Source organism: Marinobacterium profundum, assembly GCF_001528745.1.
GTDB lineage: Bacteria > Pseudomonadota > Gammaproteobacteria > Pseudomonadales > Balneatricaceae > Marinobacterium_A > Marinobacterium_A profundum.
The window spans coordinates 57,672-115,342 of record NZ_BCNS01000083.1; the positions used below are offsets into that span (position 1 = coordinate 57,672).

Below are 57,671 nucleotides of genomic sequence, written 5' to 3' on the forward strand. Positions count from 1 at the left end.
TAGCCCCGACTTTAGTCCAACCCTGTGTATAGCAGACCACTGAAGAGTATCCACACTTGCTCACAGGCCCCGTCATACGGGCATTTTTCACGATAACCGCATTAGCAAACACAGCCCGTGGCAACACGTTATACAATAGTCGTACGGCAAAGTTCTGCAAATAAGCAGAGACTGTAAAGATCAACGCGGAGACAGCGGCGCCTATGTTTTCCGGCTGGACCATAATACTGATTTCACTGGCTTATGTAGGCCTGCTTTTTGCCATTGCCTATTATGGCGACAGCACCCGCAAGGGGCGCTCCTACGCTGCCAATCCGGTTATCTACTCGCTGTCCCTGGCGGTGTATTGCTCATCCTGGACCTTTTACGGTGCCGTGGGCCGGGCCGCGTCCAGTGGCTGGGAATTTCTGGCCACGTACCTGGGCCCCTTTCTGGTATTCATTTTTGGCTGGCGTGTGCTGGAAAAAATGATTCTGGTGAGCAAAGAGCAAAATATCACCTCCATCGCCGATTTTGTCTCGTCCCGCTACGGCAAGAGTCAGAGCCTCGCGGTGATGGTCACGGTGATCGCGGTACTGGGCACCATTCCCTATATAGCGCTGCAGCTGAAAGCCGTGGCCATCAGCTACGATGCGCTGGCACCCGCGGCCAGCGATGCCCTGAGCAAGGGCAACGATACCGCCCTGTTCGTGGCCCTGCTGATGGCAGTATTCGCCATACTGTTCGGTACCCGCCATATAGACGCGACCGAGCACCACGAGGGCATGGTGCTGGCCGTGGCGTTCGAATCCATCGTCAAACTCACCGCCTTTATTGCCGTCGGCCTCTTTGTCACCTTTAATGTCTTTGAAGGTCTGGACGACATGCTGTTCAACCTGGCCAACCAGCTGAGTTACAACGAAAATTTTGGCAGCCTTCTGAAGGACAGCTTCCTCACCGAGACCCTGCTGGCCTGCGGCGCGGTCCTCTGCCTGCCACGCCAGTTCCACGTCACCATTGTCGAAAACACCGATGTCGCCAATCTGCGCACCGCCCGCTGGCTGTTCCCGCTTTACCTGGTGGCGCTGGCCGCCTTTGTGCTCCCGATTTCGGTCGCGGGCTACATGGTGTTTGGCAATCAGAACGTCGATACCGACATTTTTGTACTGATGCTGCCCCTGGCCGCCGATTACAAGGCACTGGCGACCCTGGCCTTTATCGGTGGCCTCTCGGCCTCCACCAGCATGGTGATTGTGGCCAGCGTGACCCTGGCCACCATGGTGTGCAACGACATCGTCATGCCCTTGCTGCTGCGCACACCGCGCCTCAAGCTGGCGGAAAACAACGATCTTGGAGGCCTGCTGCTGCAGGTGCGCCGCATCACCATTGTCAGCCTGCTGCTGCTGGCCTACTTCTACTACCGCATTCTGGGAGATCGCGGCTCCCTCGCCTCCTTCGGCCTGCTGGCGTTTGTCGCTGCCATTCAGTTTCTGCCCGCCATTCTGGGCGGCCTCTATTGGAAGCGCGGCGCCCGTTACGGCGCTCTGGCGGGGCTGGCGGGCGGTTTCTGCCTCTGGGTTTATACCCTGGTGATTCCCACCCTGATCGACGCCAGACTGATTTCGGACGCCCTGCTACCAGCAAGTGCCGCCGCCGGTGGCTGGCTCTCCCCCACCGATCTTTTGGGCCTGCGCAGCTGGACAGGGCTGGACCCGCTCAGCCACGGCGTGATCTGGAGCCTGGCCGTCAACCTCGGGCTCTATGTGCTGATGTCACACTACAGCGGCTCGCGCCTGGTGGATCGCATCCAGGCCAGCGCCTTTGTTGATGTCTACAGCAAAGAGCTGCAGGATCCGTCACGCCATTACAGCCAGGTCACGGTTGGCGATCTGCAGACCCTGGCCGAACGCTTTCTGGGGAGCCATCGCGTGCAGCAGGCCTTTGCCGGTTTTGCGACCCAGCAGGGCGAAAAACCGCCGCTCTCAGGTGACAAGGCAACGGCGGAACTGATCCGCTTTACCGAACGCCTTCTGGCGGGCGTCATCGGGGCATCTTCGGCCCGTATCGTGCTGGCCTCGGTGCTGCGCGGCAAGGAAATGCAGATTGGCGATGTCGTCACCATCGTCGATGAGGCCTCCAAGGCGCTGCGCTTCAACCGCTCACTGCTGCAATCCACCATAGAGCACGTCACCCAGGGCATCAGCGTGGTGGATCAGCAGCTGCGTTTGGTCGCCTGGAATCGGCGCTACCTGGAAATGTTCAAGTACCCCGAAGGCCTTATCTGTGTCGGTCGCCCGATCGAGGAGATATTCCGTTACAACGCCCAGCAGGGCGAATACGGTGACGGTGATATCGAAGCTCTGGTAACACAACGCATGGGCAGCCAGGTAAGCCATGATCCCCACCTGTACGAACGCCATCGCCCCGATGGCACTGTACTCGAGATCCTCGGCAACCCCATGCCCAACGGCGGCTTTGTCACCACCTACGCCGACATCACCAATCACAAACGCACCGAAGCTGCGCTGCGTGAAAGCGAGCAGAATGTGCGCACCTATACCGACAATGTGCCCATCCTGATCGCCTTTCTGGATCCGCAGCGACGCTTTCTGTTCGTCAACAAGGCCTACGCCGACGCCTTTGGCATAGACCGGCACCACGTGCAGGGACTCGCCTACGAAACGGTCCTCAGCAAGGCCCAGGTCAGTTATCGCAATCTGTATATAGAGCAGGTTCTGCGCGGCCAGCGGGTGCGCTTCGAGTCTGTAATGCCGAGCCAGATTCCCACCGACTCGCCGCGTTACGCCGAAGTCACCTATATCCCCCACTTCGACGAGCAGCACCAAGTGGTGGGCTACTTCACGCTCTATCAGGACATCACCGAAAGGCGCACCGCAGAACTCGCGCTCAAGGAAACCAATGAAACCCTGGAAGAGCGCGTGCGCGAGCGTACCCAGGCGCTGTCAACGGTCAACCGCGAGCTGCGCAAGGAAAACACCATTCGCGCCCTGATAGAGGACGAACTGCGCCAGGCCAAGGCCGAGGCGGAAGCTGCAAACCTGGGCAAAACCCGCTTCCTGGCTGCCGCCAGCCATGATCTGCTGCAACCGCTCAATGCCGCGCGCCTGTTCACCTCCGCCCTGGCACAGCAAAGCCACGATCAGAGCACCCATCAACTGGTGGAAAACCTGGATTCATCCCTCAAGGCGGCGGAAGAGCTGATCACCACCCTGCTGGACATTTCCAAGCTGGACGCCGGCGCTCTGGTCGCCAATGTGACTGATTTTTCCATCAGCACCATGCTTACCAACCTCAGTACCGAGTTCAGCCTTTTGGCGGTAGAGAAACAGCTGCAACTGCGCTGGTGCAACTCGAAGCAGGTGATTGCCTCCGACCAGGCGCTGCTGCGCCGCATTCTGCAGAATTTCATCTCCAACGCCATCCGCTACACCCAGCACGGCAAGGTATTGCTGGGCTGCCGGCGCCGCGGCGACAGACTGCGTATCGAGGTGTGGGATACCGGGGTCGGCATAGCTCCGGACAAGCTGGATGAGGTGTTCGAGGAATTCAGGCGCATCGACAACCCGCGCCACAGTCAGGTGAAGGGGCTAGGCCTGGGCCTTGCCATCACCGAGCGAATCGCCCGCATTCTTGGCCATCGAATCGAGGTACGTTCGTGGCCCGGCAAAGGTACGGCCTTCAGCATTGAAGTGCCCTTTGGCGACCCCAGCAAGGCCGTGCGGCAGAAAACCGAGCAGCGCGGCTGGATTCGCAGCAAGGGCCTCATTGGCGTGAAGGTGCTGGTGATCGACAACGAACCCAAGATCCTCGAGGGCATGCGGGCGCTGCTTAATGGCTGGTCCTGCGAGGCCATCACGGCGCTGTCGGTGGATGAAGTACGGCAACAGCTGGACGGCACCGGCTTTGAGCCCGATATTATTCTGGCCGACTTTCACCTGGGGGAAACCTATACCGGACTCATGGCGCTTGAAGCCATGCAGGCTTTCTGGCCAAAACCCATACCTGCGGTGATCATCACCGCCGATCGCACAGACCGGGTCAGCGATGAAATTGCCACCAGGGGTGTGCATTTGCTGAACAAGCCGGTAAAGCCCGCGGCACTGCGCGCCATGATCAACAAGCTGATTGCCAGCGACAAGGGTTAGGGGCGAGGGGCGAGGCGCGAGGGGAAAGAGGCTAGGGGCTAGGGGCAAAGACAGAAAGAGAAAAAGAGCGCGTAGACTGGAATAAGTTTGCGAATTCCGGGAACGGAGCTCAAAGCGAGTTTCGAGATAGTCACCAATCACCAATGACTAATTACCAGTCTTCGTGATTCGTGATTAGAGCTTTCAGCCGTAAGCTGAAAGCTCCCGGCTTACCGAACGTCCCTCGACTACTTCAGTTCGGTTTTAGGCGGCTCAACGCCCAGGCGCTGGGCCGCTATTACCGCCTGGGTACGGCTATTGACGCCGAGTTTGCGCAGTATGGCGGTGACATGGGCCTTGATCGTGGCCTCGGACACGCTCAGCTCATAGGCGATCTGCTTGTTCAGCAGACCCTCGGTGAGCATGGTGAGCACCCGGAACTGCTGCGGCGTCAGGGATACCAAAGCCCGGGCAAAGCGCTGATCCTCAGGCTCAACCTGATCGAAACTGTCAGCGATTTCCTGCGGCAGCCACTCTTCGCCCTGCAGCACCGCCGTAATGGCCTCGGCAATCACCTCCAGTGGTGCCGACTTGGGGATAAAACCCGAGGCGCCGTACTCGATCGCCCGCTGCATAACATGCACTTGCTCGCTGCCGGACACCACCACCACCGGAATACCCGGATTCTGTCCGCGCAGAAACACCAGCCCGGAAAAACCATTGGCGCCCGGCATATGAATATCCAGTAATACCAGATCGGCGTCCGGATGTTTGTCCACCGCTTCCTGCACCGCCGCCAGCGTATCGGCCTCGACGATTTCCACCCCCGGCACAGCCTGGGATACCGCTTGTTTCAGTGCGGCCCGAAACAGCGGATGGTCATCGGCGATGATGATTTTTTGCGCTAACTGCATGCGGTATCTCCATCTGCGTACCCGTTACCGGGTTTTATTATATGCCAAACCGCAGTCCATCCGGTTATCGGCAGCCTTGCCTTTTAGCCTTTGCGACCGTTCCTTGCAAACAGTTCCTATCAAGAACACGACCTGCCCTTGAGGCAACTTTGCACCTGCGGTACGCAGCCTGACTTTAAAGACAAAATGCCGCCACGACCAGAGGCCGGGAGGCATTTATGTGAAGCTAGTGCAGATATTTTCGAAGAGACACAGGCCTGTGGCCGCTGACAGGGCTGTCAGCGGCCGTCGTTTCAGGCCTTGCGATTTAGGCGATTTTCGATCAGATCATCCACCACCGAAGGGTCGGCAAGGGTCGATGTATCACCCAGGGCGCCGTAATCGTCTTCGGCAATCTTGCGCAGAATGCGGCGCATGATTTTGCCGGAGCGCGTCTTGGGCATGCCAGGTGCGAACTGGATCAGATCCGGCGAAGCGATGGGGCCGATTTCCGAACGTACCCAGGTACGCAGTTCCTTGAGCAGCTCATCGGATGCCTCGAAGCCCGACTGCAGTGTCACATAAACATAGATACCCTGGCCCTTCAGGCTATGGGGATAACCCACCACCGCGGCTTCCGCCACCGCAGGGTGTGCCACCAGCGCAGATTCCACCTCGGCGGTACCCATGCGATGACCGGAAACATTGATCACATCATCGACACGACCGGTAATCCAGTAATAGCCATCGGCATCACGGCGGGCGCCATCACCGGTGGTGTAGTAGCCTTTGAAGGTGCTGAAGTAGGTCTGGGAGAAACGTTCGTGATCCCCCCAGATAGAGCGGCTCTGGCCCGGCCAGGAATCCTTGATCACCAGGTTGCCATCAACGGCACCTTCCAGTTCGTTGCCTTCGTTGTCCACCAGCGCAGGCAGCACGCCAAAGAACGGCCGCGTCGCAGATCCGGGCTTGGTATCTATGGCGCCCGGCAGCGGCGTAATCATGATGCCGCCGGTTTCGGTCTGCCACCAGGTATCGACGATGGGGCAGCTGTCTTTGCCCACGACACGGTTATACCACTCCCAGGCTTCAGGGTTGATCGGCTCACCAACGGACCCCAGCAGGCGCAGGCTCGACAGATCTGCATTGCCCAGCACATCTTCACCTTGCTGCATCAGCGAGCGGATTGCCGTGGGGGCGGTGTAGAACTGATTGACCTTGTGCTTTTCGATCACGCGACCAAAGCGGCTGTTGTCTGGGTAATTCGGCACACCCTCGAACATCAGAGTGGTGGCACCGTTGGCCAGCGGGCCGTAAACGATATAACTGTGACCTGTGACCCAGCCCACGTCGGCGGTGCACCAGTAGATATCGCCAGGCCGGTAGTCGAACACGTATTCGTGGGTCATGGCGGCATACACCAGATAACCACCAGTGGTGTGCTTCAGGCCCTTGGGCTTGCCGGTTGAGCCTGAGGTGTAGAGGATAAACAGCGGATCTTCTGCCAGCACAGGTTCAGCTTCACACTGCGCCGAGGCCGCTGCGGTGATGTCGTGATACCAGACATCGCGGTTGTCGTCCCAGGCCAGCTTGTCGCCGGTACGCTGCACCACGATCACAGTCTTGACCAGCTTGGCCGCCGCGGGGTCCGTAAGGGCCTTGTCGACATTGGCCTTGAGCGGTACCACCTTGCCACCGCGCAGGGAGAAGTCGGAGGTAATCACCACCGTCGACTCAGCCCCGTCGATGCGATTGGCCAGGGCTTCGGGCGAGAAGCCACCAAACACAACCGAGTGCACAGCACCAATGCGGGCACAGGCCAGCATGGCGACGGCGGCTTCCGGAATCATCGGCATATAGAGAGTAACCACATCGCCCTTCTTGACGCCCTGCGCACGCAGCGCATTGGCCAGACGGCAGACACGACCATGCAGGTCACGGTAGCTGATATGCTCGGATTCGCTCGGGTCGTCGCCTTCCCAGATGATAGCCGTCTGATCGCCGCGTTCTTCAAGGTGGCGATCCAGACAGTTATAGGATGCGTTCAGGGTACCGTCTTCAAACCAGCGGATATCCACGTTGTGCAGGTCGAAGGAGGTATTCTTTACCTTGGTAAAAGGCGTGAACCAGTCCAGACGCTTGCCGTGTTCGCCCCAGAACGCATCCGGGTCGTTGACAGACTGATCATACATGGTCTGGTATTTGGCGTTATCGATATGCGCCTTGGCGGCGAATTCCGGATTCACCGGATGTACCTTGATATCACTCATTGAAATGCCCTTAAGATTGCTTGTTTTAATTATGTGATCCTGGATGCGCACAGGCAGCCGGTCGAACTTAACTCTGACCTACTGCACAAAAGCCCGACAAGTTGCTGGACGCTAACAACGGATCTATGGCGTAGAGTTATACAGACTTCACCGCAGCGTCCTGAATTAGACATTGGTATATCCCGTTCCCTGATCCAGCGCCTGACAGACAAAATCCGGGCCGCGCCAGCGCACTGCAACAGCCACCCGGAGCGGCCTGGGGCCCGGTACGACTGAATACCAATCCATTGCACACCATAGTACTAAAAGACTAGCGCAGCATGGTTCAGACGTAGCTGTAACAGCATAAGCGCAATGCTGGACGCAGTATTAATCGTTCAGCCTAAAGCCGCTCTCGCGCATTCGTGCCAGCTTGTAGCGCAGGGTGCGCGGGCTTATGCCCAGCCGCTCGGCGGCATCTTTGCGACTGCCGCCGCTCTGCTGCAACGCATCCACGATAAGCTGAAACTCATGCTGGCGCAGATCCGATCCCAGCTGGCCGGCATCGTCTGCTTCACCACCATTTTCAGCCTGGGCCCCGCTGTCTTCTTCGATCGGAACCTGGGTCGCGGCAAACTGACTGATACTGATAGCCCCCGGCGCCAGATGCAGGTCGGCGGCCTGAATGCGGGTGCCGGTTTGCAGGATGAGTGCCCGCTGCATAACGTTATCCAGCTCGCGTACATTACCGGGCCAGCCGTGATCCAGCAGTAACTGGCGTGCCTCGGGGCACAGGCTGGCAGGTGGGCGGTGCATCTTGATGCAATGCTTGGCCAGCAGACGCTCGGCCAGGGGCAGTACATCGCCTGGGCGCTCGCGCAGCGGCAGCCACTGCAGCGGAAATACATTCAGGCGGTAATACAGGTCTTCGCGAAAACGGCCCTCGGCCACAAAAGCCTCAAGCGCGCGGTTACTGGTGGCCAGCACCCGCACGTTGAGTTTAATGGCCTTGCGCCCGCCGATACGCTCGACCTCCTGCTCCTGCAATACGCGCAGCAGTTTGGCCTGAAGCCCAAGGTCCATCTCACTGATTTCATCCAGCAGCAAGGTGCCACCATTGGCCTGTTCAAACTTGCCAGCATGACTGCTGTAGGCGCCGGTAAAGGCGCCCTTTTCATGCCCGAACAGCGTGGCTTCCAGCATGTTTTCCGGAATAGCGGCGCAATTGATGGCCACAAAGGGCTGATCGTTACGGGCCGAATGCTGGTGAATATACTGTGCCAGCACTTCCTTGCCAGTGCCGGACTCGCCGGTAATCAGCACCGTGGAGTCCGTTTCTGCCACCCGTCGTGCCAGCTGTAGTAATTGTCGGCTGCCGGCATCCTCGGCGATAGGCGGCTCGAACGCCGATACACCGGCGACACCTGCGTGCAGCCTGATGGTTTCAATAAGCTGTTCAGGCTCGAAGGGCTTCATCAGATAGTCGACAGCGCCGGCGCGAATAGCCTCCACCGCTTTCTGCACCTGGCCAAATGCAGTGATCAGCACCACCGGCAGGCAGGGGTGGGATTGCTGCAGCCGGGCCAGCAGACCGTGGCCATCGAGCCCCGGCATGTTGACGTCGCTGACCACTATATCCACCGCCGACTGCTTCAGCCGCTCAAGCGCCTGCAGGCCATCGCAGGCCTCCAGATACTCGAAACCCGCCAGCGCCAGGGTATCCGCGAGGGCTTCACGCAGCGCCTGATCATCTTCGACTATTAAAACCCGAATACTCATATATCCCTTATTTCCATGTAGTAGCTGGCGCTACGGCGCCCTCAGGCATTCGGTAACGGCTGGCTGGCATCGGCCATGTAGGGCAGCAGGAGTGTTGCACAGGTGCCCTGCCCCGGCGCCGAATCAAGCTCAAAGCTGCCATGATGGGCGCGGGCAACCACCTGTGCCACCGCCAGGCCAAGGCCGGTACCGTGGGACTTGGTGGTGTAAAACGGCTGCATGGCCTGGGTTCTTGTCTGCAAGTCCATGCCGGGGCCCTTATCGATCACTTCGAGGCGCAAAAAAGCGGCATCGGTACGGGCGCGGATAACCAGTTCCGCTCCGGCCCCACAGGCCTGCAGGGCGTTGTCCACCAGGTTCTGCAGGGCGCCGAGCAGGGTTTCACGGTTGCACTGCAGCCAGATGCCGGCCGCTTCGTTATAGCATTCACAGTCGGCATCATGGCTCGACAGCGGCACATCGAGCATATCTTCTATGGCACGGAACAGCTCTTCGGTGCTGATGCGATCATCCAGCCGGGTTTCACCACGGGCAAACACCAGCATGTCCCGCACCTGCTGCTCCAGGTTCACCAGGCGCGACTTCACCTTGCCGGCAAAACGCACCCGCTGGCTGTCTTCCAGTACAGGGCGATTCAGGTGTGAGGTATAGAGCAGCGCCGCCGACAGCGGTGTACGTATCTGATGCGCAAGTGAGGCCATCATGCGGCCCATTTCCGACAGGCGCTGATAATGGGACAGCCGCGTTTGCAGCAAGCGTGTTTCGGTCTGGTTAGTCAGCAGCACCAGCTGGCCCGGCTCGTTATCCATGGCGCGAGTCGCCAGTTGCACCCGTCGGCCATCCCGCAGGGAAACTTCATGACCATCATCACTGCGCGGTGCAAAACTGCGTCTGATAATTTCAACCCACACCTCGCCCTGCAGCGGCTCACCCAGCAGATCCCGCGCCGCCGGATTGACCTGTGCCACGCGGCCATCACTGTCGATCAGAATCACGCCGGCGGGCAACAGATCGAGCAACTTGCGCATGCGCTCCGCCAGGCCCGCTGTGTGCTCCAGCTCGCCCACGCGGGTCACTCGTTCGCGCGCCAGCTCATCCCTGGCCGCAGCGAGCTCGGCTTCAAGCTCGGCAATGCGATTTTCAGCCGCTGTCAGCTCCTGGGTCATTTGCGCGAAATTCCATATTTGCGCATCTTCTCCACCAGTGTCGTGCGTCTTATTTGCAGCAGGTCAGCGGAGCGGGCAACAACGTTATCGCAACTGTCCAGCGCCTGTTCGATAAGGCGCTGTTCTATGCACTCAAGGTGATTTTTCAGATCGATACCGGCGTCGGGCAGCCGTGCCAGATCGGGCGCGGCCGCTGCAGTACCCGATCCGTTTGAAGAGTCGGGGGAAGCGCCGACTAGGGCTCCCGATTTTGCACGACGATAACGCTCAGGATTGGGTTCTTCAATCAGGCGAAATTTTTCCGGTAGTTCAGAGACGCCGACAATGCCATCGGGATGCATGATGGCCATGCGCTCAACCAGATTGGCCAGCTCGCGGATATTGCCGGGCCAGGGATAACGCAGCAGGGATTCGATGGCCACCGGATGAAACATCAGCTGACCAAAACCCTGATGGTTCAAGCGCCCGACCAGCGCCCGGATCAGCGGCGGAATATCCTCGCTGCGCTCGCGCAGCGCCGGCAGCTCGATGGGAAATACATTGAGACGGTAATAAAGGTCTTCGCGGAACAGGCCTTCGGCAATCATCTGCTCGAGGTTTTTGTGGGTCGCCGCCAGGATGCGCACATCCACATCCAGTGTCTTGCTGCCGCCCACCCGCTCGAACTGACGTTCCTGCAGCACCCGCAGCAGCTTCACCTGCATGGGTAACGGCATATCGCCTATTTCATCAAGAAACAGGGTGCCGCCCTGGGCCAGTTCGAAGCGCCCGGCACGGTTGGAGATAGCGCCGGTAAAGGCGCCCTTTTCGTGGCCAAAGAGTTCGCTTTCAAGCAGTTCCGCCGGAATGGCGCCGCAGTTTACCGGCACGAAGGGGCCCTTGCTGCGCAAGGAGTGCTCATGCAGGCTGCGCGCTACCACTTCCTTGCCGGTGCCGGACTCGCCAGTAATCAGCACGCTGACATCCCGTTCAGCCACCTGCGCCATGATGCGCCGCACCTTTAACAGCGATTCGCTGGCTCCCACAAGATCCGGGAAAAGCCCGACCTGATCAACATGGCCTGCGCCAGTTTGCTGACGGTACAACAGGGCTGCATGCAGCAGATCCGCCAGGGCGCTGTAACTGGGTGTGGCCGTCAGCGTTCCCACCAGCATGGCTTGAAACTCATCCGCCAGTGAGGCCTGCTCACTCCAGTCGGCCAGCAGGATAACCGGCATGGCGGCATCCTGACGCCGCAGCTCGGTAAGCAACTTGCCCAGCGAAAGCGGCAGGCGGCATTCTCCCAAGAGAATAACCGAGCACGGTACCGGCTCATCGCCGCGCTGCAGCCAGGAGACAAAATCTGTCGCCTGACATTGCAGCCCGACAAATTCCAGCGCCTGCATCAGGCGCTCGCGGCGCGGCGCATCATCTTCGATCAGCTGTATCTGAACACCTGGCAGCATCATCCTTCGCCGGCACCTGAATTTTTGATAGTCAAATTTATGACATTCAGTAGCAGGGTACAACCGCAGTAGTCACATATTTTTGACACTTGCCCCTTCACCACCGCCGCAGGCGGCACACCCTTTACTGGCACAGCACCAATACAGCCCCTGAACAGGTACTTTCGCTCAGGCCCAAAGGACGCCGACACGCAACACTCACAACAAATAAGACCCCGGCCAAAATAAATTCTAAAGTTCCGCGGTAAAGCGCCGTTAATACATTCACACCGCACTCACGCAGAATCGGGATCCTTCGATCCCTACGTATGACTCAGAACACCTCCTGCCAGATTTGCACGGCCACGGAGGTAAAAGGAGAAACACCATGGCTGTTATCAATACCAACATCGCGTCTCTGAACGCCCAGCGTAACCTGATGAAGTCCGAAGGCGACCTGCAGACATCTCTGCAGCGTCTCTCCTCAGGTCTGCGTATCAACAGCGCCAAGGATGATGCGGCCGGCCTTGCCATCTCCGAGCGTATGGGATCCCAGATCCGTGGCCTGAACCAGGCGGCCCGTAATGCAAACGACGGTATTTCCCTGGCCCAGACCGCTGAAGGCGCCATGAGTGAAATCAGCAACAACCTGCAGCGTATGCGTGAACTGTCGGTTCAGTCCCGCAACGCCACCAACTCCGCCGACGATCGCGCCGCACTGCAGAAAGAAGTTAGCCAGCTGAAAGAAGAAATCGACCGCGTCGCCAACCAGACCTCTTTTAACGGCACCAAACTGCTGGACGGCAGCTTCACGCAGCAGGCTTTCCAGGTCGGCGCCAACCAGGGCGAAACCATTAGCATCAGCGGTATTGCCGATTCCAACATTGCGGCGCTGGGCAGCTGGACGGAAGTGTCGACCCCTGCGGTTGCAGGTTCTTACACGACCGGTGCGATTGCCAGCTTCGATTTTTCAGGTGCACTGGCAGGTGGTTCTAATACCCAGGCCCCAAATACTCTGGACTTCTCGGGCGGCGCCGGTACTTTTGTAGTCGATGCGGGTGGTGCCAACACAACGGTGACCCTAACTGGCACAGCTTATGCCAATGAAGCCGCACTAGTAGCTAAGGTCCAGTCAGATCTGGATGGCGGCACCGGCAACTATACTGTGTCTTCTACCGGCACTGTTGCTGGTTCCGATTTCGCACTTACCATCACTAATAATGACAGCGAGACAGCTGTCGCGATTTCCGCCACAAATGCTGCAGCTCAAACAGGCGGATTTGCTAACTCCGCAGGCACTGCTGGTACTGCCACCACCAACGCCGGCTTCAATGTAGACGGCAATACAGTGGCGCTGACCACTGATGTGACAAATCAGGCTGGCCTGGTTGCTGAAATACAGTCCCAGCTGGATGCTGCCGCATCAGGCACCTACCTGGTAGAAGCCTCCGGCTCTGGCATCAGCATTACCAGCACCGCAGCAGGCGTTGCAACACCTGTCACCGTCGATACCTTCACCGGCGCTGGCACCAGCGTATTTGGTGGTGGCACTACCGTTGCGGGAGCCGATGAGATCGCAGGCACCGCTCAAACCGGTTTCGCCGGTCTGGATATCTCCACCGTAGAAGGTGCAGACAATGCGATTCTGGCCATGGATGGAGCACTGAACGCAATCAACTCGGCCCGTGCCGACCTGGGTGCGATTCAGAACCGCTTCTCATCCACCATCGCCAACCTGCAGACCAGCTCCGAGAACCTGTCGGCGTCCCGTAGCCGTATCGCCGATGCAGACTTCGCGGCCGAGACTGCGAACCTGACCCGCGCGCAGATCCTGCAGCAGGCCGGCACCTCCATTCTGGCGCAGGCCAACACCCTGCCCCAGTCTGTTCTGTCACTGCTGCAGTAACGGGGCGTCCCCGTTAGTGGTTATACTTGACGGGGGCCTTTAGGCCCCCTTTTGGTTTTAAGGAGATTCAAGCATGAATATCATCTCCCCTGCGTCGACCCAGGCAACAGGCAGTTCACCTGGCAACGCGGCAGAGCGCAATCTGAGTGCGCGCGATACAAGCACCATCGCCCCCCAAAGCAGCAACAGCAACAGCACTGCGGTTGCCACTGAGAATGCCCAACTCACGGTACAGGAAGTATCTGAAACCGTAGAGGCACTCAACAGTGTGATGCAGCAAATGGAGCGTGGGATCAGCTTTCACGTAGATGACCAGAGCGGCCGTCAGGTCATCCAGGTCATCGACCGGGACTCCGGCGATGTGCTAAAACAGATGCCCTCTGAAGACCTGCTGAAACTGATCAGCCATATGCAGGAAATGCAGAGCATCCTGTTCGACGAAACCGTTTGATACGAATACGGATACCGGGAGCTTAAATCATGGCAATTACCACCACGGGCTATGGCTCAGGCCTGCCGATCAGCGACCTGGTATCGCAGTTGGTCGCCGCCGAAGGCAGCCCAACCGAAACACGGCTGAATCAAAAGGAAGCCACACTGCAGGCGGAGCTCTCCGCCATCAGCATTCTGAAAGGCGCTCTGTCCAGCTTTCAGACCAGCTTTGCCAAACTGCAGGATGCCGACAACTTTACCAGCCGCTCACCCAGCTCCTCCGATACTACTGTCGCCAGCATGACGGCAAAAGAGTCTGCCAGCCTGGGCAGCTATAGCCTGGAAGTCACTCGCCTGGCCGGCGCCCATAAGCTCGTTGGGCAGCAGGGCTATAACGCTGGCGATACTGGCAGTCTGAGCTTTGCTAACGCGGCAGGCGACAGCTTCAGTGTGGATATTGACTCCGGTAATGCCACGCTCGAAGGTGTGCGCGATGCTATCAACGCAGCCTCGGACAACTTTGGCGTCAGCGCCACCATTTTGAATCTGTCCAGCGGGCCACGCCTGGTGCTCACATCCAAAGACACCGGCGAAGAAAATCGCATCACCTCGATCAGCAGTACCAGCACCAGCGGCGACCTGTCGGGCTTTGACTACAGCTACGCCAGCAACGCCGACCCACTGCTGGATGGCGACAGCGCCAACTACGATCAGGTACGGGCCGCGACCGATGCCGCCTTCACGCTGGAAGGCCAGGCACTGACCTCTGCCAGTAACACCGTTGATTCGGTTATTCCCGGTGTGACCCTGACGCTCAAAGACACCACCGAAACCGACAAGCCCGTGACCCTGAGCGTGGGTACCAATACCACCGGTATTCAATCGACTATTGAAGGTTTCGTCACGGCCTACAACAGCCTGCAAAACCTGATCAGCCAGCAGACCAGCTACAATGCCGAAACTGGCCAGGCCGGCAGCCTGCAGGGCGACTCCCTAACGCGTACGGTACAGAACCAGTTGCGCAGCATGATCTCCGGCAGCTACAACGACGGCGGTGCGATCAGCAGCCTGCTGGATCTGGGTATAACAACCAATACGGATGGTACCCTGAAGCTGGACAGCGACAAGCTGAAAACCGCACTGGCGGACAATTTTGAAGCTGTGACTGCATTTTTCTCGGCCGAGAGTGGCCTGGCGAACCGGCTCGACAGCGGTCTTGATACCTATCTGCAAAGCGATGGCAGTTTCGCCAGCCGGACCGAGTCTATCAACACCCAGATGTCCAGGCTCGACGATGACCGCGAGTCCCTCAATATTCGCATGAGCGCACTTGAAGCCCGCCTGCTGAGCCAGTTTAATGCCATGGATGCCATGGTCGCGCAGCTCAGCAGCACCGGCGACTTTCTGACCCAGCAGCTGGAAAGTATCAGTCAGATCAGCAATTTCAGAAATAAATAACGTTATTCAGACCGGAACAGACCCAGATGAACAGACTTCAGGCCACCAAAGCCTACCAGCAGATCAATATCAGTTCCGAAGCCCAGGGCGCCTCGCCACACCGGCTGATCGGCATGCTGCTTGAAGGTACACTCAAGCGACTGGCCGAAGCCAAGGGGGCTATTGAGCGCAAAGACAACGCGGCCAAGGGCGAGACTATCGGCAAGGCCATCAGCATTATCGGCGAATTGCAGGGGTCATTGCGGGATATCGAGACCAACGAAGTTGCCGCTAACCTGGATCGTCTGTACGACTATATGACCAGTACACTGGTACAGGCCAACCTGGAATCCTCCAGCGAAAAACTCAATGAAGTGGCGCTGCTAATCATCGACATCAAGGCCGGCTGGGATGCCATAGGCACAACCCAGACCGGCACCGCAGAGCCCGCCTGATGGCAACTGTGGATGATAAGCCGAACGCTTCTCTCTACGCACAGCTCACCGAGCAGCAATGGCGCGCACAACACGCCATTGCTGTGGCCTGCTTTGGCGAAATGCGCCAGCTGATGCAGCAGCCTCTTACAGAACCGATTGACCCCGCCGCTCTGCTTGAGCGCTGGAACGGCAGCATCCGGTCACTGGATATCAGCCAGCTGGCCGACGACCCCTGCTTCGCACCGCCCCTGTTACAGGAGCTGGCGGTGATGAACACTGAGCTGCAGGCCCTCTTCAGTGCCCGCCGCAGCGCCATTAGCGACGCCCGTATCAAACAGAAAAAAGCCCGCGCCGGCATTAATGCCTATCGCGGGCTTTAATACCCGTTGTGGATACATAAACGGTGTGATGCCGTACCCGTAGGGTGGAAAGAGCCTGCGAATTCCACCACTCGAAAGCAGCGCCGCTGGGGGCAACCACCGAGGTATCGGGTAAACGGTGCGATTCGCTGCACTCATCAGCACCCTACAGGCGCCCTGCGGTACATTGCGAAAAACGCCAAAAAGGAGGACAAGGATGTCCAAGTACCTGCGGCTATGGAACCTTGGGGGCTGCTATTTCTTTACCGTCAATCTTCAGCAACGCCGCAATAATGATCTTTTGATCCGGCACATCGATACCCTGCGCGAGGCCGTGCGGCATGTACGAAGCCGGCATCCGTTTATTATTCATGGCTGGGTGGTGCTGCCGGATCACCTGCATTGCCTGATCGAGCTCCCCGCCGGGGATTGCAACTATGCCATCCGCTGGTCTCTGATCAAAAGCCGTTTCAGCCGCAATATCCCTCCATACGAGCAACGCTCGAAAAGCCAATCCCGGCGTGGCGAACGCGGCATCTGGCAACGCCGATACTGGGAACATGCAATCCGCAATGAACAAGACTACCGGGCGCATCTGGATTACATCCACATTAATCCCTTAAAGCATGGCCTGGTTGAACGCGTATCAGACTGGCCCTATTCGACCTTCCATCACAGTGTCGCCAAGGGGCTCTATCGCGAAGACTGGGCAGATGACTGCCAGGCACGCCAACTGGCCTATGACGATTAACAGAAGGCATGCGAATGCGTAAACGATGCATTGCCGTGCATTGCGAAAAATGGCGGATTATCACGGTGTGATACCGTACCCGTAGGGTGGAATGAGCCTGCGAATTCCACCATTCGAAAGCAGCGCCGCTGGGGGCAACCACCGAGGTATCGGGTAAACGGTGCGATTCGCTGCGCTCATCAGCACCCTAAAGACCCCCTAGCGGATGTAATCGAACAGGCTTAGCCCACTGACCTTGCTGAAGCTGGCGTAGGCCGCTTCCAGCGTTGTCTGTTGCAGGGTCAGGCGGCTGATGGCCTCGTTGTAATCCAGATCCCGGAAGGATGACAGCGCTTCCTGGCTCAACAGCGTGTAATTGTCGTTCACCAGTTGCTGCTGATCCAGCGCGTTCATGCGCGCACCAATGGAAGTGCGGCCACGGATATTGGCATCCTGAGCCCCGTCGATTGCCGTCAGTGAATTACCCAGCAGAGTTTGCAATTCTGCCCGCCCGGCCTCGGTACTGGTATCGATATTCTTCAGGCCATTGCTCAGATCCAGCGCTATGTTTAGCGGATTGTTGGGCTCAAACAGCTGCGCGCCCGAATCGGTGGAGGCAATACGGTTATCCGGCCCTATCTGGATAAAACGCTGCTCGGCATCACCCTGAAACTCGTAACGTTCGGTAACATCATTAAAGCTGTACGCCTGCTGGTCACCCTGAAAACCGGAAAACAGATACTCACCCTGTACATCCCTGGTATTCATCAGTCCCTGCATCTGATCAATGATGCCATCCACTTCTGTGGCAAGGGCCGCACGATCCTGCGAACCCAGCGCCGCACTGCCCGCCTGAATGGTAATTTCCCGTAGCCGAACGGCATTATTGAACAGCTCATCCAGGGTTAATTCTTCATGACTGAGACGGCGGTTACTAACATCAATATTGGTCTGGAACTGCTCGGTGCGGGCCACTTCCTGTTCCAGTTTGATAATCTGGCTGGCGGCCAGCGGATCATCCGAGGGCTGCAGCACACGCTTGCCGGTGGCGATCTGTTCCTGCGTCTTGACCAGCTCGCTGTTGGCCCGACTCAGGTTATCGACGTTGTTCAGAAAGACTTGCTGGGTAGATATGCGCATGGCTATTCCTCCTCATCTGCCGTCAGAAAACTAGCCGTTAAACCACGGCCAGCAGAGAGTCAAAGATCGTCTGGGACGCCGCGATCAAACGCGCCGACGCCTGGTAGGCCTGCTGGAACTGTACCAGCCTGGCCGCTTCCTCATCGAGATTAACGCCACTGAGGCTGGACTTGGTCTGCAGATTGGCATCCAGCACCGCCTTGCTGGACTGGGTGGTGATCTGGGCGGTGGCCGTAATGCTGCCGACACGCTCTATCTGGCGGCCGTACTGTTCCTGGTATGAGCTGCCATCCACCAGCTTGGCGAACTGCAGATCTGACATCGCCAGGGCATTGCGGTTGTTGGAAACCCCACCGACGCTGTCGGCCAGTGCCAGACCACGGCCGCTGTTCAATTCCAGTGCAAGCTCGGAGGCGCCGCTGCGGGTGGGCTGAATTTCGAACTTGTCACCTTTGACAAAGCTTGATGCGGAGTCCAGCTGAAGCCGAAAGCCATCGACCTGCAGCGTCAGGCTGCCGCCAGCGGTATCAAAAGAAAATTCCTGGTTCGCATCCACATCCCCAGCTACGGCTTCACTATTAAGCTGGTTGCTGTTCCAGCGCACACCATCACTCAGGCGTGTCACGGTAAAACTGCTGTCGGTATTAAACACCAGCTCATAAGCCGACGCCTTGAGGCCACCGGCATCGACAATATTAACGCTGGATGCCGCACTGCTGGCGTTGCCGCTGTCGGCCAGCACCCGATCAGCCACTGCCGCACTGGTGTTGATATCGGCAAACAGGCGCTCGCCCGCATTGCCATCCAGATCAAGCCCCTGCAGTTGCTGTGCATTCATGCTGGAGGCAAACACCATGGCGATAAGGCCCATTTCGTCCTTTGCCTGATTCAGCACATCGGCGCGGTAATCAAGCAAACCGCCTATCTTGCCGCCACTGAGCTGGCTGGTAATATCACTGATGCTACTGCCAATCTGAAGCGCCACGTTGCGCTGGCTGGAATCCAGGCTGTCCTGCACCGTCAGCAGACGGCTGGCAGTACCGCCCATTACCAGTGGCTCACCGTTACCGACAAACAGGTTCATCTCACCATTGGGCTGCGGCACTGTGGTGAAACCTATATAGCCTGCCAGAGACTCCATTACTCGATCACGCTCATCCAGCAGTTCATTAGTTGCGGCGCCAGATGAGGCGGCCAAACGTAACTGATCGTTGATCTGCGCCAGCCCCTGACTCAAGCTGTTGACCTGGGTTACTGAACTTTCGATCTGGCTGTTAAGGGTGTCACTCTGGCGCGCAAGGCTGGAATCCAGATCCTGAAAACGGCGCACCAGCGCATCGGCCTGAGCCAGAAAAAGTTCGCGGTTCGCCAGGTTACTGGGATCATCCACCGCGCCTTGCAGGGCACCAAAATAGTCGTCCATGGCCGTCGAAATGCTGGAGACATCCGAGGCCAGCATATTGTCGAGCTGATTGGCCAGCTGCTCGAATGCCAGGGCGCTGTTGTAGGCCGAGGTATCGGCATTGACCTGGCTGGTCAAAAAATCGTTGGCCATGCGCTGTACATCACGCACCTGTACCCCGCCCAGGTTTTCCCGCGCGACCAGATCCACCCGCTGCATCGAGTAGCCCGGCGTATTGACGTTGGCAATATTCTGCCCGACCACCGAGAGTGCGCTGGTGTTGGACTGCAGCGCCTGGGTACCGATATTCAACAGATTGAAACTGGACATTCACTCTCTCCCTTACGGCGCCAGCTAAGGCACGCCGGCCTAGATTATTAGCGGCCGGCCGCGGCTATTCTTGAGCCGAATTTGCACGCGCATGCAACAACAGTTCACTGTCAAAGATACGCCCGATCTTTTTGGCATAAGCCGGATCCGTGGCATAGCCCGCCGCTTGCAGCTCCTGCAGGTAGGCCTGTGGGTCGGCGGCCTGCTCCAGCGCCTGACGATAGCGTGGGTTCTGCTGCAAGAAACTGACGTAATCTTCAAAGCTCTGTTCGAATGAACCATAAGCACGAAATGCCGCCGATTCACGTACCGCCACACCGTCGCGGTACTCCAGCGTGCTGACGCCAACGCGCTCGCCCTGCCAGGCGCTATCAGCCTTGATATTGAACAGGTTGCGGCTATTACGGCCACTGCTGTCCTGGCTGATATGACGACCCCAACCGGTTTCCAGCGCCGCCTGGGCCACCAGTACCTTGGGATCGACGCCAATCTCGGGCGCCAGCCTCTGCGCCATTGGCAGCAGGGTCGCGACAAACTCAGCAGGGGTTTCAAAGGTCTCGGGTTCTGCAGCGGCGACGCTTTTAGCAGCCCCGACTGCGGCCACTGTCGCGGCCGTCGCCTGCGTTGAGCTGGCATCGGCTGAGCCAAGGTGTGGTGAGCTGACATGGGGCGGTAATTCCGCCGCGCCAGCTGGCTGCGAACGCTGCAACTGTGCCAGCGTCGCCAGCTGGGCGCCGCCATCGAAAGCTCGCTTGAGCATGCGTTCGGATTCATCCAGCGGCCGCAACTCAGAGGCTTCAGCCTTCGCGGCCGGGATATCGAGCTGCTGGCCGAGCTGCTTCACCAGCACCTCGGCCAGCCCCATACCCTTGCCAGTAGAGAGCTCCAGCGTCATCTGCTGATCGAGCATATCCTGGTAAAACTTAACATCACCGCTGCTGAACGGGCTGTCTTCAGCCAGGGAAGCATTGGCTTCGCGCATGCTCTTGAGCATCATGCTCATGAACATTTGCTCGAACTGCTTGGCGACCTGGAGCAGCGCCTCGGGGCCATCGTTCTTGGCATCGCGCTTGAGCTGCGTCAACTGAGTCAGGTCGGTATAGACCTGCGCCTTGCTGCCCAAAGCATTATTGCGCTCCATCAGATCAGCTCCCGTTCTTCTGGCAGAATACGAAGCTCAGTATAAGCGCTCATATCACCACCAGCTCGGCCCGCAGGGCCCCGGCCTGTTTCAGTGCTTCCAGAATCGCCATCAGATCACCCGGTGCCGCCCCCACTTGATTCACCGCCGACACTAAATCCTGCAGCGAGGTGCCAGGGATAAATTCAAACATGTGACCGGAGCCCGCATCCACTTCCACCCCGGATCGCGGCGCAATCACTGTCACACCGCCACTCAGGGGATCAGGCTGATTCACATCCACAGCTTCCGTAATGGAGACCGTCATGCCGCCGTGGGTAATGGCCACCGGTGAAATACGCACATTCTGGCCGATGACGATGGTGCCGGTGCGGGAGTTGATAATGACCTTAGCCACCTCTTCGGCCGGCTGCACTTCCAGGTTTTCCAGCACCGAGAGGTAGGTCACTCGCTGCGACGGATCCCTGGGAGCGCGCACCTGAATGGAAGTGGAATCCATCGCGACCGCCATATCGGGGCCCAGCAGGCCATTGATCTGTTCGGCCACGCGCCTGGCCGTGGTGAAGTCGCCGTAGTGCAAGTTCAGAGTCAGGGTATCGCTCTGGGCAAAAGCGCTGGGCACGGCCCGCTCAACCGAAGCACCATTGGGAATACGCCCAACGCTGGGCACGTTCACCGACAGACGCGAGCCGTCTCGCCCTTCTGCACCAAAGCCCGATACCACCAGATTGCCCTGGGCAATGGCGTATACCTGACCATCAGCGCCCTTGAGCGGCGACATCAACAGGCTGCCGCCGCGCAGGCTCTTGGCATCACCAATGGCGGACACCGTAATATCGATGGTCTGGCCGGGCTTCGAGAAGGCCGGCAGCTCGGCATGAATCGCCACGGCGGCAATATTCTTGGACGAGGGATTCTGGTTGGCCGGCAGGATGACGCCGAAGTTCGTCAGCATGTTGCGAAAGGTCTGGGAGGTAAAACTGGTTTTGTCTCCAGTCCCATCGAGCCCCACCACCAGGCCATAACCCACCAGCTGGTTGCTGCGCACGCCCTGTACTGAGGCGATATCCTTGAGGCGCTCAGCCTGGGCCGGCGCTACCAGCCACAGGCACAGCAACACCCCTGCAAGGCTCTGTTTGATTATATGTTGCAGCATTTTCTGTACTCCCCTGACAACCCGCTAGAACAACCAGAACGGGCTGATAAAGAATTTGCCCAGCCAGCCCATGACGTTGGAGTCATGTACGGCACCGGTACCGCTATAGGCAATGCGCGCATCGGCCAGCTTGGTGGATGATACAGTGTTGTCGGCCGCGACATCCCGCGCCCGCACCATGCCGCTGACACGAATATATTCATCGCCCTGATTCAGCGTCAGCCATTTTTCACCTTTTACCAGCAGCAGGCCGTTGGGCCTTACCTCATGCACCGTTACGGTAATGCTGCCGCTCAGGCTGTTGCTCATGTCCGAGGAACCTTCACTGGCAAAGGCGCTGTCAGTCTGGGCCGACAGGCTCAGTGGGCTGCCAAAGGCACTTAGGCCACGGCCAAACACCTGTGGCTGCGCCAGGTTGATCTGGTTGCTCTTGTCGACATCGGTGGAAGCCGACTTGGACGACTGGGTCTTTTCCGACAACAGCACGGTAATTACATCACCGACCCGCATCGCACGACCATCACCATAGAGGTTCATGCTGGTCGCCGCCTGATAGATAGAACCATTGGCCGGCGGCACCGTCTCGTAAGACTGGGCCGGTATAGGCGCAAAGTACGGATTATCCGGCTTGGGCGCCTTGGTCACACAGCCGCTGAGTACCAGCAGTAGCGCTGCCAGCAGGAGTCTGCGCGTCATCATCATGGCTAGTGTCATCGCTTGCACCTTGCCCCCTTCAGCCAATTACAGCTGCTGCGTCACGAAGGACAACATTTCATCGGCGGTGGAAATAACTTTGGAGTTAAGCTCGTAGGCCCGCTGCGTGGTGATCATGTTTACCAGTTCTTCCACTGCATTGACGTTGGAGCCTTCCAGCATGCCCTGCTGCAACAGGCCGGTGCCGCCATCCCCCGGTGTTGCCACCACAGGTGCGCCGCTGGCGGCCGTTTCCAGAAACAGGTTCTGACCAATGGCCTGCAAGCCCTGGGGGTTAACAAAGTCCGCCAGTTCAAGCTGACCGATCGTCTGTGGATTCGCATCCCCCGCTATAGTCACCTGCACTGTGCCATCGAGACCCACGCTGAAGGTCTGAACTTCGGAGGGCAAGGTTATGGCAGGCTCTATCTGAAAGCCCTCCGCGGTCACCAGCTGATTGTCGCCATTAAGATGCAGCTGGCCGTTGCGCGTATAGGCAATCTCGCCGCTGGGCTGCACCACCTGCAAAAAACCTCGGCCATTGATGGCGACATCAAAGGGCTCGTCTGTGATCTGCAGATCGCCGGTGGCAAACAGTTTCTGGGTGCCCACGGTGCGTACACCGCTGCCCAACTGCAAACCAGAGGGTAACTGGGATTCCTGCGCCGACTGGGCGCCTGGCTGGCGCTTGATCTGATACAGCAGATCCTCGAACACGGCGCGATCTTTCTTGAAGCCCACAGTGGCGACGTTGGCCAGGTTGTTGGAGATGACCTTAAGCGCCGTATCCTGCGCGCTTAGGCCTGTCTTGGCGACAAACAAAGCTCCATTCATAGCATTAAACTCCTTGGCATTTTAGCGGCAACGGTTATCAAACCATTGCCGGCCACTGCATTAGCTGAGCTGCAGGATACGCGCCGCAGCACTTGAATTCTCTTCGGCGGTTTTCATCAGTTTGACCTGCATTTCGAACTGTCGCGCCAGACTGATGATTTCGGTCAATTCGTTCACCGCATTAACGTTGCTGGATTCCAGATAGCCCGAGCGCAGACTCACATCCAGCGACGGTGGCAAGGGCGCGTTGCCGGGGACATGCATCAGGCCATCCAGCCCCTTGAACAGGGCATCGCTGTCGGGCTTCACCAGCTTGATACGATCCACCAGTAGCAACTCGGCCGCCCCTTCACCCAGCGGGCGGGCACTGATGGTGCCGTCGTTACCGATATCAATTTTTTCTGCGGGAGGAATCACAACGGCAATGCCGCCGGCACCCAGCACCGGCAATCCACTGCCTGTCACCAGCTGGTTGGCGGCATTGATCTGCAGCTCACCGGCACGGGTGTAAGCCTCGGTGCCGTCTGGGGCCACCACCGCAATCCAGCCTTCGCCATTAATGGCAACGTCCAGATCCCGTCCGGTCTGCATCAGGGTGCCGGTGCTGGTATCAGTGGCGGGACGTTCGGTCATGGCATAAACCCGGCTCGGCAGCCCCTCGCCAAACACCTGCATGGCGCGGGCCTGGGCCAAGTCGGTCTTGAAGCCAGTCGTGGTTGCGTTGGCCAGATTGTTGGCATGGGCCTGCTGCGCCATCATGCTTTCGCGGGCTCCGCTCATTGCCACATACAGCACTTTGTCCATTGACCGCTCCTGCTGGGAAATCCGTTGCCGCTTTCGCGACCTTTACAGATATAAAGCAATTGCTGTGCCATGTGATGGAGCAGGTGCGAGGTGCGAGGTGCGAGGTTCGAGGTTCGAGGTTCGAGGTTCGAGGTTCGAGGTTCGAGGTTCGAGGTTCGAGGTTCGAGGGAGAGGTTCGAGGTTCGAGGGAGAGGGAGAGGGAGAGGGAGAGAAGAGCAGGCTGACAGCTTACGGCTGAAAGCCGAAAGCTGCCTGGCGCTTCAAAATCAGATCTGCAGTATGGTCTGGGTCACTGTATTGAGGGTTTCCAGCGTCTTGGAGTTGGCCTGGAAGTTACGCTGCGCTTCGATCAAGCTGACCAGCTCCGCCGAAAGGTCAACGTTGGACTGCTCCAGTGCCGCCGAGCGCAGGCTGCCGCTCAGGCCCGAGCCCGGCGGGTTGATGATCGCAGAACCTGAATCCAGGGTCGCGGTCCATTCGGTGCCGCCACTGGGGCCAAGGCCCGCCTGATTTTCAAAAGTCGCAATGGCTACAACGCCCAGCTGTTGATTCTGGCCGTTGCTGAAGGATGCAATCATTTCACCGTTGCTGCCAAAGCTCACACCAATCAGGTCACCCTTGGTGTAACCATCCTGCTGCTGCGTTTTGACGATGGAAGTCGATGCAAACTGGGTAGTACCGGCCAGATCGAGATCGATTGTCGTAGCGGCGTTCGCCGAGTCCGCACCCGCTATAGTGAGCTTCGAAGTGGCAGTGCCACCGATGGTGCTCAACAGGCCGTTCGTCGTATCAAACGCAACCACTATTGCCCCTGACTCAGGATCTGCAGGGTCGATCGGGCTTCCGCCGATATCCAGAGGCTGATCTGGATCTCCGTTCAGATAGGCATACATATCATAAAGACCACTGCCTTCACTCTGTTCGACCAGGTTGAACTTGATCGTTTGCTGATTGCCCAGGCTATCGAAGACGGGCACCGTGGTGCTATATGAATAACTGGACGGTTCGTCAGGGTCATACGCCAGTGTAGGAACCACCGTTGCCGCGTCTATGTTGAAGGACAGGTCAATGTTCTCGGTCGGTTTGGGCGGGCTCTCCTTCTGGTTCACGGCCAGATTGCCCACCGGCAGCAGATTGCCTTGGTCATCGACGCCATAGCCCTGCAGGTTCTTACCGTCCTTGGAGACAATATTGCCCTCTTTATCGAGTTCAAAAGCACCGGCGCGGGTATAGGTCACGCTGCCCTGGCCGTTATCGAGCTGGAAGAAGCCCGAACCGTTGATCGCCAGATCGAGGTTATTGTTGGTGAATTCGATGGTACCGGCGCCGAAGTCCTGGGCTATATCGGACACCGTCACACCTGAGCCTGCGATATTGCTGGATCCCGCCCCTACCACGGCAGAAGCATAGATGTCGGCGAACTCGGTGCGCGAGGACTTGAAGCCCACAGTGCTGGAGTTCGCAATGTTGTTGCCGGTGACATCCAGATCGGTGGATGCCGACTTGAGCCCGGTAATTGCCGTATTGAAACCTGCCATGCTGCTCTCCTGTGTGGCGCCTGCCGACTGCGCTAAATCAAATTCAGCTCAGCCTGGGCGACGCCTATCCGAGTTGCTTGATATCGTTGATTCCGGCGGAGCCGACATCCGTATTTACTTTCATGCCGATGCCATTCTGGCCCAGCGTCACGCTATTGATTCGGTGCCCCATGTACAGATCCTGGGTAACAACCTTGTCATTCACCTGGGCCTGCGCCACAACGCGGTACTGGCCGGCCGGCGTATTAGCATTGCCACTCCAGACGAAACTGTGATCACCGGCGCTCTGGGCACCCATTTGCTGGGTATCCACCAGCACGCCGCTGCTGTCATAAACCGACACCCAGACGTTGGATGCACTGCTGCCCAGTGACACCAGACCTTCGACACTGCCACCTTCAGGCAACACCGCCAGATCCGTTTTTACGTATGCCTTCTGCCCCACCATCGAAGAGGCCTGCAGCGCCGCCTGGCTGCTCATGAGCGACTGGCCGAGTTGATCCACAGAGGTGCTCAGGTTGGCAATGCTCTCAACCGTACTCATGCTGGCAATCTGTTGCATGAAGTCGGACGTATCCGCAGGGCTGGTCGGGTCCTGATTCTGCAGCTGGGCGATCATCAGCTTCATGAACATTTCACTGTCCGACTCGCTCGCGCTGGTCGCAGTGCTGTTGCTCTGATTGGTCTGGTTAATCTGATTGAAAATACTACTGTTGCTATCAATGGTGCTCATGATCGGTTACCTCCCAGGCTTACTGCCCCAGCTGCAAGGTGCGCTGAAGCATCTGCTTGGCTGTGTTCATGATGTCCGCGTTGATCTGAAAGGAGCGCGACGCCGAAATCATGTCGGCCATCTCCTCCACCACATTTACATTGGGGTAGTAAATGAAGCCATTATCATCAGCCATCGGATGATTCGGGCTGTATTCCTGACGCAGTGGCGCATCACTCTCCACCACCTCGGCCACATGCACACCCACACCCGCCTCAAGCCCGGGAGCGGCAAAGGATTGCATGGCCTCCGGCGCTCGCACTTCGAACACAGGCTTGCGCGCACGGTAGGTATCACCCGTGCTGGAGCTAATACTCTCGGCATTCGCCAGATTACTGGCGGTGGTGTTCAGGCGCACACTCTGGGCGTTCATTGCAGAGCCCGCGATACTGAATACGTTAGATAAAGACATCGCTTAGTTCCCGGTGATTGCCTTGCTCAACCCTTTGAACTTGCGGTTCAAAAAGTCGAAGGAAGCCTGATAGTCGAGTGCGTTTTCGGTATAACGCGCCATTTCTTCCTGCACCTCAACGGTGTTGCCATCAACGCTCGGCTGGGTCGGAATACGGAACAACATGTCGGCTGCCAGGGATGACGGATCCGGCGTCAGCTGTTGGTGTCCGCTCTGAGTTGCCTGCATCGCAAGACCGCTGCCCGGCGCCTGCGCCCCCTGAAGCAGGCTGGCAAAATCCAGATCGCGCGCCTTGAAGCCCGGTGTATCGGCATTGGCGATATTGTTGGCAATCACCTCCGCCCGTCGGGCCCGCAACAGCGTTGCCGACTCGTGAATCCCCAGTGCGCTGTCAAAGCTGATGGTCATCCGCTTGCCTCTTTGCATGAATACCCATGACTAAAGCAATCCACATGCCAAAGCCGAAAAGTCCTGTAATCACGGGCGCTTAGTGTTTTGGCAGCACTGCAGGCGGCAACCTTTTACCGCTAAATGCCGGTCGGCGGCAAAGCGGCAATCCGCCCCTGCCGCTGCGGTTTACAGCCCAGGACAGACCTGACATCATCGACGGGCGCTGCCAGGCCCCACTGCGGGCGGCTCGCCAACTCAAACAGGGAATCCGCGTGACGCGTCCTTCTTATATATCGGCTCTCGCCCTGTTCACCTGCCTGCTCATGGCAACGACGATCCAGGCAGACACCACTGCCCAGGCTGTCGAGAACAGCGCCCGCGACTATCTGACACAGCTGTACCAGCAACAAAATTCCGATGCCCAGATAGACGTGCGTATCAACCCGGTCAGCACTCGCCTGCGCCTGCCCGACTGCGCCTCCCCCCTGACGGTTGAAGCCCCCAGGGGCAGCGGCAGCCGTATTACCACAAGGGTTGCCTGCGAGGGGCCACAACACTGGGCCCTCTTCGTAACGGCGAAGGTCGGCATACTGCACCAGGTCATTGTCACGCGGCGCCCGGTAGGCCGCGGCGAAGTGCTTGGCCATGACGATATTGAAAGCCGGCTGCTGGATATCAGCGATGAAACCCGCGGTTATTACCGTGCGCCCGAGGATGTCATAGGCCGCAGTGCCAGTCGCCACCTGCCCAATGCCAGCATCCTCAATGCCGGCATGCTGACCAACAGCACTCTGATTCAGCGTGGCGACAGCGTGATCATCGAGGTCCGCTCCGGCGCCATGCACCTGCGCGCCCAGGGCACCGCATTGGAAGACGGCGAAGATGGCGCGCAGATTCGGGTGCGCAACGACCGCTCCGGCCAGGAGATCAAGGCCCGGGTGGTTGCACGCGGCCTGGTACGGCCATTGGCGCGGTAAGAGCAGGTGCGAGGGGCGAGGTGCGAGGTGCGAGGTGCGAGGTGCGAGGGGCGAGCTGAAAGCTGAAAGCTGAAAGCTGAAAGCGTTTGTAGCAGGGACTGAGCCTGCGAAATCCGGGAAATGAGCCTCAGGCGAATTTCGAGAATGTATCTACCAATGCCGGTCCACTGCGAGCCACCAATTACCAATCTTCGTCATTCGTGATTGGTAGAGCGACCTCAATGCCACGCTTCAGCTTATGGCTTATGGCTTATGGCTTACAAATTACGAATCGCCAATCGCCAATCACCAATCACGGCTCCTTGAACCTAATGCCGGCCCATGACCAGGGCGAGAGTCTGGGATATACTGCAGCCTGGTAACGACGCTGTGATTAGAGCGGTAAAAGCCTTTTGAAAAAGTACTAAAGTTTTGCCAGATACATCCGATAAACCTCATCAGAAGCGAAATTGAGGATCAGCAGGATGGTTATTGATTTCACGGGGCTGCCGCCGAAAAGTCAGGCCAGCGGAACCCGTGCCCAAACAGACAGCAACCGTGTTGGCGATCAGGCCAAGTCGCAGACAGCACCCGCCCCCAAGGCTGGCAGTGCTGCCGAGGTTCGGCTGAGCGAAGCGGCTCAGGCCCTGCAGGGTGCCGACAAGGCGCTGGCGGATACGCCCGAGGTGAATCAAAGCCGGGTGCAGGCTCTGCGTAGCGCCATTGAGTCAGGTAGTTACGAAATTAACTACGAGCGCCTTGCCCAGCGCATGGTCGACTTTGAGAGCACACTGGATTGACACCTCTTTCGATACCGCACCAGAGCGCCTTTGACACCCTGACTCGTCAGGGTGTTGTCGTTTTGACCGATTTGCAGGCCCAGCTTGAAATCGAGTTTGCCGCCCTATCGCAGCACAACCTTGAAGATCTGCAGCAGTCCACTGCCAGCAAGCAATTGCTGCTCCAGCAACTCGCGGAATCAAACGCAGAGCGTGCACAGTTCATGACACAGTTTGGTTACAGCGCCACGCCAGACGGCATGGCACAGTGGTTTGCAGCCCTGCCAGAGGAGCTACGCCCCGCCAGCGAGGCTCTGTGGCAGACACTGCAGCAGGCACTTGAGCAGATTCAGCAACTGAATCTGCGCAATGAACAGGTGTTGCGACGCAGCAGCCGCAACAACGATCAGCTGCTGGCACTGCTGCGTGGGCAGAATCAGCGCCACACACTGTATGATTCCAGCGGCGGCAAGGGCCAGCTTTCAGCTCAAAATCGCCTCGGCAAAGCCTGAGGTTAGTCCCTCGACCCAGACCCGCTATCCAGATCATCCCGCAATCCGAAATAGCCCCAAAACTGCCGCTATGCCGGCGGTATCAGAGCGCCGCTATGCGCTGATCCACTTCGTTCATCTGCCCTCTGAACAGCGGAATAAGCCCATCGATCCTGGCCATATCCAGATCGCGGGCGGCATCCTCCAGCTGTTCGCAATACTCGCTCAGACGTATAGCACCGACCGAACGGGCGGACGACTTGAGCTTGTGCGCCATGGCACCGACCCCGTCAGCCTCGCCATCTTCATGGGCCTGCAACAGTTCGACAGAAGTCTGCAGACCGTAGTGGCGGAAATCCTGCAATAGCTCCAGTATCGCTTCGGGGTCATCCCCCACCAGCGCCGCCAACTCGGCAGTATCCAGCACCGCACTCTCGGTTTCGTTATCCGTCTCACTGTCCATTACAGGCTCGTCGACAATGGCCGCCTCAACTTCGGCCTCAACTTCGGCGTCAACCTCAGCAATTGCCTCATCTACAACCCCGGCGCCATTTGCACCCACTGTAGTCACACCCGCAATGGTGCTTGGCATCCACTTGTTCAGCATGGACCGCAGCAACTCCAGCCGGGCCGGCTTGCTGAGGAAATCATCCATGCCGATATCCTTGCAGCGCTGCGCCTCGCCCTTGAGGGCATTGGCGCTCAAGGCAATGATAGGCAGACGAGCCTGCGGGGCCTGCTCAGCCCGCAGCGCCTCGGTAAGCTGATAGCCGTCCATCTCTGGCATATGCAGATCGGTCAGCAGTACGGCGTAGTCACCCTTGCGCCACAGTTCCAGCGCCTCGAGCCCATTAGCGGCAATATCTGCGGTATAGCCAAGCAGACCCAGCTGATGCATGAGTACCTTCTGGTTCACCTTGTTATCTTCAGCCACCAAAATCAGCCGGCCCTGCTGCAACGCCTCCTCACGGGTCGGCAGCACATCAGCCTCCACGGCCTCGGGCTGACCCCATTTAACCGGCTCAAGTATCTCGCGCCGGCTGGCATAGGTTACGGCAGCCAACAGCATCTCCCGCGACAGCACATTGCCATCCACTTCAACCCGGTTAGGCCGCGCCTGGCGTGGGTAACGCCGCTTGCCGCGCTCAATCTGCACGAAGACCAGGTCCTGGCCGGGAGCAACATCGGCGACCAGTTCAAAGCCTGGTAACTCCCGCGCCTGACGCTCTATGTCCACCACCCAGATATAGAGACCTTCACCCTGCTGTAGCTGCCAGCGTTGCGCCTCTTCAAGACTGCTCACCCTGTCGGTTACACAGCCTGCGTGCTGCAAATACAGCTGCAAATCCTCAGCCAGACTCTGCGCAGAACCCACCATCAGACAGTTCAGCCCCGCCACCTTGGAGGCGATAACAGGCGCCTGTGGCACCTCTGGCAGGCGCTCCAGCGGCAGCGACACACTAAACACCGAGCCTTCACCGGTTGCACTCTTGACCTTGATCTCACCCTGCATCATTTTTACCAGATGCAGCGAAATCGCCAGACCCAGCCCGGTCCCCCCAAAGCGGCGGGTAGTGGAAGCATCGGCCTGTTTGAAGGCAGTGAAGAGGCTGGCCTGCGCCTTTTCGCTCATGCCGATGCCATTGTCGACCACTTCCAGCAGCACCCGCACCTGCTGCTCCGTTTCCTTCTCCAGCGAGATTCGAACCGACACCCGACCGCCGTCGCCTTCGCTGGAAAACTTGATGGCATTGCTCGCCAGATTCAGCAGCACCTGGCGTATGCGCAGCTCATCCCCCAGCAACTCCTTTTCCAGTCGCGGGTCGGTAAACATGCGCAGCTCCACGCCACGGTTGCTGGCCTGGTTATCCACCATGGCACAGCACTGCTCCACCATCGCAGTAATGGAAAAGGGCGCGGGGTCCAGCTCCAGGTGACCGGCTTCGATTTTGGAGAAATCCAGAATGTCGTCAATGATGCTCAACAGTGACAAACCGGATATGCGAATCAGATCCACCATACCCTTCTGTTTGGCTTCCAGCCGGGTCTGTTCCAGCACATCGACCATGCCAATGACGCCGTTCAGCGGAGTACGTATCTCATGGCTCATGGTGGCCAGGAACTGGGATTTCGCCTGACTCGCCTGTTCGGCGCCCTGCTGTGCCTGCTGCAACTGCTCGGTACGCGCCAGCACGCGCTGCTCCAGCTGATCATTCAACTGCTTGAGCGCAACTTCGGCCTGCTTGCGCAGGGTAATATTTTCGTGGGACAGCACTATTCGCAGGGCACCCTCACCCACCCGGAAACAGCTGACCTTGCACAGGAACCAGTGCTGCTCATCGGCACTGTGACAGGCATATTCAAAAGTACCCTGCTTCCGTGTCCCCTGCATAACCGCCTGAATCAGCAGCGCTGCCTGGGTGCCCTCTTTCTCTGCCGGGCCACAAACACTGAAATAGTTCACGCCGCGGCTAATCGGCTGACTCTGGCGCCAATTGTTTTCTACAAAGGCACGCCAGGACTCGTTGCAGGTAATCAGGCCGCCATCGGCATCCAGCACCACTATATGCACATTGAGGGCATTGATCAGCGCTCGCATAAAGCCTTCACTGCCTCGCAGCTGAGCCGTACGGGCCACAACGCGCCGCTCCAGAGTGGCGTTGGCCTCATGCAGCTGCTGCTCGCTGGCCTTGAGTGCCAGCTCGAGCTGTTTCTTGTCGTGGATATCGGTGTGGGTACCGGAAATATACAGTGGCTTGCCGCTTTCACTTCGACTCAGAGCACCGGCACTAGTGCGGATCCAGCGCCAGTCACCGCTGGATGTGCGCAGCCGGTGATCATGTTCGTAAACTTCGCACCGTCCCTGCAGCAGGTCATCCATGGCCTGTTCCAGCATCGGCTTGTCGTCCGGATGTACCAGATCTGCCCAGGTCTCGTAGCTGTGCTCCAGCTCCTCCAACCGATAGCCCAGCATACTGGCCCAGCAGCCGCTGTACTGAATTTCGCCTCTGACCAGATCCCAATCCCAGAAGCCAAGCCTGCTGCCATCAATAATTCGCTGCAGCCTCGCCTTGGCCTGGGTCAGCTCAGCGGTACGATGGGCCACTTCGTGACGCACCCGCGCCTGTTGCCCTGCGGCAAGAAAGGTAAGCAGGGTCGCGAACAGCGCCGCCAATACCGCCGCCACCAGGTAGACTTTCACACTGGCACTCTGCCCCGGCCGCCAGGGTGTCAGTGACCAGAGTTCCAGCAGCAGGTCCTCGCCCTGGCCTGCGTGCAACTGCTCGGTCCAGTCGGGCACACTGTCCGGCGGAAGCTGTCGTTCAAACAGCACCCTGGAAGCCTGCGCGGAGGCCAGACTAAAGCGTACCCCAACCGCATCACCCGTCAGCGCCGTCGCGGGCTCCAGCGACAGCGCACCCACGGCAAAGCCTCGCACGCCGGCGCGGCGCTCTTCGAGGCTGGCACTGCCGACGTCCAGGTCCCTGCGGTATACGGGCACAAACAGCAAACGGCCATCCCCGGATTCCACCTCTGGGCGCAGCACCAGGGCCTGCTGGCCGCTCTGGGCCGCACTCATCAGGGCCGCGTTCAAGCCTGCATTGGCACTAAAATCCAGCCCAGCCTGAACCCTTTGTGCAGCGGGACCCGCAGCATACTGCAGTCTGAAGCGATCTCCTTCGGTATTGGGTTCGACCCAGCCGAGCCAGAGCACACCTTCTGCACTCAATGCTCTCTGGGTAAACTCGCTGAAGCTAGCCGCGGTTGCGCCACGGCTCGATGCAACATAGGCCGCCGCCATCATGACGGCATGCTCCTGGCCAGCATAGAGGCTGCTTAACCGGGCGCTCAGCTCCTGTCCGCGAGCCGTCAGATCCGCCTGTACTTCTAGCTGTTCACTGCGCGCCAGCCAGTAGTAGCCGCTCAGCACCAGAGCCACTGTAAGTAGCGGCAACATCAGCACCAGGCCCGCCCGCACCTGCTGGTGACGCCGATACAGCACCCAGGCCATGATCAGCGGCATGATCAGCAGAACACCAAGACTGTCGCTGGCCCACCAGCTGAACCAGATTCCGCTTAGCGCTGAACTATCCACGCCGCCAAAGCCAAAGCGCGCCGCCGTTGCAATACTGGCGGATACCAGGCAAACCACAGGTACCAGCAGTATCGAGGGGACCAGTAGCGGGGTCTGGTCATAGTGCCGGATAAGCCCCCGATATAGGGGCTGCAGCACCCTGGCACCAATCACCGCCTGCAGCGTAGCGCCCAGTGCCGTCGCCATAGCGACGAGCAGGGGTGGCAGGTTGCCAGGGTCGCCCAGCAAACTCAGGCCAAGCACCCCAGATCCAAAAGCCCCCAGTGCAATGCCCGGCCAGCAAGTTCGGCCATACATCAGCAGCGCGCCTATCGACAGGCCTGCCAAAGGCCAGATAAAAGCCACCACTGAGTCCGGTGACAGAAAGCGCAGCGCCAGCTGCGCCAGGGTCACATAGATCAGTGCAATGGCGAGAATCCGCGCAGGGCGCGGCCAGCTGGCAATGGAGCAGGCAGACAATGGCCTGGCCGCCGCGGTTTGGGCAGTGTCGGTCTGGGCAGAATCCGGGGAGTTTGGGGGTTGGGTCATCGTCCTTGCCTCGTCATAGCGCGCAGGGGCGCGCCAACAGCGGTTTCAGGGTCATGCCATATGCAGCAGGGTACTGATTTTTTTCAGTAAAACGGCCTTGTCGAAGGGCTTGACCACGAAGTCACAGGCACCGGCCTTAAGACTTTCCACGACCACGTCTTTTTTGCTGTGTCCGGTGATCATGACCACCGGAATTTTGCCAAAGGATTCAATGGCCTTGATGCGGCGCGTGGTTTCAATGCCACTGAGGTCCGGCAGACTTATATCCATGAAGATCAGCTCGGGTCGGCGGCTGCGTATGGCCGCCATTGCCTCCTGGCTGGACACGGCAAACATCAGCTCCACAGCGGCATCCTTGAGCAAGCGCGCCACCAGCTTGTGCTGAAAAGCATCGTCATCCACCACCAGCACCAGCGGCTTGCGCGACTTGGTGAGCTGTTGCAGTTCACGCACGGACTCCATTTCAGGCGCCAGATCCCGTCGAAACTGTTCCGCCCAGTCGCTGACTGGCTGCAGGGCACTGGACGCTGTGCGCAGATGCCCGTCGATTTGATCGGTCTGCAGGCGTGCAAACTCGGTCTGCAACAGATCCAGCACCGACACATCCACAGCCCCCTCGGCCTTTCGCAATTGCTGCTGCCCCTGGGGCGAGAAGCGGGACGCAAATCCATCCAGCGCCAGACGAATATCATCGCCGGACTTTTCCACCACCTGCTGCCCCGATGCGATCTGTTCACTGCCCTGGGTAAGACTCATCTCCAGCAACGCCTCGAGCCCGGCTATACGCCGTGACTGGGCAGCAAACTCACTGGTGGTCGGCGTCTCGGACTCATTCAGCGCCACTTGTCGCAGTGCATGGTGCACCTCCATCCCCAGGCGGGTGGCGTCATACCCCAGCGGCCAGAAGAGCACATAGCTTGAAAAGTGATCTTTCTTGCACAGGCTGTACACTTCCTGTAACTCGGCCTTGTTGCACAAAATCAGGGTTCTGTGGGGATGCGCGTGGGCGCGGGAACTGAGGCGATAGAGCCCCAGATAGTAGCTTTGAGCACGGGCCAGTGTCGGAAACGCCAAGACCAGAACGGCGGGGCTGTGCTGCTCAAAATCCGCCACCGACTTGTCTGGATCGGTGGAAATAAACACCTGTTCAAATTCCTTGCGCAGCAGCTCACGGACGATATTCGCATCATCCACGTCTTCGGCGGCAACCAGAATAATTTTATTAGCGCTCATGCGGCATCGTCTCGCAGGGCTTTGAATGTACAAGGAAAGATAACACGCGCGCAGCACCGGTCGATAAAATGAATACCAGAAAACCGACCTAAACAGACAGGAAACCCTGCCAGTACGGGCTATCCGGAAAATACAGAAACATATTCAGAAATACTGAAACAGCACCCAGGACTCCAAGTCCGCGCACCATCTGACGGTGGATAGCAGCCGCTAATCAACTGAACTATTAACCCGGTGGACAAATAAGTTCCCTCCCTATTTGTCCGTCACGCCAGAATTCTTTAGCTTAAAAGAATGGGCGCAAGTGCATGGACTTGCTGGCCTTCTTGGGGGCGAAGAGATGGCGTTCGCATTGGCCTGCGGCCAATGATGAAGCAGGGATAAGTAAATAAAGCAGAAAGGAAATACATCGGTATCGCACTATCAGCAGCATTACAGGGCTGCAATACCGTTAAAACAATCGAGACCATCTCCGCCAAGAGCCAACACCCTTGAGGCGTTTGGCGCGAAATGGTCTCCCCGCAGGGACTCGAACCCCGATCTAAGCCTTAGGAGGGCCTCGTTCTATCCAGTTGAACTACGGAGAGACATAAAGTCAGCGCTGCGTACGGCGCCAGGGCGACTTGTTTGCAGCGCGGGGAATGCTATTGCATTCGCCCTGCGGCGTCAACCAATGCAGCGCCCCGCAGCATTGGTTGAGCGGCCCTGTAAACTATCAAGATCACCTGCACGGGAGCGCAGTACCCCGACAGGGGTGATTCCTGAATGTCGTACTATTAACCCGGTGGACAAATAGGTTCCCTCCCTATTTGTCCGTCACGCCAGAAAAACTAGCGCAAGTGCATGGACTTGCTGGTTTTTCTGGCGTTCGCATTGGCCTGCGGCCAATGATGAAGCATCCCTGCTTCATGTATTAACCCGCCGGGTTAATATTCATAAAAAGTTCCCGTCCGCTGCGCCAAAAGTTGAGAATAGTTCAATTCATTGTTGAAATCTAAATAATAACGATTATCATTGGCAACACTATTTCAATTACTGATCGTCGGAGCTCAAGGTGGAATCCTCAATGGAGACAGCAACAACGCCGCTAATGCAGGATGCAAATGTAACAGGTGACCCGATAGCGGCCTCCTCCACTGTGAACGCGGCTTCCGACACACAGTTGACTGCCGATACCAGTGCCAGCGTACTGAACCCAGCGGACGCCACAGGCTCGCTGAGCACAGAGCTGCCCCTGGCAGATCCGACCGCCCTGCCCGCGAGCTTTCTTGATCAGCTGCAGCAGTTTCTCAACGTCGGCGGGCCTGTCGTCTGGATACTGCTCGGCTTCTCCGTTATTGCCCTCAGCATAGTGCTGCTCAAAATCTGGCAGTTTACCCTGCTGCGCCCCGAGTCCAGCCCGCGACTGGAATACAGCCTAGGGCTCTGGCGCGCCTCCCGCACCGACGAAGCTCTGGAGGGACTCAAGGGCCAGGGCCCCATATACGAACTGGTAGCGCTGGCCATGGTCGGACTGCAAAACGGCGGCGATACGCCTCTGCTGCGGGATGAACTTGAACGGGTTGCAAGCCTGCGCCTGAATCAGCTACGGGCCTTTTTGCGCCCACTTGAAGTCATCGCCATGCTCAGCCCGCTGCTGGGCCTGTTGGGTACCGTACTGGGCATGATAGGCGCATTCCAGCAGATGGAAGCCGCCGGCAACCAGGTCGATCCATCCGTGCTGTCCGGCGGCATCTGGCAGGCGCTGCTCACCACCGCCGTAGGTATAGCCGTTGCCATCCCGGTGACTCTGGCTCACAGCTGGCTGGAGCGTAAAACAGAGCGCGTCGCCGCCCTGATGAGCGACTCAGTCACCCGGGTCTTTACCAGCGCCCCGGCACTGCAATACCGCGCCGCCAGTGACGACAGCGAGGCACTGCGCCGTGCGGCTTGATCTGACTCTGCCTGCGCGCCGGCGCGCAATCAGCCTGACACCGCTGATTGATGTCGTCTTTATCCTGCTGCTGTTTTTCATGCTTTCGTCCACTTTTACCCAGTGGCGACAGCTGGATCTGGTCGTCCCAGGCACGGGCGCGGCAACGCCACCTGTACTGCATGAGGTTAGATTACTGTCCGGGGACGGTCGTTTTCAGCTCGATGGCATGGAACTGAGCCTGCAGGACAGCCAGGGGCTGACCCAACAGATCAGTCGGCAGAAAGATGACCTTTTTGTGATCAGTGCCGACAGCGGCATCGCAACCCAGGCGCTGATCGGGCTCTTGGATGCCCTCAAAGCCGCTGGCGCACGGCAGCTGTCACTGGCGCACACACCATGAAATTTGCAGCCCAGACCAGCCCCCGTGCAAGGAACCGGGACGACAACCTGATTCCGCTGATTAACGTTGTGTTTCTAATGCTGATCTTTTTTATGGTGGCCGGGAAGATAAGCCGCTCCGATGCCATTGCGATTGATCCGCCGGCATCGACAAGTGAAACAACGTCCCGCAGCGAAGAGCCGATTAATATTCTGCTTTCAGCGACAGGCGTGATTTACATGGATGATATGGAACTGGAATCCGAACAATTAACCCATGCCGTCACTACTGCGCTTGATAACAGCCAGGATCCGCAGGCACTCTCGATATTACTCAAGGTGGATGCCGCAACACCGGTGGATACCTTGCTGCAAACCCTGGCGCAGATAAAGGCCGCCGGCATGCTGAAAGTATCACTGGCGACTAGGATGGCGGGGCACCCGGCATGATTCGCTCGCACCACTGGATGCTTGCCCTTGGTGTTGCCCTGGGCGTACACCTGCTCACCCTGGGCCTGGTGCTGGCTCGCGAGCCCGCCGAAGGTGCCCGCGCCCCCGGCGAGCAGGGTATCGAGATTGATCTTGGCATGCTCGGTGATCTGGGTGCCCAGGCGCAGAGCCAGAACGCAGCCAAGGCCGAAGAAGCTGTCGAGACGCCTCAGTCTGAGGCTGAAAAGCCCGTTGCCCAGCCTTATCCGGCGCCTGAAGTAGAAGCGGAAGCAGTGGAGCCTGAAGCTGTCGTTGCGAAGCAAACACCGGCAGTCACCGTCAAGCCAAAGCCCAGGCCACAGGCAAAACCCAAGCCCGCACCGGTGACAGCAAAGCCCGCAGCCACAGATCCTGCGCCAGCTACAACCCCGGCGCCTGCGCAGCTGAGCAGCGATGATGGCACGGACAACAGTGACAGTCGCCGCATGACCACCGGCAGCCAGAATGCACTGAGTTCCGGCGGTAATCCAGGCGCCGAGCAATCCTACTATGCATTGATCGCCGCACGCCTGGCACAACACAAACGCTACCCGATTAGGGCCCGTAAAAAAGGCGAGGAAGGCACCGCGCGACTGTTTTTCATACTCGACCGCCGCGGCAGCCTTGTTGAATATCGTCTGAGTGAAAGTTCCGGTTTTAAAAGCCTGGACCGTGCCGTTATTGAGATGCTGAAAAGCGCGACTCCGCTGCCGGCATTCCCGGCGGATATTAAAACGGAAACGCTCACAATTAATATCCCGGTGGCTTTTTCAATTAACTAAAAGCTCAGCTGCCGATTAAGGTTCCAAAAAGCTATTTCCTGTAAAGCGGGCTGAGATTTCAGCCATAAACAAAACCCCAGGCATGGCTGCCCAGATCGCGGTGGCCGGGTATTTCTGTGCCTATTTTCAAGGAAAGCAACAGTGTCAGAAGCAATGTCCGACAACGCCAAACTCAAGTTCGGCAACTCAAACCCAGCGAGTAGCGCGCCGCTCAGCCTGCGTCGGGAACGGGACTTCGGCCGTAGCGCCTCCCTGGCCGGCAGCCTAACCCTGGCGATTTCAACTGCCATGATCGGCTCGGTTCATGCCGAGGAAATTTCACTGGATACGCTGGTTATCGAGGACGGCCGCATCGCCGCCGATGCCAACCCCTATGCCGAGCCCAATGCACCCTACAAGGCCAAACGCAGCGCCGACAGCCGCCATGTACGCGACATCGCCGATACGCCCCAGACCATGACGGTCATTACCAAGTCCGTTATCGAGGAGTCCGGCAAAACCGAACTCAAGGATATCCTCAGCGCCCAGCCTGGCATTACCCTTGGCACGGGTGAGGGCGGCAACTCCTTCGGTGACCGCTATATCATCCGCGGCTATGAAGCGCGCAATGACATATACACCGATGGCCTGCGTGACCCGGGCCTGATCACCCGCGAAACCTTCGCGCTGGAACAGATCGAAATCGCCAAGGGCCCAAGCTCCACCTTTGCCGGGCGCGGCTCCACCGGTGGCGCGGTAAACAGCATCACCAAAAAAGCATCGCTGGATGATGATTTCAGCAGCGTACAGGCAGGTCTGGGCACCGACAAATACCAGCGCTACAGCCTTGATACCAACAAGGTGGTTAGCGATGACCTGGCACTGCGCTTCAACGCCCTCTATACCGATGCCGATATTCCCGATAGGGCTCCTGCGCGCGAGCAACGCCAGGGCGCACTGATCTCCGGTGTTTATCAAGCCACCGATGATCTGCAAATTTCCGCTGATTACTACTATTTTCGGGGCAATGACAAGACCGACGGCGGCACCTTCCTCACCGACGGCAAGCCCAACAAACGCGTGCAGTACGTCGGCCAGGACGGGCTCGATTTCCAGGACACCGCCGCCGATATCGCCACAATTAAGCTCGACTACCAGCTCAATGATACTCTGCGGCTCGAGAACAAGACGCGTCTGGGTTCCACCAGCAACGAATACATTATTTCCACCTACAGCTCACGCAGTGGCAGCCTGCGCAACTTCACCGGCTGGCAGGAAAATGACTACCTCGGCAACCAGACTAACCTGATACTCGATACCCGCCTGGGCGGCATGCGTCACACCCTGATTACCGGCATCGAGTATGCCAGCGAAGATACCAAGGGTGGCAGCTACAGCGTCACTACCGACAGTGTCTCGATTGACCCCTACAATGCAAATAACAGCAGCTGGCAAGGCTCCACCAGCCGCAACAGCGCCGCTACAGACCTGAACCTGACCACCCTCTCGGCCTACGTGATGGATACAGTCACCCTGAACGACGACTGGGAGCTGTTCGGCGGCCTGCGCTATGACCACTTCGACTATGACCTCTGGGCGGCGGAAAAGACCAATCGCGATAGCTCGGTCACCCCCGAAACCAGCTACAAATACAGCGATGGCTTTGTAAACGGCCACCTGGGTGCGGTCTACTCGCCCTGGGAGCACGGCAACGTCTACGCCAGCTGGAGCACCTCATCCAACATTAACGGCGGCGAATCCGATGCCGGTACCAGCTGCGGCTATGGTGGCCTCTGTACCGATGCTGACGGCAACTTCAGCGCCGCCGAACCTGAGCAGTCCGTTAACCTGGAGCTGGGTACAAAATGGAACCTGATGGACGAACAGCTGCTGCTTACCGCAGCCATCTTCCAGACCACCAAGGATGACGTTATCGAGGATAACGGCGATTCCTACGCCAGCGGCGGCAACCTCAACACCGGCAAGAACCGGGTCGAGGGTATCGAGCTTGGGCTGTCTGGTAACATGACATCCAGACTCAGCGGTCAGTTTGGCATCGCCCTGATGGACTCCGAGACGCTGGATTCCTACAACGCCGACAACATTGGCAAGCCCAAGGCCAACTTTGCCGAGCAGAGCGCCAACATGCAGCTGCGCTACCAGGCCAATTCTCAGTTTGCCTTCGGCGGTACCGCCACCTACTCCAGCGAAATCTTTGGTGGCCAGCCCGATGCGGCGGCGAACACGAATATTGAACTGCCGGATTACTGGGTGTTCGATGCCTTCGCCAGCTACGAGTTCAGCCCGCAGTTGAGCGTACGTGCCAACATCCAGAATTTTCTGGATGAAGACTACTACACCGCAGTTTACCGCGGCGGCAGCATCGTCTACATCGGCGACGGTCGCTCTGCTAACCTAAGCCTGAACTACAAGTTCTAAATACAGATTGCAGCATTTCCCCGCCCGGCAGACCCGTTAATAGCGCGACTGTCGGGCCTTTTTTGACCTGCTCCTTTATCCTTGCACCTTTCCACTTTCCCTGTGTAACGGAGGCCGCTTGATTACCCCCATACGCTCACTCCTTGGCAGCACCCAGCTGGCCCAGATACGCAGCCTGCTTGACCGTGCCGACTGGGTTGACGGTCGCAGCAGCGCCGGCGCCCAGGCCCTTGAGGTCAAGCGCAACCGGCAACTGCCCGCCGACAGCACGCTGGCCCAACAGTTGGGCGACCTCATACTGGCGGCTCTGTCGCGCCATCCCACTTTCATTTCGGCAGCCCTGCCACTGCGCATCATGCCACCGCTGTTCAACCGCTACGAAGCAGGCGAAACCTACGGCCTGCATGTAGATAACGCCATACGTTTCCTGCAAAGCCCGGGGCAGGCGGCAGCCACAGCGCTGCGCACCGACCTCTCGGCCACCCTGTTTCTCGACGATCCCGATAATTACGACGGCGGCGAATTACAGATCGAATCCAGCTTCGGCGCCCAGAGCATCAAGCTTGCGGCCGGCGACCTGATTCTCTATCCCGCCAGCAGCCAGCACCGCGTTACCCCCGTCACCCGCGGCAGCCGCAGCTGCGCCGTATTCTGGCTGCAGAGCATGGTACGCGACAGCAGCCAGCGTGAAATGCTGTTCGATCTCGACCAGAGCGTACAGTCACTTGGCAGCGAGCTTGGCCAGGCCCATGAAGATGTGATGCGTCTGAGCGGGCTCTACCATAATCTGGTCCGCCAATGGGCACAGACCTAAGCCTTTCCCCAATATTGCCTGTGAGCGCAGCACGGAAAACCAGCATGCATGAACCCCTGAGCCAGATTCCCGCCGACCTTGTGAGCCTGTCTGATTACGAGCGCTACGCGCGCCAGCTGCTGGCCCACAGCCTGTTCGAATACATCGCAGGCGGCGGTGCCGATGAGCTGACGCTGCAGCGCAACCGCACAGCGCTGGACCGCATCAGCCTGCTGCCCCGGGTACTGCGCGATGTCACCGCAGGCTCCACCCACACAAGGGTGCTGGATGAAGATCTGCGCCACCCCATATTGCTGGCACCGGTGGCGTTTCAGCGCATGGTGCACCCAGACGGCGAACTGGCTACGGCCCGGGCCGCCGATGCGCTGGACACCCCTATGGTGGTCAGCACTCTCGCCTCCCACAGTCTGGAAGATATCGCCACAGAAACCCGGGCCGGAAAATGGTTTCAGCTCTATTTTCAGCAGGACCCTGACTTCACCCTGACACTCGTCAGGCGTGCCGAGCGCGCCGGCTACAGCAAGCTGGTGGTCACGGTGGATGCGCCCCTGCACGGCATTCGCAACCGTGCCCAGCGCGCGGGCTTTGTGCTACCGGATGATATCGAGGCGGTAAACCTGCGTGAGCGCCCACCGTTGCCCCGGGCCGTGCTGGAACCGAGCCAGAGCATCGTCTTCCAGGGCATGATGAGCGAGGCCCCCGGTTGGGAGCAGCTCGAGTGGTTGTCCCGTAACACCCACCTGCCCATTATCGTAAAGGGCGTTCTGCACCCACAGGATGCCATCCGTGTGGCAGGCATGGGGCTGGCCGGCGTAATAGTCTCCAATCACGGCGGCCGGGCGCTGGACTGCGTGCCCTCAGCCACCGAAATGCTGCCACAGATTCGCGCCGCCACGGGCCCGAATTTTACTCTGCTGCTCGATGGCGGCATCAGTCGTGGCACCGATGTATTCAAGGCCCTGGCGCTGGGCGCCAACGCCGTGCTGATCGGGCGCCCGCAAATCTATGCACTGGCCGTGGCTGGCGCTGTGGGCGTTGCCCATATGCTGCGCGTACTGCGCGAAGAGCTGGAGGTGACCATGGCGCTGGCCGGCACGCCTCGCATCAGTGACATCACCTCGGCCGCACTCTATCAAAACCATTTATAGAGCGCCAAAACGAAAAAAGCCCCCGCCACGGATGCGAAGATCCGTCGCGGAGGCAACCACAATGATGCAAGGTAAAGCGCGTACGGGCTGCGGCTATACCAGCCCCAAGGCCAGTACCGGGAACAGGATCAGCAGAATCAGGCGCAGTACATCCGACAGCACGAACGGAAATACGCCACGGAATATCTGCCCCATGGGCACATCCGGCGCCACACTCTTTATCACGAAGACGTTCATGCTGGCACTGGACTGGGCGTTATCACACCAGCCCCAGCGCCAACACCGGGAACAGGATCAACAGAATCAGGCGCACCACATCCGACAGCACAAACGGGAAGACACCGCGGAATATCTGCCCCATGGGCACATCCGGCGCCACGCTTTTGATAACGAAGACGTTCATGCCGACCGGCGGAGTTATCAACCCCAGCTCCACCGTGATGACCGCCACTATGCCAAACCAGACCGGATCAAAACCCGCCTCCAGAATCAGCGGCAGTACCACCGGTACTGTCAGCAGCAGCATGGCGATGGCGTCCATAACGCAGCCCAGCAGGATAAACAGCAGCAGCACGGCAAAGAGCACGCCGTAGGGCGGCCAGCCCAGCTGGCTCACGGTTTCCGTCAGGAAGAAGGAAATACGCGACACCGAGAGGAAGTAACCGAAGATTTCCGCCCCCACGATCATAAAGAAGATCATCGCGCTCAGCGCCAGCGCTTCTTCCACCGCCGCCATAAAGCCCGCCCACTTCATGCCCCGGCACAGCGCTACCAGCAGGGTGGCAAAGGCACCTATGGCGGCCGCTTCTGTCGGGGTGAAGATGCCTGTATAGATACCGCCGATAATGATTGCGAACACGAACATGAAAGGCACGAAGCCCCACATGCCGACGATCTTCTGTTTCAGCGTGGTGGGCTCGCCGGCCCGCGCCAGATGCGGATAAAAATGCACCAGCAAGGCGATGGTTGCACAGTAGAGCAGCAGCCCCAGAATGCCGGGTATTAGGCCTGCAATAAACATGTCGCCCACCGACTGCTCGGTGATCAGCGCATAGAGCAGCAAGGCGATACTGGGCGGAATCATGATGCCCAGGGTGCCGCCCGCCGCCAGGGTACCGGTGGCCAGGGAGTCGGCATAGCCGTGTTTGCGCATCTCCGGCAGCGCCACCCGCGCCATGCTCGCAGCCGTAGCAACAGAGGAGCCCGAAATGGCAGAAAAGGTACCGCAGGCCGACACCGCCGCCAGTGCCATGCCACCACGCCAGCCGCCGAACAGGGAACGGGCGGCATTGAACAACTCGCTGGACATGTTGGCATGGGACGCCAGCACCCCCATCAACAGAAACATAGGAATGGGGCTAAAGCTGTAATTGCTCAGGGTTTCAAAGGGGCCCGCTTCCAAAATGGCGAAAGCCGGATCAAAGGCGACGATGGTGCCAAAGCCGATAACCCCGGTGGCTGCCATCGCCAGGGCGATGGGGCAACGCAGCGCTATCATGACCAGCATCAGGCCCATGCAGACGAGTCCGATAAGGGGTGCACTCATGCTGTTACTTCCTTCTTGCCCATTAATTCAAGCACACCGCAGCTAAAGCCGCGCAAGGCCAACACAGCCAGGGCTGCGGCGGACACCAGATACATGGGCGCCAGCGGCACCAGCAGGTCCTGGGTCAGCTCGCCGCTCATGCGGGAGGCCTCGGCGGCCTCAAGAAAACGCCAGCACAGCAGGGCGCCGAAAACGCCGAAGCAGAACGTGTAGAATCCATCGAACCAGCGCAGCTGGGACGCCGGCATCTTGTGGGTAAACAGATCCACTACTATCTGCCCCTTGTCGACGGTATGGGGGAACGCAAACAGCATGGCAAACAGCAGGCCGTACTTCACCAGCTCAATGCCACCGACGAAGGTCAGGTCCACCGAGCCCTCGGTCATGGCGAACAGACTGCGCGCAGCCACATCCGCCACCACGCTGAACATCATCATGACCAGCAGCAGGCCGCTGATCCGGTACAGGATCAGCGCCATCGTATCGATTGCCTTGATCAGCCACTTCATATCGCATACCTCGCGCCAGGGATTGAATACCACAAGGCCGCGCCCTCAGTGGAAAGAGCGGCCTTGAGCGGCCTTAGTTGTCGCAGCTGAGGCTGAGCTCTTTGGCGCGGGCGAAGACATCCCGTGCGGCCAGGCCACGACCTTCAAGGTCGGCCAGGTAGCTTTCGGTGGCCTTGTCGAGTACTGGTTTCCAGGCTGCGTTCTCAGTGCCGCCTTCCAGCGTAATGATCTCGTGACCTTCGGCAACGGCTTCGGCACGACCCTTGGCGTCCAGTTCATCAAACTTGACCGCCTGCTTCTGCGCCCATTCCTTGCCGGAGTGCTGATCAACGATCTGCTGCAGATCGGCCGGCATGCCGTCGTAGACATCCTTGTTCATGGTCACCACGAACGACAGGGTGTAGAGGCCCAGTTCCGTGTGATATTTCGCCTGCTCATTCAGACGAAAGCTGGTCATGGCTTCCCAGGGCATGGCGACGCCATCAATCACGCCACGCTGCAAGGAGGGGTAGGTCTCGGGTGCCGGCATGCCAACCGGCTGAGCTCCGAGGCCTTCCAGCATGTCGGCGACGACGGTGGTCGGGCGGCGAATTTTCAGCCCCGCCAGATCTTCAGGCGTCTTGATGGCTTTATCGCGGCTGTGAATATCGCCAGGGCCGTGGGTAAACAGAAAGAGCACATGGGTATCGTCGTATTCACTGCTGATCAGGCCCTCGTCGTACAGCGACTGGATCACGCAGGAGCCCTGGGTGGCGGTCTTGGCCAGCCCCGGCAGTTCAACTACCTGGGTCAGCGGAAAGCGGTTGGCGCTATAGCCCTGCACTGTGGCGGTGATATCGGCGATGCGATTCTTCACCGCATCGTAGCTCTGGGGTGCCTTGGCCAGTGTCTGGGAGGGGTAGAACTCAATCTTGATGCGACCATCGGAGGCCGTTTCCAGCGATTGACCCCAGGCTTCAAAGCCTGCATGTACACCTGAACTCGCCGGCCAAAAATGGGCAAAGCGCAGATTGAAGTCGGCGGCCATGGCATTGCTGAAGGACAGCAGGCTCAGCAGCGCCGTGGCAGCTGCAGTTTTGGCGGTTGTCTTGGCAATTGTGGTCAATTTTTTCATGGGTTTACCTGTCTATTGTTGTTATAGCAATGGCGCCGAAGCCGGGCTGTCTGAGTCGACAGAACCCTGCTCGAAAGCGGCGTTCCTCGTTCGGTACCAGAGCGACTCTGCAAGTACAAAGTCAGCCCTGCTCAGAGACTTTGGTGTTGTGCCTGGCGGCACTCAACCTAAGTCCTGCTGGCGTGTTTCACTAATGAATTTAAAGCCTTGTCACATATCACTTTCGATATGCGAACCCTATCTTCAAAAAACATCCATTGTCACTACTGCTAAGCGTTATTCGATCGCTTCGTAAGGCAGGCCGACGTAGTTCTCGGCGATGGTGCGACGACCGGCATCGGACTGGGTGTAGTACTCAAGCTCGGCCTGCTGCATGCGCTGGGAAAAGGCATCACCATCAAAACGGTGCAGCAGGGAGGTCATCCACCAACTGAAACGCTCGGCCTTCCAGATGCGGCGCAGGCAGATCTCGGAGTACTTCTCCAGCAGCTCGGGACGGTCCTGCTGATAGTTTTTGCGCATGACGTGGTACAGGGTGTAAACGTCACTGGCGGCCAGATTCAGTCCCTTGGCGCCGGTGGGCGGCACTATGTGGGCGGCATCACCCACCAGAAAGAGGTTACCGAACTTCATGGGTTCTGCGACAAAGCTGCGCAGCGGCGCGATGCTCTTCTCGATCGATGGGCCCGTCACGAGCTGCGCTGCGGTTTCCTGCGGCAAGCGCGACTTGAGTTCGCTCCAGAAACGCTCGTCATCCCAGGCGTTGATGTCAGTGTCGAGCGGCGCCTGTATATAGTAGCGGCTGCGGGTCTCGGAACGCTGGCTGCACAATGCAAAGCCACGTTCATGGTTGGCATAGATCAGCTCATGTGCCACCGGCGGCGTATCGGACAGCACGCCCAGCCAGCCGAACGGATAGACACGTTCGAAAATTTTCAGTTTGTCCTGGGGCACAGACTTGCGCGAAACACCGTGGTAACCGTCGCAGCCAGCAATGTAGTCGCACTCAAGCTCCACCGTCTCGCCATCCTTCACGAAGGTGACACGCGGCTTGTCGCTGTACATATCGTGCAGCTGTACGTCTGTGGCCTCGTAGATACTTTTAGCACCGCATTTGGCACGGGCTTCCATCAGGTCGCGGGTCACTTCGGTCTGGCCGTAGACCATTACGGTCTTGCCGCCGGTCAGGCCCTTGAGATCAATGCGTTCGCGGCGACCATTAAATGCCAGCTCAAAGCCATCGTGCACCAGACCTTCACTATCCATGCGTCCGGATGCCTGTGCCTCACGCAGCAGATCAACGGTCCCCTGCTCCAGCACGCCTGCGCGGATACGCCCCAGCACGTAGTCCGGGCTGCGGGCTTCCAGTATCACAGTATCGATGCCCTGCAGATGTAGCAGCTGCCCCAGCAAAAGACCCGAGGGGCCTGCTCCGATAATCGCAACCTGGGTTTTCATGGCATGATCTCCACTGTGATCTTTATTTGTTTCAGCTGCCGCCGTAACAGGCCGAGCCCTTGGTGTGGCTCTATACTCGGCGTAACCCGCGACTGAATGAATTCACATTTCCCGTAAAAACTTGTACTTTTCATTCACCAGAGCTTTCCGACCAACAAGACAGCACAGCCATCCTGCACCTTTTTCAGCTCCATGTATGACAGAAACCGCAGGCCTGCTGCAGGTAATTCCAAGATCAGCAGAAGGTACCCCCAAGGCGCTCAATCTGTACTTTTACGCAGTTCCTTGCGTTCACCAACCTTCCTCAACAATTAAGGCAGGCCCCGTGACAGCTCCCACTCGCTCCCGCACATCATCAGACCAGGCCCAGATCCCCCACTTCAGCCTCTACGGCGAAGCCGGCACCATTGAAGACCCTGCCTTTGTGCATATTGAAAACATCACCAGCCGCAGCAGCGCGCATGGCTGGATTATCAAGCCGCACCGCCACGGGCGCATGTTTCAGATGATTTGCATGTTTTCAGGCGGAGTAGAGGTACAGCTGGACGAAAAGGTACATAAACTGGAAGGCCCCTGGGCCATCACCATTCCGCCCGGCTCCGTGCATGGTTTCTGCTTCAAGCCCGAGACATTGGGTATGGTGCTGACCCTCGCCGAGCCCATGCTCAGCGATGCGTCCTACAGCCGTAGCCGGCCCTATTTCGAACCCCTGCTCAGCACCCCCATGACCATCGCCTTCGAGCAGGATGGGCCACAGCTGGCGCAGCTGCAGCGTTTGTTGCGCCAGATTGAATCGGAACTCAATTGCCCCGATACCGGCCGCGCCCTTATGTGTGAATGGCTGGCCCACGCAGTTCTTATGACCTTGCGCCGCCAGCTTGACCTGCACGGCTTGTCCGCAGAAGCGGCCAACACCCCCAGCGCCACCCTGGCCGCCTTTCGCCAGCAAGTCGAAGCGCACTTTCGCGACCACTGGACCGTAGTCGAGTACGCCAACAGCCTTGGCACCTCGGCCGCCCGACTCAATCGCCTGTGCAAGCAACTACTCGACAAAACCGCCAAGGCTGTTCCCCAAAGTCGCCTGCTGCTCGAAGCCAAGCGTCGCCTGATCTATACCCGCAGCAATCTGGATGAAATCGCCTATGACCTGGGCTTCCAGGACCCGGCCTATTTCTCCCGCTTCTTCAAGCGCGCCACCGGCCTCACCCCCGGCCGCTTTCGCAGCGAAAACAACTTCGATACCACGCCGGAATAAACAAAATTGATGAATAATAGTTATATACATAACCAAAAATAGACAGCCGTCACCGACCTCGACCCACCGACACTTTCACTACCGTATCGCCGCCACCCCACCGCTTCGACCTAACATCACCAAAATACGCCCTACTTAAAGCCACTAAAACAGATCCAAGCACACCCCAAAAGCAGTGCATTTCAATTTAAATACCCGCCACAGAAACATATTTTAACGAATACCAATAATTTTTAGTTCAGAGCCAATTCCTGCGCGCTCTGTATTATCGAAAACCAGCATGCTGACAATTTCATTCCACATCTATCCAATAACAAGCAGGAAAAGACTATGAGCGGCACTCTGGAAGTAACCTTACCGCTGGGGGAAACGGCTTCGGCCCGGCCCGTCAAAACGGCACGTAAAAACGTAATCGCCATCTCGGTCGGCAATGGCCTCGAGATGTATGACTTCACCGTCTACAGCTTTTTCGCCGCCGTCATCGGCCAGCTGTTTTTCAACGTCGAGAGCCCGGCTGTCGCCCTGCTGCTATCGCTGGCCACCTTCGGCGTCGGCTTTGTCATGCGCCCCCTCGGCGCTGTGCTGATTGGCAACTACGCCGACCGCCACGGTCGCAAGGCGGCCCTCACGCTGACCATAGCGCTGATGACACTGGGCACCGCGCTGATCGCACTAACGCCCACCTATGACAGTATCGGCCTGGCGGCAACAGTGCTGCTGGTACTGGGGCGGCTACTGCAAGGCCTCTCGGCCGGTGGCGAGATTGGTGCCGCCTCCGCCGCCCTGATGGAATCGGACAACCGTCACCGCCGCTGTTACATGGTCAGCTGGCAGCTCGCCAGCCAGGGCGCAGCCGCACTGGCCGGTGCCCTGGTGGGCTTTGCCATTAACGGCCTGCTGGAAGAAAATGAGATCCTCGCCTGGGGCTGGCGGATTCCGTTTATCCTCGGCCTGCTTATCGGCCCGGTCGGGCTCTATATACGCCGCAACCTGGATGAAACCCACACAGGTACCAGCACCGAAGCATCACCCATCAAGACCGTGCTGAAAACCCAGTGGCGCACCATCATCTGCGGCATGCTGATGATCTGGGCTGGTACCGCCTCGATGTATATCGAAGTGTTTTACATGCCGACCTACCTGATCCGCGAGCTCAACTACCCGGCCACCACCGCCTTTGCCGTTGCCGTACTCGCGGGCCTGACACTCTTTATCCTGCCCCCAATACTGGGCCGCTTTTGCGACCAGCTACAAAGTCGCAAGACCCTGCCATTGATCGGCATGGCACTGACCTTCGTACTGATCTACCCGGCGTTCGCGCTGCTGCACAACACCACCGCCCTGTGGCAGGCGCTGCTGATTATCGGCGTACTGATTACCCTGTTCGCTACCTGTTCGTCCTCCCTCTTCGTACTGATCATGGAAGCCTTTCGCCAGCAGTATCGCGCCAGCGGCATGTCAGCCATCTATGGCTTCGGTGTCACCGTCTTTGGTGGATTCACGCCACTGCTGGTCTCGATGCTGATCGTCTGGAGTGGCGACAAGATGGCGCCGGCCTATTACCTCATGCTCGCGGTGGTGGTGAGCAGCATTGCCATGTGGCGCTTTCCCACACCAACCCGTGCAGACAACCAGGACACAGCAGGAGCACCGCAATGACCCGCCTGATTGAAAACCCCGACTTCCTGCTCAGCTGCGCAGAATTCGTGCGCATCCGCCAGGACATCCATGCCCATCCGGAACTCGGCGCCGAGGTGCCGCGCACTTCCGCGCTGGTCGCCCGCCTGCTGCAAGACTGGGGCTACGAGACCCACACCGGCATCGGCGGTCAGGGAGTGGTCGGCGTACTACGTAACGGCACCGGCAGCCGCAGCATCGGCCTGCGGGCCGACATGGATGCCTTGCCTATGCAGGAACGCACCGGCCTACCCCATGCGAGCACTATCGATGGTCGCATGCATGCCTGTGGTCACGACGGCCATACCGCTATCCTGCTGGCAGCGGCCCACTACCTGGCCCATAATCGTCACTTCGACGGCACCCTGAACCTGATTTTCCAGCCTGACGAAGAGGGACTCAGTGGCGCCAAGGTGATGATCGAAGACGGCCTGTTCGAGCGCTTCCCCTGCGATGCGGTCTATGCGCTGCACAATATGCCGGGCAAAGAGGTTGGCCACGGCATCGCCAGGGCCGGCGTCTTCATGGCCTCGTCGGATCGCGTCGAAATTCGCCTGCAGGGCAAAGGCGGTCATGCCGCCCTGCCCCATCTTTCGATCGACCCGACTCCGGCCCTGGCCAGCATAGTGCTGGCACTGCAAACCATCATTTCACGCAACCTTGACCCCATGGAAGCCGCGGTACTCAGCATCGGCAAGCTTGAAGCCGGCACCGCCTCCAATGTGATACCGGATCAGGCTTCGCTAACACTATCAGTGCGCGCCCTCACGCCCGAGAGCCGGGAACTGCTGGAAAAACGCATTTGTGAAATAGTCCAGGGCCAGTGCAGCGCCTACGGCATCGATGCTCATATCGAGTACCACCGCCTGGTACCACCACTGCAAAACAGCGCCGCGCAAACCCAGCTGATGCACGACTGCCTCAGTGATGTCCTGGGCGCCGATTTTGTAGCGGGAAATGAGGCCCAGCCACTGATGGGCAGCGAAGACTTTGCCTGGATGCTGCAGGAAAGGCCGGGCTGCTACTTCCTGCTGGCCAACGGCACCGGCGAGTGGGTCGGCTGCTCTGTGCATAACCCCCACTATGATTTCAACGATCGACTTGTGCCGCTCGGTGCCGCCTGCTGGGTCGAACTGGTCAACCGCTATCTTTGCTGACCTCGACAGGCGACCTGCAGCTAGCCCGGTGTAGAATAACGCCATGAAAACCCATCACTTAAGAGCTTTTCTGGCGGTTCACGAAGCCGGCAGCCTGCAGGCCGCCGCACGGCAACTGCATATAACCCAGCCCGCCCTGAGCAAGGCGATCAAGGAACTGGAAAACCAGTATGGCGTCAGCCTGTTCAACCGCAGTGCTCACGGCATCACCCTGACGCCCTACGGCCAGCGCCTGCTCGGCTATGCCCGCCTGATGCAGGAAACGGCCCGACGAGCACAGCAGGATCTGGAAAGTATGCAGGGGGCGCTGAACAGCGAAGTGACTATCGGCATAACCCCGGTGTCGTCGCTGCTCAAGCCGCTGGTTGGCAGTCTTAACGAATTTCAGCGCCGCCACCCCGCTGCCAAACTGCGTATTCTGGAGATGCGCCCGGCCCAGCTACTGGAACAGCTGCGCCAGGGCGGCATCGACTTCGCCATCACATCCCAGGTGCCCGTGATGGAGAGCGCACTGGAATGGCAACCCATCTGCCGCATTCCCAATGTCGTAGTGGTACGCAAGGATCACCCCCTGCGCAAGACAAGGTCGCTGCGCGCACTGCAGCAGACCGACTGGATCACCCTAGATCCACCGCAGGATCAAAGCACCTATTACTACCAGCTATTTGCGGTCAATGGCGTGCCGCTACCGACCAGCGTGCGGGAATGCACCTCAATGACGCTGGCGCGCATGCTGCTTCAAAGCACCGACCTGGCTGCGCTTTACTCCCTCGAAGCGCTGGAATTCGACCATATCAAGGCAGAGCTGAGCATAGTACCGCTGGTCGAAAACATTCCCGACAGCCTGATTTCAATGGTGACACCCAAGCGCGACATCATGACCCAGGCCGCCACAGAGCTGTTCCGAATCCTGCTTGACGATATGCGCAAACGCTATCCGGAGTTTTCATAGGCTCTGTTAGCCTGTGTAAATAGGACCTGACAGGTTATCGCTCCTATTGAGCCGCCCATAAAAAATGCCAGTCGATTGACTGGCATTTTTTTCATCCGGCCCTCCTCCCGAAGGGCGCGCCTTTCGCCGCTTTTAGTGACTCAGGAACTTCAGCACCGCATCGACGCTTTCCTTGGCATCGCCAAACAACATGCGCGTGTTTTCCTTGTAGAACAGCGGGTTATCGACACCGGCGTAGCCGGTACCCATGCTGCGCTTGAGCACGATGGTGGTCTTGCCTTTCCAGGGCTCCAGTACCGGCATGCCGGCGATGGGGCTGTCGGGCACTTCCTGCGCCGCCGGGTTAACGATGTCGTTGGCACCGATAACGATGGACACATCCACCTTGGGGAAGTCGCCGTTGATCTCGTCCATTTCGTAGACGATATCGTAGGGCACCCGCGCTTCTGCCAGCAGTACGTTCATATGGCCCGGCATGCGCCCGGCCACCGGATGAATGCCAAAGCGCACGTTGACGCCCTTGTCACGCAGCTTCTTGGTGATTTCGTAGACGATATGCTGCGCCTGCGCCACCGCCATGCCATAACCCGGCACTATCATGACTTCGCGAGCGTTTTCCAGCAGGTCCGCCGCCTCTTCCGCCTCTATCGATTTGACATCACCAGCCTCCCCGGCAGGGCCTGCTGCCGCGCCGCTCTTGCTGGCGCCTGTGCCAAAACCACCGAGGATGACGTTGACGAACTTGCGGTTCATCGCCTTGCACATGATATAGCTAAGGATGGCGCCGCTGGAGCCTACCAGGGCACCGACCACGATCAGCAGGTCGTTACCGAGCATGAAGCCCATGGCCGCTGCGGCCCAGCCGGAGTAGCTGTTGAGCATCGACACCACCACCGGCATATCGGCACCACCGATGGCCATCACCATGTGCACGCCGAACAGCAGCGCCAGCAGAGTCATCAGGATCAGCCAGACAGTACCGCCGCCCAGGGCGGACTGCTGGACGAAGAGTACGCCAAACCAGATCGACAGCAACAACAGACCCAGGTTGAACAGATGCCGACCCGGCAGCTGCAGCGGTTTGCCGCTGATCTTGGCGCTGAGTTTGAGATAGGCCGCCACCGAACCCGAGAGGGTCACGGCACCGATAAGGATGCCGATATAGGTTTCAACATCGTGAATGGTTTTCTCGACACCGCTGATGTCAGCGCCGTGATCCAGCGCATTGGCAAAACCGACGAACACCGCCGCCAGGCCTACCAGGCTGTGCAGAATAGCCACCAGTTCCGGCATCTGGGTCATCTCGACCTTTTTCGCCAGGTACCAGCCGATACCGCCGCCGGCCAGCATGCCAACAATGAGCGCGAAGCGATTGTCGGTAACCAGACCAAAGATGGTAACGACCAGCGCCAGACCCATGCCCAGCATGCCGTAGAGATTGCCCCGGCGCGCACTTTCCTGATGGCTGAGGCCACCGAGCGCCAGGATGAACAGTGCACTGGCACCGATATAGGACGCTGTGATTACACCTGTACTCATCGTATTGGCCTTATTTCCTGAACATGCGCAGCATGCGCTGAGTCACGGCGAAACCACCGACTATGTTGATGCTGGTGATAAACACTGCCAGCGTAGAAAGCACCACGACCAGCGTACTGTCGCTGGAAATCTGAATCAGTGCCCCGATAACGATGATGCTGCTGATAGCGTTGGTCACACTCATCAGCGGCGTGTGCAGCGAATGGGACACGCCCCAGACCACCATGTAGCCGACAAAACAGGACAGCACAAACACTGTCAGATGACCGATAAAGGCCGGTGGCGCCACGGCACCCAAGCCAAAGAGCACCAGGCCGGCGATGGCCAGCGGTATCAGGAAGGCCAGCGGGTGCGCGGGTTTTGCAGCCGGTTTTTCCATCGCGGCCTTAGCCTTCTCGCCCACATCCGCCTTGGGTGCGGCGGAAATGCGCGGTGCCGGCGGCGGCCAGGTGACATTGCCTTCCTTGACCACTGTGGCACCACGGATGACTTCGTCTTCCATATTGACGACGATTTCGCCGTCCTTTTGCGGACACAGATCGGTCAGCAGGTGACGCAGGTTGGTGGCATAGAGCTGACTTGACTGAGCCGCCAGGCGGCTCGGCAGGTTGGTGTAACCGATCAGAGTCACGCCATGGCGTACCACCACCTCGTTGGCGACGGTCAGCTTGCAGTTGCCACCCGCTTCGGCCGCCAGATCGACAATCACGCTGCCGGGCTTCATGCTGGTGACCATGGCTTCGGTGATCAGCTCGGGCGCAGCACGGCCCGGAATCAGCGCGGTGGTGATAATGATATCCACCTCCTTCGCCTGCTCAGCGAACAGCGCCATCTCGGCCTCGATGAATTCGGCGCTCATGGTCTTGGCGTAACCGCCCTCACCGCTGCCGTCCTCATCCTTGAAGTTCAGCATCAGGAAGTCGGCGTCCATGCTCTCGACCTGTTCCTTAACCTCGGGACGGGTATCGAAGGCACGCACTATGGCGCCCATGCTTTTGGCCGCGCCAATCGCAGCAAGGCCCGCAACACCGGCACCGATCACCAGCACCTTGGCCGGCGGAATCTTGCCGGCGGCGGTGATCTGGCCGGTGAAGAAACGGCCAAAATGCTGCGCCGCTTCCACCACCGCACGGTAACCGGCGATATTGGCCATGGAGCTCAGGGCATCCATTTTCTGGGCGCGGGAAATACGCGGCACCGAATCCATCGCCAGTGCTGTTACGCCGCGTTCAGACAGCGCCTGCAGCAGCTCTGGATTTTGCGCAGGATAGAGGAAGCTGATCAGGGTCTGACCCTTGCGCAGCAGCTCGACGCCATAAAAACCCAGTTCAGGGTGCTGACTGGGCGGACGCACCTTCATAATAATATCGGACGAACGCCAGAGCTCTTTCGGATCTTCGATAATCTCGACGCCGGCTTCGCGATATTTTTCATCGTCGAAATTGGCGGCTTCACCGGCACTGCTTTCAATCGCCAGACTAAAGCCCAGCTTTTGTAATTGACCGGCCACCTCGGGGGTTAGCGCAACCCGCTTTTCCCCGTCATCTATCTCTTTTGGGACACCTATTCGCATCTCGTTTTACACTCCGCAATACCTAGTATTTTTATAAACGGGCGGTGCTGCCCAGGGCCGGGCAGTTCACCTGAAATTCACGCGCAGGCCCCAGACCTGCGGTCTTTGCCGCACAGACAACTGATATCACTCAATTATGCCGTGAATCCGGCGTCTCCATATCACCAATAACGACTCCTGGTTGTCTTTAGGCAAGCTGGCTGGCAGCCTCTAACAAACGAGCCCAAGGCCTAAGTTAGCTTAATGTATGTGTTTCAATTGTTTCAGTCGAGGGGGAATTGTGACTTTTTTAGTCATTTTTTAGGATTAGTTCTTTAGCCATAAAAAATTCTTATAGCTGTAATAATGTTCGCCTTTACCATAATTATATTTCTGAATTTTCCGGATATAACTAATTATATATAACAGATATCTGGCAGCTGTTTATCAATCAGAGCTACTCGGCAACCTATTTAAATTGACCGATTGGTTAACAACGACAATTACTGTTTAATGTTTCTCGCCAATTCAAGCACTAAGCGGGACCGCCCCCTCATGGGCAAGCAACCCCAGGCATCGTAAATACAAAGGCGCCGACAGACCTTCATTGCACTATCCGCCAGCACTCCACTCATATCAACCCGGGTTAATTCATGAAGCAGGGATGCTTCATCATTGGCCTCAGGCCAATGCGAACTCCATCTATTAGCCTCCAAGAAGGCCAGCAAGCCCATACAGTTGCGCCCATTCTTTTTGGCTAAATAGTTCTGGCGTGACGAACAAATAGGGGGGAACCTATTTGCCCACCGGATCAATAGTCAGTCGGCTTTTGTATCCAGAAACAGGGTTTCAACGACGCGGCTATTGGAGTGCTCGATATGCGCACGCAGTAACTCACAGGCCGCCTCTTCATCACGGCGAAAAGCCGCTTCCATGATCAACTCATGTTCATCCACTTCGGTGGAGCCTTCGCGCAAATTGATCAGGGACAAGCGACGAAAGCGTTCGGACTGATCATATAGAGTTGAGATGAAGCGCAGCTGCCACTTGGACGGGCACTGGGCGATCAGCGCCAGGTGAAAACGGCGATTTTCACGAATCAGCTCGCCCGCTCTTTCCTTTAACTGCCCCTGAGCTGCGCGACGTACGCTCAATTCACGGTGTCTCGCACCGGCGATACCCGCTTCCCAGTCAAGGTCGCCATGGCGGATGGACTGGCGAAACGCATCCACTTCCAGCATGACACGCAGGCGCGCCACTTCCAGAAACTCCTCCACCGACACCGGCGCTGCCCAGTAACCACGCTGCCCCTTGCGAACCACCAGCCCCTCAGCCGCCAGGCGCGACAGAGCTTCGCG

47 protein-coding genes, 1 tRNA gene and 1 pseudogene (1 of these 49 only partly in view) are annotated in these 57,671 nt (G+C 58.5%); 22 read left to right on the top strand and 27 right to left on the bottom strand.

What is annotated here, in order from left to right; translation table 11 throughout:
* Nucleotides 1-203 precede the first annotated feature (203 nt).
* Entirely contained in the window at nt 204-4,145 is a 3,942-nt protein-coding gene (locus MPRO_RS04515; RefSeq protein WP_067287919.1) for a hybrid sensor histidine kinase/response regulator, read from the top strand.
* A 227-nt stretch (nt 4,146-4,372) separates the two neighbouring features.
* Here the strand turns inward: MPRO_RS04515 and MPRO_RS04520 are convergent, their stop codons facing one another.
* From MPRO_RS04520 to MPRO_RS04540, 5 genes are all read right to left on the bottom strand, one after another.
* The gene (locus tag MPRO_RS04520; RefSeq protein WP_067287922.1) at nt 4,373-5,038 is read right to left on the bottom strand and encodes a response regulator transcription factor; all 666 of its coding nucleotides are present in this window, start codon (nt 5,036-5,038) and stop codon (nt 4,373-4,375) included.
* Between the two features lie 293 nt (nt 5,039-5,331).
* Nucleotides 5,332-7,287: an acetate--CoA ligase gene (acs, locus tag MPRO_RS04525; RefSeq protein ID WP_067287926.1), complete on the bottom strand. Its 1,956-nt coding sequence runs from the start codon at nt 7,285-7,287 to the stop codon at nt 5,332-5,334.
* A gap of 369 nt (nt 7,288-7,656) precedes the next feature.
* Entirely contained in the window at nt 7,657-9,045 is a 1,389-nt protein-coding gene (locus MPRO_RS04530) for a sigma-54-dependent transcriptional regulator (RefSeq protein ID WP_067287928.1), read from the bottom strand.
* A gap of 41 nt (nt 9,046-9,086) precedes the next feature.
* The gene (locus MPRO_RS04535; protein ID WP_067287931.1) at nt 9,087-10,211 is read right to left on the bottom strand and encodes a sensor histidine kinase; all 1,125 of its coding nucleotides are present in this window, start codon (nt 10,209-10,211) and stop codon (nt 9,087-9,089) included.
* The gene (locus MPRO_RS04540) at nt 10,208-11,659 is read right to left on the bottom strand and encodes a sigma-54 dependent transcriptional regulator (protein ID WP_102136263.1); all 1,452 of its coding nucleotides are present in this window, start codon (nt 11,657-11,659) and stop codon (nt 10,208-10,210) included. Before MPRO_RS04540 ends, MPRO_RS04535 begins: the two co-directional genes overlap by 4 nt.
* A gap of 415 nt (nt 11,660-12,074) precedes the next feature.
* On the opposite strand from MPRO_RS04540, the pseudogene MPRO_RS26635 reads away from it, so the two are divergent.
* From MPRO_RS26635 to MPRO_RS04570, 7 genes and pseudogenes are all read left to right on the top strand, one after another.
* Nucleotides 12,075-12,389 (top strand): annotated as a pseudogene (locus MPRO_RS26635) (flagellin N-terminal helical domain-containing protein); the annotation flags it as partial.
* A 612-nt stretch (nt 12,390-13,001) separates the two neighbouring features.
* A complete protein-coding gene (locus tag MPRO_RS26640; RefSeq protein ID WP_439646779.1) occupies nt 13,002-13,541 on the top strand; it encodes a flagellin in 540 nt (179 codons plus the stop codon).
* A gap of 73 nt (nt 13,542-13,614) precedes the next feature.
* On the top strand, nt 13,615-13,992 hold the full coding sequence (locus tag MPRO_RS04550; protein WP_067287935.1) for a flagellar protein FlaG: 378 nt from the start codon (nt 13,615-13,617) through the stop codon (nt 13,990-13,992).
* 29 nt (nt 13,993-14,021) lie between these two features.
* A complete protein-coding gene (gene fliD / locus MPRO_RS04555) occupies nt 14,022-15,431 on the top strand; it encodes a flagellar filament capping protein FliD (protein ID WP_067287937.1) in 1,410 nt (469 codons plus the stop codon).
* A gap of 26 nt (nt 15,432-15,457) precedes the next feature.
* Entirely contained in the window at nt 15,458-15,865 is a 408-nt protein-coding gene (gene fliS, locus MPRO_RS04560; protein WP_067287942.1) for a flagellar export chaperone FliS, read from the top strand.
* Nucleotides 15,865-16,227, top strand: coding sequence for a hypothetical protein (locus tag MPRO_RS04565; protein ID WP_067287945.1), 363 nt, complete (start codon nt 15,865-15,867; stop codon nt 16,225-16,227). Before fliS ends, MPRO_RS04565 begins: the two co-directional genes overlap by 1 nt.
* A 196-nt stretch (nt 16,228-16,423) precedes the next feature.
* Nucleotides 16,424-16,957: an REP-associated tyrosine transposase gene (locus tag MPRO_RS04570; protein WP_067287948.1), complete on the top strand. Its 534-nt coding sequence runs from the start codon at nt 16,424-16,426 to the stop codon at nt 16,955-16,957.
* A 198-nt stretch (nt 16,958-17,155) separates the two neighbouring features.
* Here the strand turns inward: MPRO_RS04570 and flgL are convergent, their stop codons facing one another.
* The 11 genes from flgL to flgB all read right to left on the bottom strand — a co-directional run bounded on the left by flgL (nt 17,156) and on the right by flgB (nt 27,566).
* Nucleotides 17,156-18,076, bottom strand: coding sequence for a flagellar hook-associated protein FlgL (gene flgL / locus MPRO_RS04575; protein WP_067287961.1), 921 nt, complete (start codon nt 18,074-18,076; stop codon nt 17,156-17,158).
* 37 nt (nt 18,077-18,113) lie between these two features.
* A complete protein-coding gene (gene flgK / locus MPRO_RS04580; protein ID WP_067287965.1) occupies nt 18,114-19,808 on the bottom strand; it encodes a flagellar hook-associated protein FlgK in 1,695 nt (564 codons plus the stop codon).
* A 64-nt stretch (nt 19,809-19,872) separates the two neighbouring features.
* Nucleotides 19,873-20,949: a flagellar assembly peptidoglycan hydrolase FlgJ gene (flgJ, locus tag MPRO_RS04585; protein WP_067287969.1), complete on the bottom strand. Its 1,077-nt coding sequence runs from the start codon at nt 20,947-20,949 to the stop codon at nt 19,873-19,875.
* A 49-nt stretch (nt 20,950-20,998) separates the two neighbouring features.
* Complete coding sequence (locus tag MPRO_RS04590) at nt 20,999-22,105, bottom strand: flagellar basal body P-ring protein FlgI (protein ID WP_067287973.1); 1,107 nt, start codon at nt 22,103-22,105, stop codon at nt 20,999-21,001.
* A gap of 24 nt (nt 22,106-22,129) precedes the next feature.
* Entirely contained in the window at nt 22,130-22,819 is a 690-nt protein-coding gene (gene flgH / locus MPRO_RS04595) for a flagellar basal body L-ring protein FlgH (protein WP_245635027.1), read from the bottom strand.
* A 27-nt stretch (nt 22,820-22,846) separates the two neighbouring features.
* Nucleotides 22,847-23,632, bottom strand: coding sequence for a flagellar basal-body rod protein FlgG (flgG, locus tag MPRO_RS04600; protein WP_067287977.1), 786 nt, complete (start codon nt 23,630-23,632; stop codon nt 22,847-22,849).
* A gap of 60 nt (nt 23,633-23,692) precedes the next feature.
* The gene (flgF, locus tag MPRO_RS04605; RefSeq protein ID WP_067287981.1) at nt 23,693-24,436 is read right to left on the bottom strand and encodes a flagellar basal-body rod protein FlgF; all 744 of its coding nucleotides are present in this window, start codon (nt 24,434-24,436) and stop codon (nt 23,693-23,695) included.
* 266 nt (nt 24,437-24,702) lie between these two features.
* Nucleotides 24,703-25,974: a flagellar hook protein FlgE gene (flgE, locus tag MPRO_RS04610; protein WP_067287983.1), complete on the bottom strand. Its 1,272-nt coding sequence runs from the start codon at nt 25,972-25,974 to the stop codon at nt 24,703-24,705.
* Nucleotides 25,975-26,038: 64 nt separating this feature from the next.
* Nucleotides 26,039-26,707: a flagellar hook assembly protein FlgD gene (locus MPRO_RS04615; protein ID WP_067287984.1), complete on the bottom strand. Its 669-nt coding sequence runs from the start codon at nt 26,705-26,707 to the stop codon at nt 26,039-26,041.
* A 19-nt stretch (nt 26,708-26,726) separates the two neighbouring features.
* Complete coding sequence (flgC, locus tag MPRO_RS04620) at nt 26,727-27,158, bottom strand: flagellar basal body rod protein FlgC (RefSeq protein WP_067287987.1); 432 nt, start codon at nt 27,156-27,158, stop codon at nt 26,727-26,729.
* Between the two features lie 3 nt (nt 27,159-27,161).
* Nucleotides 27,162-27,566 (bottom strand): flagellar basal body rod protein FlgB, encoded by a 405-nt coding sequence (gene flgB / locus MPRO_RS04625; RefSeq protein ID WP_067287988.1) that lies wholly within the window; start codon nt 27,564-27,566, stop codon nt 27,162-27,164.
* A gap of 254 nt (nt 27,567-27,820) precedes the next feature.
* Here flgB and flgA point away from each other — a divergent pair, with 254 nt between their 5' ends.
* From flgA to MPRO_RS04640, 3 genes are all read left to right on the top strand, one after another.
* Nucleotides 27,821-28,525, top strand: coding sequence for a flagellar basal body P-ring formation chaperone FlgA (gene flgA, locus MPRO_RS04630; protein WP_067287989.1), 705 nt, complete (start codon nt 27,821-27,823; stop codon nt 28,523-28,525).
* A 464-nt stretch (nt 28,526-28,989) separates the two neighbouring features.
* Complete coding sequence (gene flgM / locus MPRO_RS04635) at nt 28,990-29,304, top strand: flagellar biosynthesis anti-sigma factor FlgM (RefSeq protein ID WP_067287990.1); 315 nt, start codon at nt 28,990-28,992, stop codon at nt 29,302-29,304.
* Nucleotides 29,301-29,795: a flagella synthesis protein FlgN gene (locus MPRO_RS04640; protein WP_082708444.1), complete on the top strand. Its 495-nt coding sequence runs from the start codon at nt 29,301-29,303 to the stop codon at nt 29,793-29,795. The genes flgM and MPRO_RS04640 overlap by 4 nt, the downstream gene beginning before the upstream one ends.
* Nucleotides 29,796-29,877: 82 nt before the next feature.
* Here MPRO_RS04640 and MPRO_RS04645 read toward each other — a convergent pair whose 3' ends face one another.
* The 3 genes from MPRO_RS04645 to MPRO_RS04655 all read right to left on the bottom strand — a co-directional run bounded on the left by MPRO_RS04645 (nt 29,878) and on the right by MPRO_RS04655 (nt 36,218).
* Nucleotides 29,878-34,398 carry an ATP-binding protein gene (locus MPRO_RS04645; RefSeq protein WP_067287992.1) on the bottom strand — a complete coding sequence of 1,507 codons (4,521 nt, stop codon included), beginning with the start codon at nt 34,396-34,398 and terminating at the stop codon, nt 29,878-29,880.
* Between the two features lie 51 nt (nt 34,399-34,449).
* The gene (locus MPRO_RS04650; RefSeq protein WP_067287993.1) at nt 34,450-35,631 is read right to left on the bottom strand and encodes a response regulator; all 1,182 of its coding nucleotides are present in this window, start codon (nt 35,629-35,631) and stop codon (nt 34,450-34,452) included.
* Between the two features lie 511 nt (nt 35,632-36,142).
* A tRNA-Arg gene (locus tag MPRO_RS04655) sits at nt 36,143-36,218 on the bottom strand.
* 479 nt (nt 36,219-36,697) lie between these two features.
* Here MPRO_RS04655 and MPRO_RS04660 point away from each other — a divergent pair.
* From MPRO_RS04660 to MPRO_RS04690, 7 genes are all read left to right on the top strand, one after another.
* Nucleotides 36,698-37,564: a MotA/TolQ/ExbB proton channel family protein gene (locus MPRO_RS04660; RefSeq protein WP_245635028.1), complete on the top strand. Its 867-nt coding sequence runs from the start codon at nt 36,698-36,700 to the stop codon at nt 37,562-37,564.
* Nucleotides 37,554-37,946: an ExbD/TolR family protein gene (locus MPRO_RS04665; protein WP_067287995.1), complete on the top strand. Its 393-nt coding sequence runs from the start codon at nt 37,554-37,556 to the stop codon at nt 37,944-37,946. Before MPRO_RS04660 ends, MPRO_RS04665 begins: the two co-directional genes overlap by 11 nt.
* Entirely contained in the window at nt 37,943-38,374 is a 432-nt protein-coding gene (locus MPRO_RS04670; RefSeq protein ID WP_067287997.1) for an ExbD/TolR family protein, read from the top strand. Before MPRO_RS04665 ends, MPRO_RS04670 begins: the two co-directional genes overlap by 4 nt.
* Nucleotides 38,371-39,174: an energy transducer TonB gene (locus MPRO_RS26465; protein WP_067287999.1), complete on the top strand. Its 804-nt coding sequence runs from the start codon at nt 38,371-38,373 to the stop codon at nt 39,172-39,174. Before MPRO_RS04670 ends, MPRO_RS26465 begins: the two co-directional genes overlap by 4 nt.
* 141 nt (nt 39,175-39,315) lie before the next feature.
* On the top strand, nt 39,316-41,592 hold the full coding sequence (locus tag MPRO_RS04680; protein WP_216821238.1) for a TonB-dependent receptor: 2,277 nt from the start codon (nt 39,316-39,318) through the stop codon (nt 41,590-41,592).
* Nucleotides 41,593-41,710: 118 nt separating this feature from the next.
* On the top strand, nt 41,711-42,406 hold the full coding sequence (locus MPRO_RS04685; RefSeq protein WP_067288004.1) for a Fe2+-dependent dioxygenase: 696 nt from the start codon (nt 41,711-41,713) through the stop codon (nt 42,404-42,406).
* Between the two features lie 44 nt (nt 42,407-42,450).
* On the top strand, nt 42,451-43,554 hold the full coding sequence (locus tag MPRO_RS04690; protein ID WP_067288007.1) for an alpha-hydroxy acid oxidase: 1,104 nt from the start codon (nt 42,451-42,453) through the stop codon (nt 43,552-43,554).
* Nucleotides 43,555-43,647: 93 nt separating this feature from the next.
* Here MPRO_RS04690 and MPRO_RS25430 read toward each other — a convergent pair whose 3' ends face one another.
* The 5 genes from MPRO_RS25430 to pobA form a co-directional block, all read right to left on the bottom strand.
* Complete coding sequence (locus MPRO_RS25430) at nt 43,648-43,791, bottom strand: hypothetical protein (protein WP_439646777.1); 144 nt, start codon at nt 43,789-43,791, stop codon at nt 43,648-43,650.
* Nucleotides 43,792-43,813: 22 nt separating this feature from the next.
* The gene (locus MPRO_RS04695; RefSeq protein ID WP_067288009.1) at nt 43,814-45,100 is read right to left on the bottom strand and encodes a TRAP transporter large permease; all 1,287 of its coding nucleotides are present in this window, start codon (nt 45,098-45,100) and stop codon (nt 43,814-43,816) included.
* Complete coding sequence (locus MPRO_RS04700; RefSeq protein WP_067288011.1) at nt 45,097-45,609, bottom strand: TRAP transporter small permease; 513 nt, start codon at nt 45,607-45,609, stop codon at nt 45,097-45,099. The genes MPRO_RS04695 and MPRO_RS04700 overlap by 4 nt, the downstream gene beginning before the upstream one ends.
* Nucleotides 45,610-45,682: 73 nt before the next feature.
* A complete protein-coding gene (locus tag MPRO_RS04705; RefSeq protein WP_067288014.1) occupies nt 45,683-46,723 on the bottom strand; it encodes a TRAP transporter substrate-binding protein in 1,041 nt (346 codons plus the stop codon).
* Between the two features lie 276 nt (nt 46,724-46,999).
* Nucleotides 47,000-48,181, bottom strand: a complete 1,182-nt coding sequence (gene pobA, locus MPRO_RS04710) for a 4-hydroxybenzoate 3-monooxygenase (protein WP_067288016.1) — start codon at nt 48,179-48,181, stop codon at nt 47,000-47,002.
* A gap of 325 nt (nt 48,182-48,506) precedes the next feature.
* Between pobA and MPRO_RS04715 the strand changes: the two genes are divergently transcribed.
* The 4 genes from MPRO_RS04715 (at nt 48,507) to MPRO_RS04730 (ending at nt 53,222) form a co-directional block, all read left to right on the top strand.
* Entirely contained in the window at nt 48,507-49,436 is a 930-nt protein-coding gene (locus tag MPRO_RS04715; protein WP_067288020.1) for a helix-turn-helix domain-containing protein, read from the top strand.
* Nucleotides 49,437-49,766: 330 nt separating this feature from the next.
* The gene (locus MPRO_RS04720) at nt 49,767-51,095 is read left to right on the top strand and encodes an MFS transporter (RefSeq protein ID WP_067288023.1); all 1,329 of its coding nucleotides are present in this window, start codon (nt 49,767-49,769) and stop codon (nt 51,093-51,095) included.
* The gene (locus MPRO_RS04725) at nt 51,092-52,270 is read left to right on the top strand and encodes a M20 aminoacylase family protein (RefSeq protein WP_067288025.1); all 1,179 of its coding nucleotides are present in this window, start codon (nt 51,092-51,094) and stop codon (nt 52,268-52,270) included. The genes MPRO_RS04720 and MPRO_RS04725 overlap by 4 nt, the downstream gene beginning before the upstream one ends.
* A gap of 43 nt (nt 52,271-52,313) precedes the next feature.
* The gene (locus MPRO_RS04730) at nt 52,314-53,222 is read left to right on the top strand and encodes a LysR family transcriptional regulator (RefSeq protein ID WP_067288028.1); all 909 of its coding nucleotides are present in this window, start codon (nt 52,314-52,316) and stop codon (nt 53,220-53,222) included.
* A gap of 132 nt (nt 53,223-53,354) precedes the next feature.
* On the opposite strand, the gene pntB is transcribed toward MPRO_RS04730, so the two are convergent.
* The 3 genes from pntB to MPRO_RS04745 form a co-directional block, all read right to left on the bottom strand.
* Nucleotides 53,355-54,761: a Re/Si-specific NAD(P)(+) transhydrogenase subunit beta gene (gene pntB, locus MPRO_RS04735; protein WP_067288030.1), complete on the bottom strand. Its 1,407-nt coding sequence runs from the start codon at nt 54,759-54,761 to the stop codon at nt 53,355-53,357.
* Nucleotides 54,762-54,771: 10 nt separating this feature from the next.
* Nucleotides 54,772-56,334, bottom strand: coding sequence for a Re/Si-specific NAD(P)(+) transhydrogenase subunit alpha (locus MPRO_RS04740; RefSeq protein ID WP_067288033.1), 1,563 nt, complete (start codon nt 56,332-56,334; stop codon nt 54,772-54,774).
* A gap of 797 nt (nt 56,335-57,131) precedes the next feature.
* Nucleotides 57,132-57,671, bottom strand: the 3' portion of a protein-coding gene (locus MPRO_RS04745; protein WP_067288035.1) for a GntR family transcriptional regulator. It continues 135 nt past the right edge of the window; 540 of the gene's 675 nt are visible here — the last part of the coding sequence; the start codon falls outside the window, past its right edge; the stop codon is at nt 57,132-57,134.

Excerpts from the sequence above, each read along its gene's own strand:
- pobA (WP_067288016.1), bottom strand. The coding sequence starts at position 48,181 with ATGAAAACCCAGGTTGCGATTATCGGAGCAGGCCCCTCGGGTCTTTTG.
- MPRO_RS04540 (WP_102136263.1), bottom strand. The coding sequence starts at position 11,659 with ATGATGCTGCCAGGTGTTCAGATACAGCTGATCGAAGATGATGCGCCG.
- MPRO_RS04700 (WP_067288011.1), bottom strand. The coding sequence starts at position 45,609 with ATGAAGTGGCTGATCAAGGCAATCGATACGATGGCGCTGATCCTGTAC.
- flgL (WP_067287961.1), bottom strand. The coding sequence starts at position 18,076 with ATGCGCATATCTACCCAGCAAGTCTTTCTGAACAACGTCGATAACCTG.
- MPRO_RS04520 (WP_067287922.1), bottom strand. The coding sequence starts at position 5,038 with ATGCAGTTAGCGCAAAAAATCATCATCGCCGATGACCATCCGCTGTTT.
- flgH (WP_245635027.1), bottom strand. The coding sequence starts at position 22,819 with ATGACACTAGCCATGATGATGACGCGCAGACTCCTGCTGGCAGCGCTA.
- MPRO_RS04615 (WP_067287984.1), bottom strand. The coding sequence starts at position 26,707 with ATGAGCACCATTGATAGCAACAGTAGTATTTTCAATCAGATTAACCAG.
- MPRO_RS04515 (WP_067287919.1), top strand. The coding sequence starts at position 204 with ATGTTTTCCGGCTGGACCATAATACTGATTTCACTGGCTTATGTAGGC.
- MPRO_RS04670 (WP_067287997.1), top strand. The coding sequence starts at position 37,943 with ATGAAATTTGCAGCCCAGACCAGCCCCCGTGCAAGGAACCGGGACGAC.
- fliS (WP_067287942.1), top strand. The coding sequence starts at position 15,458 with ATGAACAGACTTCAGGCCACCAAAGCCTACCAGCAGATCAATATCAGT.
- MPRO_RS04695 (WP_067288009.1), bottom strand. The coding sequence starts at position 45,100 with ATGAGTGCACCCCTTATCGGACTCGTCTGCATGGGCCTGATGCTGGTC.
- MPRO_RS04720 (WP_067288023.1), top strand. The coding sequence starts at position 49,767 with ATGAGCGGCACTCTGGAAGTAACCTTACCGCTGGGGGAAACGGCTTCG.
- MPRO_RS04645 (WP_067287992.1), bottom strand. The coding sequence starts at position 34,398 with ATGACCCAACCCCCAAACTCCCCGGATTCTGCCCAGACCGACACTGCC.
- MPRO_RS04730 (WP_067288028.1), top strand. The coding sequence starts at position 52,314 with ATGAAAACCCATCACTTAAGAGCTTTTCTGGCGGTTCACGAAGCCGGC.
- MPRO_RS04705 (WP_067288014.1), bottom strand. The coding sequence starts at position 46,723 with ATGAAAAAATTGACCACAATTGCCAAGACAACCGCCAAAACTGCAGCT.
- MPRO_RS04550 (WP_067287935.1), top strand. The coding sequence starts at position 13,615 with ATGAATATCATCTCCCCTGCGTCGACCCAGGCAACAGGCAGTTCACCT.
- MPRO_RS25430 (WP_439646777.1), bottom strand. The coding sequence starts at position 43,791 with ATGAACGTCTTCGTGATAAAGAGTGTGGCGCCGGATGTGCCCATGGGG.
- pntB (WP_067288030.1), bottom strand. The coding sequence starts at position 54,761 with ATGAGTACAGGTGTAATCACAGCGTCCTATATCGGTGCCAGTGCACTG.
- MPRO_RS04690 (WP_067288007.1), top strand. The coding sequence starts at position 42,451 with ATGCATGAACCCCTGAGCCAGATTCCCGCCGACCTTGTGAGCCTGTCT.
- flgC (WP_067287987.1), bottom strand. The coding sequence starts at position 27,158 with ATGTCTTTATCTAACGTATTCAGTATCGCGGGCTCTGCAATGAACGCC.
- acs (WP_067287926.1), bottom strand. The coding sequence starts at position 7,287 with ATGAGTGATATCAAGGTACATCCGGTGAATCCGGAATTCGCCGCCAAG.
- MPRO_RS04650 (WP_067287993.1), bottom strand. The coding sequence starts at position 35,631 with ATGAGCGCTAATAAAATTATTCTGGTTGCCGCCGAAGACGTGGATGAT.
- flgF (WP_067287981.1), bottom strand. The coding sequence starts at position 24,436 with ATGGACAAAGTGCTGTATGTGGCAATGAGCGGAGCCCGCGAAAGCATG.
- MPRO_RS04535 (WP_067287931.1), bottom strand. The coding sequence starts at position 10,211 with ATGACCCAGGAGCTGACAGCGGCTGAAAATCGCATTGCCGAGCTTGAA.
- flgB (WP_067287988.1), bottom strand. The coding sequence starts at position 27,566 with ATGACCATCAGCTTTGACAGCGCACTGGGGATTCACGAGTCGGCAACG.
- flgM (WP_067287990.1), top strand. The coding sequence starts at position 28,990 with ATGGTTATTGATTTCACGGGGCTGCCGCCGAAAAGTCAGGCCAGCGGA.
- MPRO_RS04530 (WP_067287928.1), bottom strand. The coding sequence starts at position 9,045 with ATGAGTATTCGGGTTTTAATAGTCGAAGATGATCAGGCGCTGCGTGAA.
- MPRO_RS04565 (WP_067287945.1), top strand. The coding sequence starts at position 15,865 with ATGGCAACTGTGGATGATAAGCCGAACGCTTCTCTCTACGCACAGCTC.
- flgJ (WP_067287969.1), bottom strand. The coding sequence starts at position 20,949 with ATGGAGCGCAATAATGCTTTGGGCAGCAAGGCGCAGGTCTATACCGAC.
- MPRO_RS04660 (WP_245635028.1), top strand. The coding sequence starts at position 36,698 with ATGGAGACAGCAACAACGCCGCTAATGCAGGATGCAAATGTAACAGGT.
- MPRO_RS04590 (WP_067287973.1), bottom strand. The coding sequence starts at position 22,105 with ATGCTGCAACATATAATCAAACAGAGCCTTGCAGGGGTGTTGCTGTGC.
- flgG (WP_067287977.1), bottom strand. The coding sequence starts at position 23,632 with ATGAATGGAGCTTTGTTTGTCGCCAAGACAGGCCTAAGCGCGCAGGAT.
- MPRO_RS26465 (WP_067287999.1), top strand. The coding sequence starts at position 38,371 with ATGATTCGCTCGCACCACTGGATGCTTGCCCTTGGTGTTGCCCTGGGC.
- flgK (WP_067287965.1), bottom strand. The coding sequence starts at position 19,808 with ATGTCCAGTTTCAATCTGTTGAATATCGGTACCCAGGCGCTGCAGTCC.
- fliD (WP_067287937.1), top strand. The coding sequence starts at position 14,022 with ATGGCAATTACCACCACGGGCTATGGCTCAGGCCTGCCGATCAGCGAC.
- flgE (WP_067287983.1), bottom strand. The coding sequence starts at position 25,974 with ATGGCAGGTTTCAATACGGCAATTACCGGGCTCAAGTCGGCATCCACC.
- MPRO_RS04740 (WP_067288033.1), bottom strand. The coding sequence starts at position 56,334 with ATGCGAATAGGTGTCCCAAAAGAGATAGATGACGGGGAAAAGCGGGTT.
- MPRO_RS04570 (WP_067287948.1), top strand. The coding sequence starts at position 16,424 with ATGTCCAAGTACCTGCGGCTATGGAACCTTGGGGGCTGCTATTTCTTT.
- MPRO_RS04725 (WP_067288025.1), top strand. The coding sequence starts at position 51,092 with ATGACCCGCCTGATTGAAAACCCCGACTTCCTGCTCAGCTGCGCAGAA.